Source organism: Subtercola sp. RTI3 (assembly GCF_035018625.1).
Taxonomy (GTDB): Bacteria; Actinomycetota; Actinomycetes; order Actinomycetales; family Microbacteriaceae; genus Subtercola; species Subtercola vilae.
Genome location: NZ_JASJXO010000005.1, coordinates 1 through 57,671, shown reverse-complemented (window position 1 = coordinate 57,671; position 57,671 = coordinate 1). Strand labels below are relative to the sequence as shown.

Genomic DNA, 57,671 nt, shown 5'->3' with positions numbered 1-57,671 from the left:
TACGCCGATCGCTACGGGGCGCCCGTGATGCTCACCGAAACCTGCGTGACCGGCACCGTCGCCGAGCGAATCTCCTGGCTCGACGCGTCGGTGGCCTGCTTGCACGAGCTTCGAGCCGAGGGGCTTCCCGTCGTCGGTTTCACCTGGTGGCCGCTGTTCGACATGTACGAGTGGACCTACCGGCACAGCACCAACCCCCGAGCTGACCACCTCCTGACGATGGGCCTGTTCGATCTGGTCGAAACCGGGTCGGGCGACCTCGAGCGCCGCCGAAACCCCGTCGCAGACCGGTTCAGGCAACTTGCAACCGCGTCGGCACTCTCCCCGACCCTCATTCGAAAGTGACCCTCATGCTGCGCGCGCACCTCACCGCCAACCCCCGCACCCCCATTGCTCCCATCAACCGGCGGCTCTTCGGCACCTTCGTCGAACACCTCGGCCGATCCGTCTACGACGGCATCTACGAACCCCACCACCCGAGCGCAGACCCAGAGGGGTTTCGCCGAGATGTCATCGAGCTCGTCAAAGAACTTGGAGTGAGCACCATCCGTTACCCCGGCGGTAACTTCGTCTCCGGATTCCGATGGGAAGACAGCGTCGGACCGCGCGAGCAGCGATCGCAGCGCCTCGATCTGGCCTGGCACTCCACGGAGACCAATGAAGTGGGTCTGCTCGAATTCTCGAACTGGCTGAGCAAAGTCGGCAGCGAGCTGATGCTGGCGGTGAACCTCGGAACCCGTGGCACCCAAGAAGCACTGGATCTGCTCGAATACAGCAACCTTCGAAGCGGAACGACCCTTTCAGACCAGCGAGCCCACGACGGGCATCCGGAACCCTACGGGGTGAGCATGTGGTGCCTGGGCAACGAAATGGACGGCCCGTGGCAGCTCGGGCACCGCTCGGCCGACGACTACGGCAAACTCGCCGCCCAGACGGCCCGCGCGATGAGGGCCTTCGACCCCTCGCTCGAGCTGGTGGTCTGTGGATCGTCGAGCGCGTCGATGCCGACGTTCGGCGAATGGGAACGCGTCGTGCTCACCCACACGTACGACGAGGTCGACTACATCTCGTGCCACGCCTACTACGAAGACCACGGCGACACTGCAGAGTTTCTCGCGTCGGGAGTCGACATGGACCGCTTCATCGAGTCTGTCATCGCCACCGCAGACCACGTCAAAGCCGTTCGCGGTAGCACGAAGACCATCAACATCTCATTCGACGAGTGGAACATCTGGTACAACGAACGCTTCGAGAAGGTCGACAAGATTCAGGGGAGCCAGAACTGGCCTGTCGCACCGCGCCTGCTCGAAGACGTCTACACCGTCACCGACGCCGTCGTGTTCGGAAGCCTGCTCATCTCGCTCCTGAAGCACGCCGACCGGGTGACGAGCGCGTCGCTGGCCCAGCTCGTCAATGTGATCGCCCCGATCATGACCGAGCCCGGCGGTGGCGCGTGGCGCCAGACGACATTCTTCCCGTTCGCTGCCACCTCGGCGCACGCCATCGGTTCGGTGCTGCCCATCTCCATCGAATGCGAGACCTACGACACCAGAACATTCGGATCGGTGCCTCTCGTTGACGCCACGGCGACGCACGACACCGAAGGCGGAAGCACCGCCGTGTATCTCGTCAACCGATCACAGACCGACGCCATCGAGGTGAGTATCGACCTCGGCGGGCTCGTTCTGCGCTCACCATCAGCTCGAACGCTCAGCGACACCGACCCGCTCGCTGCCAACACCCTCACCGATCCGAACCGGGTAACGCTGCAGGCCAACAGTTCACTCACCCAGAGCCACACCACGCTCACGATCGTTCTACCGCCCATCTCATGGACCGAGATTCACGCCCACGGCATCATCGAAACGAAGGAGATCTGATGAAACGCACACCCCGATCGGCACCGAACACACCCCGAGGTAAGACAGGCACGCGGCGGCTGATCACTGCCGTCGCGGTCATTGTCGCCGCGCTGATAGCGCCACTGACGCTGGCCGCGTCTGCTTCGGCCGTCACGACGGGAAACGGCGCTCTGGTCTACTCCCCCGCTGCCGGCACCTCATTCAACCCCGAGGGAGGCAAAGCGGCAGGAACCACCTATGCCAAAATGATCGTTCTAAAAAACAGTGGTACCTCCAACGGCACCCAGATTGTGACCTTCGACCAGCTCGTGCTCGAAAATGGCGTGCAGGTCTACCCGATCTATCGCAGCACAGACAACGGCGCGTCATGGAGCAGGATCGCCGCGATCAAGCCCAGCACCCAGTTCTCGGCCCTGACCAGAACCGCGCAGCCCTCTCTGTACGAGACACCCGTTCAGCTCGGAACCATGCCGGCCGGAACACTGCTGCTCAGCGGCATGATCATGCCAGCAGACCGGTCAAGCAGCCGACTCGTGATGTACAAGAGTCTCGATCATGGCGTCACGTGGTCATTCGTGAGCACCGTCGACACCGGCGGGCCTGCCACCTATGACCCCAGCCCCACCTCGGCCACCTCCACGGTCTGGGAGCCCTCGCTCGCCGTCGACGCGAACGGTGGCCTCGTCACGTACTTCTCTGACGAACGACAGAAAGCGAACAACGTGCTCCAAGCCGTCAGCTATCGCCGGTCAACCGACGGTGGCCTCACCTGGGGCGCAGAGGTCAACGTCTCAGCACCAACGAACAAGAGCGACCGGCCCGGCATGATCACGGTCACGCGACTGCCCAACGGCAATTACATCGCAACCTTCGAGGTGGTGAATCGGCCCAGCCAGTCGAACAACACGGCCCCCGTCTACTACAAGATCTCACCAGACGGCCTGACGTGGTCTCCTGCTTCCAGCATTGGAACACAGATCACCCTCCCGAACGGTCGGAGCATCGGATCCTCCCCCGAAGTGCGGTGGATTCCCACCGCCGGTAACGCGAACGGCATGATCGTCGTCTCCTCCAAGTGGGGTCTCACCTCTGCCGGGGCTATCGACGGCGGGCAGAATTTCGTCGTCAACCGCAACCAGGGCAGTGGTTCGTGGGAGCAACTGCCCTACGCGGTCACCTACGACGCCGCCGATACGCAAGGCGGAACCTTCGCCGGGTTCGCCCAGAGCTTCGATAGCAGCGCTGACGGTAAGACGCTCTACCAGGCGACCAACGTCGAGAACCTCACCACCACCTACAACGACGTGCGTGTCGGATCCATCCCCATCAATGCCACCGCGTACGAGGCAGAATCGGCTTCCCTCACCGACACCTCACTGGTCAGCCAAGGCGATGCCGTCGGCGGTGTGAAGGTCGGCAACATCAACAACGCCGACAGCTCGGTACGATTCACCGTCACCGCAGCAACCGCCGGCACGTACACAATGAACGTGCGGTACGACAACGGCAACGGTTCGACCAGCACTCACAACGTCAGTGTCAACGGCGGGGCGAACACGGCCCTGTCGTACCCGGTGACGCCGAACTGGGGTCGTTTCGCCTGGGCGCAGCGCACCGTCACCCTCACAGCGGGCAGCAACACGATCACCTTCACCAAAGGCACCGGATTCGCCGAGCTCGACCAGATTCAGATCTACCAACCGTAAGCCAGAACAAGAACGATGGGCCCACGCGAAACCTCGCGTGGGCCCATCGTTCTTTCTGGTGAACGTGTCTGACTCAGCCCGTCGTGGTGTCGGCCGCTTTCGTGGTCGGAGTGATCCCGAGCTGAGTGAGTGCAGCCTGGGCGTACTGCTGAGTGAAGGTCGATGCAAACGGCACCTTGGTGACGTCGGTTCCGATAGCGTTCTCCATGGCGAAGATCGTCGTCGGGCCTCCGGCGGGCATCAGGCCGTCTGGAAGAAACTGCCCGTAGTCCGCTTGCAGAGCTGCGACGTACTGATCTTTTGACACGGTGCTGTTCTGCACGAACTCCTGGGGCAATGCGTCAGCAACATCTTTCGCAGTATGGGTGTGCATCCACTCCATCGTGGCGACGAGCGCAGTGACGACTTTCTGCACGGTGTCCTGGTTCTGGCTGACCCAATCAGCATTCGCAAGCAGACCGGCTGCCGGCCACGCACCGCCCAGATTCTGCTGCGCACCCTGAGTGGTTGCGAGGTCGAGCGCCGAGACGGCTATGCCCTGCGATTCGAGAGCGGCGACCGTCGGCTGCGTGGTCATGACGCAGTCGGCCTCACCCCGTTGCAGGGCCGCGATGGCCGTCGCGCCGGCGTGCACAGCGACGGTCGTGTAGTCCGACTTCGAAACACCACCCTTGGATGCGACGAATTGCGTCAGTTGGTCGGTGCCGGAACCCAGGTCTGTCACCCCCATCTTTTTGCCGCGAATGTCGGCGGGTGTCTTCACGTTTGCCGCGGGGGTGCACATGATCCGTTCTCCGGGAGCACCAGCGAGCTGCACCAGATTGATGATGTTCTTGCCCTTGGACTGAAAGTCGGGTGCGTGAATGTACCAGGCGCCAGAGAAGTTGACCTGGCCGGAGACCATCGCCTCCTCTGCGCCGACGCCCCCGTTCTGTTCGGTCGACAATTGCATGTTGACGCCGTATTTCTTGTAGAAGCCGAGACTCTCTGCCAGCTGATAGGGCAGGTAGATCTGCTTGTCGATGCCACCGACCATCATGGAGACAACCGGTAGTGCTGCCCCATCGGAGCCCGTTGCGTTGGGGGTGGCGTTGCCGCTGCATCCCGCGAGTACCAGCGACAATGCTGCTACTGCGGAGGCGGCAGCGACGATGCTGCGCTTTTTCATCTTGAGTGCGTTTCCTTTCGGTATCGCCGGGAACGGATGCTCTCGGCGAGGTTCGTGACAGATGGCAGAAGCTGAGACATCCGGTCTCTGCCGCTTCGGGGAGTTCGAGTGCTTCAGATCAGATCGCTTGCGTATCTGATCGCACCGGCGGGCGCCACTTCAGCACCGAACGCTCGAGAAGAGTGATGAGATATTCCGCGCCGAGAGTGACGACGGCCATGATCACCATGCAGGCGAACACGGTGTTCGGATCGAATCGGCCCTGGGACTGGCTGATGATCAGGCCGATGCCTTTCTGGGCTCCGAGCACTTCGGCGACGAGCGCCCCGATGATGGCGAAACCGAACGCGGTGTGCAGGCTCGCGATGATCCACGTCATCGCAGAGGGAATGGTGACGTGGCGTGCCACCTGCAGGGGTGACGCGCCCAGAACCCGAACGTTTGCGACCAGGTTCTGGTCGACCTCCCGCACGCCTTGGTAGGCGTTGAAGAAGACCGCGAAGAACACCAGCACGGCAGCGAGCAGAATCTTCGGAAAGATGCCGAGCCCGAACGCGACAATGAAAATCGAGCCGAGCACGATGCGGGGGATCGAGTTCAACACCTTTATATAGGGGTTGAACACGTTCGACAGGTACCGGTTCGAACCGAGAAGAATCCCGAAGATCACACCAGCGATCGTTCCGAGAAGAAACCCGAACAGGGCCTCTTGCACGGTCACCCAGAGCTGATCCCAGATCGATCCGAACGCCGTGCCCGCCGTGAAGAGCGTGACGAGGGAGTCCCAAATGAGCGTGGGCTCCCCGTAGAAGAAGGGGTCGAGTATCTTGTTCTGCGCGAGCAGCTGCCATCCACCGATGAAGATGACGGCAACGGCGATGCGGCCAACCCAGACCCAGGTTCTGTTTCGGCTGCGGGAACGCCGGGCGGATGCCTGAAGTTCCGCCTCAGACTGCAGCGCCGGTGTACCTGTGGCACGGGCGGCCGCGGCGCCTCTGTTGTGCTGAATCAGGGTGCTCATGCTGCCACTCCCGTTGTGCGCTGGTATGCCCGCTGAACTTCGTCGCGCAGCGACTCCCAGATCTGCGTCTGCAACTCGATGAACCTTTTCTCGTGGCGCAGCGTTTGAACATCTCCTCGCGGTCGCGGCAGGTCGATGTCGAAGATGTCTTTCACCGTGCCGGGACTGGTGGTCATAATGACGACGCGGTCAGAAAGCGCTACAGCCTCGTCGAGATCGTGGGTGATGAACAACACCGAAGGCCGAAGCTCCTCCCACAACCCGAGAAGTTCGGTCTGCATGATGGCTTTGGTCTGCACGTCGAGCGCACCGAACGGCTCATCCATGAGCAGGATGCGCGGGTTGTTGATCAGCGCCGCTGCCAACGCGACCCGTTTGCGCATTCCTCCAGAGAGTTGATGAGGGTATCGATCCTCGAATCCGCTCAGGCCCACCCGGCGCAACCAGTCGAGCGCGAGCACCATCGCTTCTTTCTTCGATGTTCCCAGAAGCACCGGGCCGATCATCACGTTCTGCAGAACGGTCTTCCAGGGAAAAAGCGAGTCTGCCTGAAACATATAGCTGACCCCGTTGGTGATGCCGTCGACGATGTGCCCGCCCACCTGGACGGATCCACCGCTGGGCCGCTCCAGCCCTGAGACCTGCGCGAGTGTCGTCGACTTGCCACAGCCGGTCGGACCGACGATCGCGCAGAACTGACCCGGCTCGACCGTGAGGGAAACGTCTCGAATAGCCGTGAAGGGTTGACCCTTCGGCGTCAGAAATCTCTTCGTCAGCCCGACGATGTCGATTTGCGCTCCCTCATCAGCCACTCCGGGGGCAACCGGGGTGCGCTTGGGGGTGTTGTCACCCATGTGCTTGACCTCTCTGTCTTTGCACTTCGTCAGTGCTTCTGCGTGATGATGCTCGCAGGAGGCCGAAGTGCTGTCTCGTTTCTGCGCCATGAGCGCGTTGTGCGCATGAGAAGCCGGTTGTGCGCATTAGAAGCCGGTTCTGCGCATATTGCTCACGTGATCCAGTGCGACAATCAATGCATGATGCGACGGCGGATCAGAAAACTTTCGACCCAGATGTTTCTTGCACACCTGGCGATTCTGACGACCTCCACCGCTATCGGATTTCTTCTGTTCGCCGCCACAGCCCGAGGCCATCTTGATGACGAGTACCAGTCGAGGGCTGCCTCGATCGCACAGACCTTCGCGCAAGACGACTCAGTTCAGACCTGTCTCTCTGCACGAAACGCATCGTGCGACGCGCGCATCCAGGAGCTCGCCACGGTCACCGCGGCCGAAACGGGCTCAGCCTTCGTCGTCGTCATCGACGCACACTCTGTTCGCGTCTCACACCCCAACCCCGCGCTCATCGGCAAGCCCGTCTCCGAACCGCTGATCGCAACCGACGGTCAAGTTCACCTGCGGGTAGACAACGGAGCAACGGGAACCACCGCCAATGCGATTGCACCCTTGTATTCCGCAGAGGGTGCCTTCATCGGCGAAGTGTCTGTGGGCATCAGAGAAGACTCTGTTTCGAACGCACTGCTCGCCCAGCTGCCTTCCTATGGCGTCTGGTTCGTCGTCATGCTGCTGCTCGGCGGGCTGGCCTCGTTCGGCCTGTCCGCTCGCCTGAAGAGACGCACGTTCGGGTTGGAGCTGGATGAGATCGCCCGTCTTCTGCAAGAAAGAGAAGCGACACTGCACGGAATCCGCGAAGGCGTCATCGCCATCGACCCGGCAGGCCGGATCAGCGTCAACAACGACGAAGCACAGCGGCTGCTTCACCTCGCCGACAACGTCGTCGGCCACCGGGTAGAAGATGTGCTCCCACCCGGCCCGGTACGCGACGCTCTCACAGGCACGAGCGTCGTAACCGATCAGATCGTGCTCACCGAAGATTTCTGGCTTGTTGTGAACAGAATGCCGGTGATCCTGTCTGGCCATCCGCACGGCGTGGTGGTGACGCTACAAGACAGAACCGTCGTTGAGGCGCTCAGCCGAGAACTCGACGGTGAACGCAGCCTGACCGAATCGATGCGCGCCCAGCAGCATGAATTCAGCAACCGCATTCACGGCATCGCAGGGCTCCTCGAGCTCGGCCGATCTGAGGAAGCGCTCGAGTACGTCAACGAGATTCGCGGCACCGCAGCAGATCTCGACCAGACCCTCCGAACTCGTATTGCCGCGCCCCAACTCGTCGGTCTCATGCTCGGCAAAGCCGCCGAGGCGAACGAGCGCGGAATCCAACTGACACTCGATCCGGCGACCTCCGTAGGAGCAGCGCCAGACCGTGTGCAAGCTCTCACCACCATCGTGGGCAACTTGATCGACAATGCCTTCGATGCCGTAGCTGAAACTGCGGCACCCCGCCGGGTAGAGGTCGGCATCGTCGAGACCGACGATGAGCTGCGGGTCACGGTCAGCGACAACGGCCCCGGGGTTTCGGATGCAGCACTTCCGCAGTTGTTCCGAAACGGTTTCACCACCAAGCGAGGCTCATTTGTGCGACACAGTGGGCTTGGGCTCTCCCTGGTACAGCGTTCCGTGACAACTCTGGGCGGCAGCATCACGGTCTCCGAAGGGCCGGGGGCCACCTTCACCATCGTGATGCCGCGATCGACGGCCCCCAGCAAGAACACCGAGGTGACAGCATGACGGCCGACCCGCTGACCGTGCTCATTGTCGACGACGACTTCCGTGTCGCCTCGGTTCACCATGGCTTCGTCGAAAAGGTACCCGGGTTTGTCGTGGTGGGCGAAGCACACACAGCGACCGAGGCGCTGGAGATGGCTGAGCGACTGCACCCCGATCTTGTTCTCATGGACATCTATCTGCCCGATGGAGACGGGCTAGACGTGACACGCGCTCTTCTTGACAGCGCACGCGCCCCGATCGTGTTCGTCATCTCCGCCGCAACAGACGTCGAGGCGGTGCGCACGGCGATTCAACTCGGCGTGGTGCACTACCTCGTCAAACCCTTTGGTTTCGCAGCGCTCGCCGAGCGTCTGGGCGCAGTCAGAGCGGCCCGCGCGCAGATCGCCGATTGGCCCTCTGACGCCAGCCAGCAACACATCGACCACTTGTTCGACCTCCTTCGCCCGGCGCGATCAGACCATGATGCTGCCGACGTCGAGCACCTCGCACCCACCCTGCAGCTCGTCTACAAGTCGATCGGCAATCAGAAGCCAGGCCTCTCGGCATCTGAGATCGCAGCGCTTGTCGGTATCAGTCGAGCTACGGCGCAACGCTACCTGGCCCAGCTCGAAAACCTCGGAGCCGTCTCGCTCGAACTTCGATACGGCCAAACGGGCCGCCCGGAGCATCGATACTCGCTTCGTCATCGCTGACGACATCTGAGTTCGTCACTGACGCCGTACGGAGCTCAGGTCAGGGGGCGCACTGTCGGTGTCGTCATTTCAACGGTGGTCTGAAGGCTGAGTTGCCGCAACTCGAGCTGGGTGACGATAAGTGCGGCGAGGTCTTCGAGGTTCGCCAGTTCTACGGTGCTGACACCGCGAGGAATGAAGTCGAGCACGCTGAGGGTGCCGATCACGGTGCCATCCTGACGACGAAGCGGCACCCCGACGTAGAAGCGCAGGCCCAGGGGGCCCGTCACGAGTGGACTGTTTTTGGCACGGTCGTCGAGACGCCCGTCTGTGATGATGACCGGCTCATCGCTCGGCGCGGGTGTGCCCGTGAGATCGATCTGCCGGGCGATCTGATCGACGGCGTCGCCATAGTGCGATCGGAACCATGTCTTGTCGCGGTCGACGACGCTCACGATCGCGATGGGAGCAGAGAACACCCGTGCGGCCATTGCGGTGGCCCGATCCAGTGCCTCGTTGGGCAGCGTCTCGAGGATCGCTGAGCGAGCCAGAGCGGCGGCGCGGGATGCCTCATCAGGAAACAGCGGGTGCAGAACCTCCTCCTTGTGCCGGCCGCTTTCGGCGATGACAATGTGGCGAAGGGCGGCCACGAGTTCGTGGCGTTGCGGCCGGTTGTTGGGGTGACGGTCGGTCATCGCCGCGAGTAACCCCCGCCAGAGCTCGGGTAGCTTCTCCGGTACGACCGGATCGCGCTCGAGGCGCGCCATGGCAGATTCGACGATGCTGCCGGGGTACTCGAGCTGACGGGTGAAGCACTGCAACAGCACCAAGCCGAGAGAGTAGACGTCGGTGGCAGCAGAGATGGTGGTACCCGATGCCTGCTCAGGGCTGAGATAGCCCGCAGTTCCTGTTGTCACACCCTGAGCTGTGAGTCGTTCGAGGTCGTGTGCAAGGGCGATACCGAAATCGGTGAGCTTGGCGCGCGCACGCGACGACCCATCCTGATAGTCGACCAGAAGGATATTCGACGGTTTGACGTCTCGATGAATCACGTTGCGGGCATGCATGTAGTCGAGCGCCTCTGCCATGTCATACCCGATCTCGGCGATGTGCCTCGCGGAGAGCCGGGGCCCGCTGGTGAGGTGCACATGAAGATCTGGCCCGTTGACGAGAGCCATGACCAGGTATCGGTTCGCTCGGCCATACTCGTCATACTCGGCACCAGCATCGAACAGCTGAACCAGAGCGTGATGGTCTAGTGAGGCAAGCACGGCAAGCTCTCCGTCGACCCGACCAGACTGCGCCTGGGCCGTGTGAAAGAGTTTGATTGCAACATCTCGGCCGAGTACTTCGTCGCGCGCCCTGAACACGGTGGCCATACCGCCGTATCCGATGGGTTCGAGCAACCGGTAACGATCGCCGAGCATCTTGTCGATCATGAACCCTAGACGAGAGGGTCGTCGCGATCGATCGTTCGTCGGGACACCTGCTCGCCGCTCACGGGGTCAACAGCCGAGCGCGTGGTCATTGTGCTTTGGCGGCGCCGTGTGATGAGCACTATTCCGATGATCATGCCGAGCACACCGGCAGCCATCAAGATGTATCCGACAAGATGCAGGTCGATGAAGGAGACCTGCACGTTCACGGCGAAGGCAAGAATTGCGCCGACAACAAAAAGGAAGATGCCCGATCCAAGGCTCATGATAATTTCCTGCTTTCGAATGCTCGTGGTGAAAGCGGCAGTTGCCGACAAGAGTCTCATGACGATAGCAACTAGTTCATTGGTCTAGCAATCGGCTTGACATGACGATTGCGGCGAGGCTATAAGCAGCTCGCTACGCGATGCCGATCTGGTCGACAGTCGCTTTCATCGTCGTCAGAAAACGCGTCACGATGCGCACCTCATCTGCGGTGAGATTCTGGGTTGCTTCGGCCATGTGCTGCTGTGCCACGGCTAGCATGGGGCCGGTGTCACCCTCGGCGTTTGCCGTCGGAACGATTTCACTTGACCGGCGGTCGGTGAGGCTCTCGCGACGCTCGATGAAACCGCCGGCCTCAAGGCGCTGCAGAAGCACGCTCGTCGAGGCGCTGGAGATGCCCAGATACCGGGTGATGTCTTTCGACGCGACGGGGATGCTCGCCGCCCGTTGATCGAGAACGAACCGCAACGCCAGCAGGTCATTCTCCCCGAGCCCCATCGCTGTGCCGGTGCGCCGTCGCATCGCGGCCTCGGCTGCTCGGTACATGTGCAACGCTTCGAGCACATTCTCACTGCCCCCCGCTTGCTCAACGGGCGCCACTGAACCTTGTGGGTGAGCGTTGGCTCTGACCAGGTCGCTGTAGTCAAATGGGTCAGTCACACCAACCAGTGTGTGCCATCATTTGCTAGTTTGGCTAGCGATTCGCCTGATCTGCGGCGAGAATCAAGTTTCAGCAGCAGAAAGGGCGTCATGGAGTCTGACGAAAACGTGTGGGTCGGCAGGGTGCTCGCCGGCCGCTACACGGTGACCTCGCGGATCGGCTCGGGCGGCATGTCGACCGTGTACCAAGCCTCAGATCAGCAGTTGGGTCGCAGTGTTGCAGTCAAACTCTTCAACCCCGGCGAGGCACGAGACGATAGCAGGCGTCGAAGCGAAGTCGACGTACTGGCACGCCTGAATCACCCGAATCTGGTCACCATGTATGACGCCCATCTCGCGTCTGGTGACGAAACCACCCCGAGCTTCCTGGTCATGGAGCTCGTCAATGGGCCCGACCTCCGCTCGACGCTTGACCATGGCCCGCTCCGCGGGATGGTGGCTGCGCAGATCGCGTCAGACATCGCCGAGGGTCTGGCGGCCATGCACGCCCTCGGTATTGTGCATCGCGACTTGAAGCCGGCGAACATCCTGCTGGCACCGACCGGCCTCCCGTCACCGACCCACCGAGCAAAACTCGCAGACTTCGGTATCGCGCATCTCATCGGCGCCGACAGGATGACCACTGTCGGTACCGTCATCGGAACGGCCGCGTACCTCAGCCCGGAACAAGCGTCAGGCGCAGATCCCGGCCCTGAGGCCGACGTCTACGCCCTCGGGCTCGTGATCCTCGAGGGCCTCACCGGGCATCGGGAGTACCCCGGCACCATCGTTGAATCCATGGGCGCCCGAGCCACCCGCGACCCTCGCGTCGACGGCAGCCTGCCGGCCAGCTGGGTATCTCTGATCACCCAGATGACAGCCCGAGACCCAGCCGCACGGCCCAGCGCCCTCGACGTCGCCATTCGCGCACGAGACATCAGCGCCGACCTTGCCGGATGGGAGGGCGCGACCGCTGCTCCGTCACGCTCGGATGCCACCGTCGCGATGGTCTCCCCCACGCTCAGAATGCCTGCGGTGCCTGAAACCACAGAGGCTACCTTGCCTCTTGCGGGCTCAGTGGCCCCCGCGATACCGCTCAGCTCGCACCGAACCAGCGGCAAGCGCCGCACGGTGATCGCCCTTGTTGCTGCCGCTCTGCTGGTCGCAGGCATTGTGTGGGCCGGTGGATCATGGTTGAACGCTCCCACGACCGATCCGGCCGGGCCACGCCCCATTCCCAGCCAAACAGACACGACAATCGATGTTCCCGCAGACGCCACTTCGCCAGCACCCGCGCAGCCCTCGATTCTGCCCGACCAGACGCCACAGACCGCGACCACCGCTTCGCCAACCCCCTCGACAACATCGACAGCATCGACACCAGCAGCCCCAGCAGTGACGCCCACCCCTGCGACATCAACCAACGGAAACGGAAACGGCAACAACGGAAACGGAAACGGAAACGGGAAGGGAAAGGGAAAAGGAAACGGGTAGAGCAGTCGTTGCTCCGCGAGGTCAGCCCTGCAGGGCGATGGCTTGGCTGAGCCAGAGCGCGTACTGATCCCACGGGTCATCGACTCCGGCCTGCAACAGAGAGATATGGGCATCCAGCTCGGGGTGGTTCGTGAACCATTCGCTGTGCGGGATGCGGTGGGTGGCGAACTGCAGGTGCCTCAGGTGTTCCCGGTGCCGATTTCCGCGCTCGAACGCGACCAGTTCGTCGTAATGCAGTTGCGCGAGCCGCGCGCGCGGGTTGGCCGAGGTGCCGATCTTCACCGTGTCGCGGTAGCGCACGTAGTAGACGACGTCGACGCGAACGGGGCTCGTACCGCTGTCGCGAATCTCGCCGAGACGCCACTCGCAGATGGCGCACAACCAGCCCGACGGGTACCGCACGCCCAGCCGAGACCCGCACGCGGCGCACGCGGTAGGGAGCAGATCGGTCACGCCGACGCCTGCCGCAACGTGGTCGTACGCGGCCAGAAGGTGCTGTTCGCACAGGTTCAGCCAGGTCGCGGGGTCGGCGACATTCGAACACGGTGCACCCTCGGGCGTCGCGAGTGAACACTTCACGCCTGGGGCAGCAGTCATGGCGGCCAACCTACGGCAGGCCGCCGACACCGGTCCGCAGTGCGGCCCTACCTCAGAGCAGCGCCTTGCGCGCGGCCTCGTAGATGGTGCCGATTGTGGGCGCGAATCCGAGGCTGCGGGCGAGGCTCACATCCATCTGCCCCTTCCACGGTTGGGCAAGCGGCTCGGCCGACGAGCCGTAGGGGTAGCCGATGATCTGCGACATCTCGTAGATGCTGAGGGCTGCGTCGTCAGCGATGTTCACCGTGCGCCCGTCAAAGGCGCCCGTCAGCGCCAGAGTGAATGCCGTGGCGATGTCGGCATGATGAATGACACTGAGCCTCTGTGCCGGATGCCACGCCATGCCCGCGGCGAGTTCGGGCAGGGCCTCGAGGTGCCCGTCTTTGTCGCCGTAGATGAACGGAAGCCGCAGAATGCCCCACGTGAGCGAGCTGGCACGCAACAGTTTCTCTGCTTCGACCTTGCTGGCGGGGTAGGCGAGGATTGGTTTAACAACGTCATCCTCGCGGCCGGGGTGAGGGCTGTCGGCGTCGTAGACGTTGGAGGTGCTGGCCAGAAGAAACCGCGCATCCGGAGCGTGCTGTTCAACGGCAGCGATCAGGTTGCGAGTTCCCTCGCGGTTGACCGACCAGATCTGCTCTTCATCGCGCGTGCGGAAGACGGCGGCGAGATGAATGACGGTCGAGACCCCCTCGACGGCAGCCTCGAGAGCTTCGGGGCTCAGAATGTCGCCCTCGGCGCGTTCGACGCCGGCGGGCAGCTCCTTTCCGGGGCGAACGAGCGCGCGGCACTCGATGCCCGCCTCGGCGAACCGTTTGAGCAGGCGGGGGCCGACGAGGCCCGTTCCTCCGGTGATGAGAATCGTCATGATCTGTTCTCTTTCTTGTAGTCGGTGAGTCGTTTGGTGGCGCCGCTGAGAACGCGGTTCATGGTCGCGATGTCGGCAGGGTCGACCCCACCGAAGGCGACCTCGGCGATCAGGGCCATCGGGTCGGGCAGTGACGCCCAGAGCGTTCTGCCCAGAGGGGTGATGAGCAGCAGCTTCTGCCGCTGGTCGTGCGGGGCGGCGATCTGCTCGATGAGCCCCTTGCGGACGAGCGCCGCGATGACCGCGCTGAGGGTCGCTCGTTCGACCTCGAGTTCGCGTGTGAGGTCGCTCTGGCCGACCGATTGCTCGTCGCTCAGCCGGTACAGCACGTACCACTGGGTGGTTCCGAGATCGTAGGGGCGCAGCACCGATTCCATCAGGGCACGACTGGCCAGAAAGTATTTCTTCGCCCACTGGCCGGGAACATCGAGCTCGAAGTCGTTCGCATCGTTAGGCACCTTACAACTATGTATGGTGCCTAACAATATGTCAACGCTGGCCTATGGAGTCGCGCTCGTTCGCGCACCCGTGCCCACAACACATCCACCCATGCCACCCTTGAACCATGGACCTCGTCGTGTCACCCGCTCTGACGATCCCGTCGTCTGAGTTCAGCTGGCGGTTCTCGCGCTCGTCGGGCCCCGGCGGCCAGCACGTGAACACCTCCGACAGCAGAGTCGAACTGATCTGGAATGTCGCCGGCTCGACAGCCCTCACCGAAACCCAGCGGGCACTTCTCCTGGCGCGGCTTTCCCGGCGTCTGGTCGCCGGCTCGGTCACGGTGATCGCCTCAGAGCGCCGCTCGCAGTTGCGCAATCGCGAGACCGCGCTGGCCAGACTCTCTGACATCATCGTCTCGGCACTGGCTCCGGATGCCGCCCCCCGCCGCCCCACCAAAGCCACTCGCGGATCGAAACTCCGCCGGCTCGCCGCGAAGGGCCAGCGCTCGGAGACGAAGCAACACCGGCGGCGCCCCTCGGCGGAGTGATCTGCGTTTGGCACTCTGCAGAGCGCAGTCTGCGTTCCGTGGTCTGCGCACCACGATCGCCGAGCGCTCCACAGCACCGCGGTAGGCTTCTGCAAATGACGCCTGCGGTACCTTCTCCAGCGAACCGGATGCTCGACGACTGGTGGATTCGCATCGAACCACTCCGCACTGCCATCGATGGGCTACCGTTCGTTCGCGGTCTTGCCGAGGGCACCCTCGAGGCCGCCGTCTTCCGCAACTACCTCGCCCAGGATGCGCTCTACCTGCGTGAGTACTCCCGCGCGCTGGCTCGGGCCAGCCAGCTCGCACCCACCACCGCCGAGCAGTCATTCTGGGCCACGTGCGCTGCCGGCGCGCTGGTCAGCGAGCTCGAACTGCACCGCTCCTGGCTGGCCGTCGACGAGCGCTCTGTCGAGGCATCCGATGTGACGCTGGCCTACCTCAACCACCTCGCGGCCGCAGAGGCCCGGGCCACCTATCCCGTGCTCATCGCCGCCCTGTTGCCCTGTTTCTGGCTCTACCAAGACCTGGGCACCCGGCTCGTCACGTATTCACACCCTGCGCACGCCTATGCCAGCTGGCTCAGCACCTACGCCGACCCTGCCTTCGATCTCTCGACCCAGCAGGCCATCGAATACGTGGATGCCGCGGCCCAGTCCGCCCTGCCCGCCGAACGTGAACTCATGTGGCGGGCTTTCACCGTCTCGTCGAAGCACGAGCTGCACTTCTTCGACCAGTGACTGCCTGCTAGGTGAACAACAATGCGTGAGCGATGCCGTGCGTGGCTCCGCTTTGCACCCGGCTTGTCCCAGTAGTACGTGGTGAGGCTGTCCAACTTGAGCCGTACGCGCTGAAAGTCCAACCGCTCCCGACGAAGTCCTCACGTCAGCAGATGGCGACCGATCGCGCGACGGCCGCAATGGCCTCCTCGTTGCGTTGGTAGTGCGAGAACTGCCCCACCCGCGTGCACGTGACGAGACCCGCGCGCTGCAGAGTCGCCATAAACTGTGACGCCGTCGACTGTGACACCTCAGCGCGAGCCTGAATATGCTTCAGACACACGCCGACCTCGTGCGCCGGGCGATCTTGCGGAGGGAAAGAATCGGGTTCTTTGAGCCAGCCCAGAATCGCCAACCGCATCGGATGACCGAGCGCTTTGAGCGCAACCACCAGGTCGGGACTCTCTGATTCCACCACACGAAGATCATATCGCAATATTGCGATTTAACGATATGGTGACGCATCGGTAAATCGCGATCTAACGATGGGACGTCATGAAGAAGCACACTGCACTGGTCGTCGGAGCCAGAGGAGTCATCGGAGGCAACCTGCTCAGACACCTCCAGAACACGGGCGGATGGGAGATCATCGGCCTTTCGCGCCGCGGGGGCGTTGGGGGCACAGCGGCCACAGGCGACACAGACGACACAGCGGGCATAGCGGGCACCGCGGTTACACACATCGCCGTCGACCTGCTCGATCGAGACGCAACCACCGCGGCACTCGCCGGGCTCGAGTGCGTCACTCACATCTTCTACGCCGCGTACCAAGATCGAGCGACGTGGTCTGAGCTGGTGCCCCCGAATCTCGCCATGCTCACCAATGTGGTCGACGCCATCGAACCCATCGCGAACGATCTCGTTCACATCAGCCTCATGCAGGGATACAAGGTCTACGGCGCTCACCTCGGGCCGTTCAAGACTCCGGCCCGAGAGGATGACCCACCCCACATGCCACCAGAATTCAACGTCGACCAGCAGCAGTTCCTCGAGCACCGGCAGACAGAAGCCTCCTGGACATGGTCAGCGTTACGCCCGTCCGTCGTCGCGGGAGTGGGTCTCGGCAACCCGATGAACCTGACCATGGTGATCGCCGTCTACGCTTCCGTGTGTCGGGAGCTCGGCATCCCCTTCCGATTCCCCGGCAAACCGGGTGCGTACACGAGCCTGATCGAGATGACAGATGCCGACCTGCTCGCCAAAGCCACGGTCTGGGCCGCAACGAACCCGGCGGGTGCGAATCAGGCGTACAACATCGCCAACGGCGACGTCTTTCGGTGGGAGTCGATGTGGGCCACCATCGCGAAGTTCTTCGAACTCGAAGTGGCGCCCCCGCTGCCGATGAGCCTGGCCGACGTGATGGCCGACAAGGGGCCGCTCTGGAACACGATGGTTCAGAAGTACGACCTGCTGCGCACGCCGTATTCGGATGTGTCTTCCTGGGCCTTCGGAGACTTCGTTTTCGGCTGGGACTATGACGTCATCGCAGATACGTCGAAGGCACGCCGAGCCGGGTTCCACGAGTACATCGAGACCGAAGCCATGTTCGCCGACATCTTCACCGCGCTGCGTACGGCACGCATCATCCCGTGACGGCCAGCGAGCTGCGTGCCCTGAATTCGCACGGCACGATATGCCGCAGCGGCGCGTCGCCAGCCAGAAGCAGCATGCCCGCGTCGAAGCCCATCTGCTCGTGCGGCAGCGCCACCGTCGCCAGCGGCGGGCGCATCTGGTCTGCAAGGTCGGGCTGGTCGTCAAAACCGACGATGCTGATGTCAGCGGGGCATCGCAACCCCAGGGCGTGCGCTGCCATCAACGCCCCCACGGCCATCCGGTCGTTGCCGCACAACAGTACGGTCGGACGAGTTTCAGCCAGCACGGTCATGGCCAGGTCATAACCTGAGCCCACCTGATAATTTCCGAACTCGAGACGAATGGTCGCGGGGTCGATGTCGGCCTGCCGTGCGGCATCGGCCAAGCCGCGCACGCGCTCCCGACACGCGAAGTCGTCTGCGGGTCCACCCAGAAACGCGAGGTCTCGATGCCCCGCCGCAAAGGCGGCAGCGGCGGCATCTTTACCACCCTGGTACTCATCGGCCAGCACCACGATGGCATTCGACGCGTCGGCAGGAAAGCAGTTGACGAAGACAACGCGAGTGTCAGAGGGCACGGCGATGGGGTGGATGACTTCAGGGCCGGGCGCGGCATAGATGAGGCCGGCGACTCCTTGACGAATGAGATTCTCGACTGCAGCCTTGCCGCCGTCAGGGGTCTGTTCCGTTTCCACCACGAAGCAGACGTACCCCGCATTCTGCACGGCGCGCTGGATGCCCGTGATGATTCGACCGGCGTAGGGCTGAGACACAATACGGTCGGCTATCACACCAACCGTGTACGAGCGATTCGAACGCAGCGCCTGGGCCGCCTTGTTGGGCTGAAAGTTCAACGCTCGCGCCGACTGCAGAACCCGGGTTCGGGTGCTTTCGGCGACAGAGACGTCTCGCCGGTCGTTGAGAACGAAAGAGACGGTGGGCTGCGACACGCCCGCGTGCCGGGCCACGTCTTTCATGGTCACACGTCTCGCTGGTTGTGCGTCGTCGCGGCTTGCCACGGGGCCTCCTCGCCGTTTTCATCATGGCAGAAACAAATACGTATTGCATATTGGTGTCGACGTGGGTAAATTCACCCTTACCAATACGTATTGGTTACGATCGCTTCATTCAGTGCAGAAAAGAGATCATCATGACACCCCACCTCACTCGCCGACAGCTCATTCAGGCCGGTGCCGCCGGGGCCGCGGCTCTGGTACTGGTCGAAGCCGCGCCACTGCCTGCCCTCGCCGTCACCTCGTTGCGGGCGCACTTTCACATGACGCCACCGTCAGGTTGGCTCTGCGATCCCCAGCGCCCCGTGTACACCCGAGGTGCGTACCAGTTGTACTACCTCCACTCGGCCATAGACAACGGAGACGGCGGGTGGGATCACACCACCACGACAGACGGTGTCAAGTTCACCTACCAGGGCCCGGTCATCCCGTTGCAGACGAATTTTCCCGCGTGGACGGGGTGCACCCTCATCGACACGAACAACACGGCCGGGTACGGCGCGGGCGCCGTTATCGCCCTCGCCACACGCCCCACCGGCGGCGTACGCAAGTACCAGGAACAGTACCTGTTCTATTCGACTGACGACGGATTCACCTTCACCGCCAGGCCGAACCCCGTCATCGTGAACACCGACGGCAGGTCGGCCACGACTCCGGCGCAGGTCGAGAACGCCGAATGGTTCCGCGACCCCAAGGTCGCGTGGGACTCGGTGCACAACCAGTGGGTCTGCGTCATCGGTCGGGAACGCTATGCGGCGTTCTACACCTCGACGAACCTCATCGATTGGACCCTGCGGAACAACTTCGACTACCCCGACCACAACCTCGGCGGTATCGAATGCCCCGACCTCTTTCAGATGACCGCCGACGACGGAACACAGCACTGGGTTCTCGGAGCCGGTATGGACGCCTATAACGAAGGTCTGCCCTGCACCTACGCGTACTGGACCGGAACCTGGAACGGAACCGCGTTCACTGCCGACAACGTCACCCCCCAGTGGCTTGATTGGGGCTGGGACTGGTACGCCGCAATCACGTGGCCTTCAGTCGATCAGCCCACCATCAAACGGTATGCCATGGCCTGGATGAACAACTGGAAGTACGCCAACCGAACGGTTCCCACCGACTCATCCGACGGCTACAACGGGCAGAATTCGATCACTCGCGAACTGACGTTCGCCCGCCAGTCAGACGGGCGGTATCAGCTTCTCAGCCAGCCGATCAGCGCGCTCGCCTCATACGCCACCAGCACGACCACAATTCCCACTCAGGTCGTCAACGGCAGCCTCGTGCTGCCCTGGAGCGGGCGGGCGTATGAACTCGACATCGACATCAGCTGGAGCGCAGCAACAAATGTCGGCGTCTCCGTCGGCCGCTCCGCGAACGGCACTCGGCACACCAACATCGGCAAATACGGGTCAGACCTGTACGTCGACCGAGGGCCGTCAGACCTCAGCGGGTACTCTCTTCAGCCGTACACCAGGGCGGCCGCTCCCATCGATTCGGGTGCGCGCACGGTACACCTGCGCATTCTGGTCGATCTGCAGAGCGTCGAAGTGTTCGTGAACGCCGGCCACACCGTGCTGTCGCAACAAGTGCAGTTCACCGACGGCGACACCGGCATCTCGCTCTACTCCGATGGCGGCCCAGCAACGTTCTCCAACATCAGCATTCGCGAGTTCGTCACCGTGATCTGAGTCAGATCGTAGAGCTCGACCCGGGCACGGATGGGCGCGCGGCCGTCCGCCGACAAGACGATCTCGCGTGCATCCGGAGCAGAAAAGGCCTGCATCGTCAGGGTGGCCGCCCCACGGTTGGCGAACACCTCGACGATGCACCCATCGACGAAGATGTCGAGCTCGAGACGATGAGACAGCGACTGTGACAGCGACTGTGGCGACGACGACGACGACGACGGGAGCCGTACCGAGCTGACCTCTGCGAACCGCGGGTGAAACTCGTTGCGGCCCGACCGTGTTCGCTCGAACGACAGCGTGTGGGTGCCGGCGGCGTAGTGGAGAACAGCCGCCGGCATCCCAGCCCCCGAGAGCAGGCCGACGGAGACTTCTGCGGCATCGTCGAGAGTGCAGGTGAGACGGAATCGGTAGTGGCGACCCGAATCGAAGATGACGGGGCCCTCGAGGTGGTCGGCCTGGTAGGTCTGGCTTGGCTCAGCGGGCAGGGCTTCCTCTGTCACGGCGGGGAGGTTCTGGGTGATGCCGGTTTCGGTGAGTTCGAGCTGCCGAGGCAGCGTCATGGCGCCTCGCCACGGGTATGTGGGAGCGTCGGCGGCGTACTGCCAGTTGTTGGCCCAACCGAGAATGATGCGACACGCGTCGGGTGTGTTTGCGAACGAGACGGCCGCGTAGAAGTCACGGCCGTAGTCGAGCGGGCGCCACGTCTCGGCGTCGTCGGCCACGAAGACGTGCCCGTCGAAGTGCCCCGTGAAGGAGAAGGCAGCTGAATCGTGGTCGGGTACTTTGTTGGTGCTGAGAACCAGAACCCACCTCGGGTGCGACGGGTCTCCATTCAGGTTCAGCGCAAAGAGGTCGGGGCATTCCCAGACGACCCCCTCGTCACCGAACGGCCCGAATGTGCTCTCGTAGGCCCACGTGATGAGGTCGTGCGAGCTGTAGACGAGGAGCATTCGCTGCTCGGCTTCGACCGCCACCATCACCCAGCGTTCGCGGCCGTGTCTGTCGGCCGCGCGAAACACTTTCGGGTCGCGGAATGCGCTCGAGTTGCGGTCGAGCACCGGGTTGGCGTGGTACTTCTGCCACGTCATGCCGCGGTCGAGGCTGAACGCGAGAGCCTGGGCCTGCACGGCGTTCGAGGTGACACGCGTGTAGATCGCCACAAGAGGTACGACACCGTCTTGGCCGAACCCGGTGGTGTTGTCGTGGTCGACAACGATCGAGCCCGAGAAGATCTGCTCATCCTGCGTGTAGGGCAGCGCCAGAGACTGCTCTGCCCACGACAGCAGGTCGGTGCTCGTCGCATGCCCCCAGCTCATGTTGCCCCAGTCGTTGCCGTCGGGGTTGTACTGAAAGAAGAGGTGATAGACGCCGTCGAGGTACACCAATCCGTTGGGGTCGTTCATCCAGTTTCTCTGCGGAGTGAAGTGAAAAACCGGTTTGTCGGCATCGTCCGTCATGCGATGGATGCGCGGATGACCGGCGGGCAGGGAATCAAAATGGGCTTGCCCGACGGGTTCGGATCCCCCAGGAGCCTCCGGATGCCCGCCGCCCCGAGCTCGTAGTGAGGCAGCGCAACGGTGGTCAGTGGCGGGCGGAGGTGCGCCGCAATGACCTCCTGGTTGTCGAACCCGACAACCGCGAGGTCGCCGGGAATGGTGAGGCCTCGTTCGTGAGCCCTGTCATAGAGCCCCATCGCCATTCGGTCGTTGTGGCAGAAAACGGCGGTCGCGTCGAGCGTGAGCACATGGTCGAGTGCGGCGTATCCCCCTTCTTGGTCCGAGGGGGCGTTCAGCACCAGATCGGGGTCGTAGGCAATCGCGGCAGCCTCGAGTGCTGAGCGGTAGCCGGCGAGTCGCCCCTCCTGGGCCGGCGAGGGTGAAGTGGTGTTGATGAACGCGATCGTGCGGTGCCCCGCCTGAATCAGCAACTCGGTGGCCGTTCGACCACCCTGAACCTCGTCGGGAACGACGGCGGGGGCGGTGGATCCGGCCTCGTAACAGTCGACGAGCACGTAGTCGGTTTCGCGCAGTGCCTCGGGTACCGTGACAGCCCGGTGAAACCAGGTGGAATAGAGGATGCCCCGCACCTGGTGTTCGAGCATCATCGTGATTGCGGCGTCTTCTGCGGCAGGGTCGCCCTCGGTGTTGGCCACCAGTAAGACGTAGCCGTGTTTCCACGCTTCGTCTTGTGCACCGTGAATGATCTGCCCGGCGAAGGGGGTGGTTGCGATCGCGTCGGCGACGAGGCCGATGAAGTTCGAGGTGCCGCTCGAGAGCGTCTTCGCCAGTGCGTTCGGTCGATAGCCCAGTTCTTGAATGGCATCCCTGACCCGCTGGCGCGCGTCTTCCCCGATGCGGGCGCCCTCTTTGTTGTTCACGACGTGTGACACAGTGGCAACCGAGACACCGGCGGCGTCGGCCACCTCTCTCATCGTCACCGGTTGCCTGGCGTGTTCCGAGCTCATCGTCGCTTCTCCACGTACGTCATTGTCACGGTCATCCTTTGGTCGCCCCGCTGGCCAGACTGTACGTCATGGCCCGGTTGAGAATGAGGAAGACCAACAGCAGTGGTGTGATGCTGACGCAGACGGCGGCGAACGTTGCCGTCCAGTCGACTTTCCCCATTGCTCCAATGTAGTTCTGCAGCCCCAACGGAATGGTCTTGAGACCATCGGTGAGAACGAAGGTGTTGGCGAAAATGAAGTCGTTCCAGATGAAGATACTGTTCACCATCGCCACCGTCACCATCGTGTTCACCGACAGCGGCAGGGTGATCTGGCCGAAAATGCGGTACGGGCCGGCCCCATCGAGCGAGGCAGCCTCGTAGATCTCGCTTGGAATGTACTCGTAGAACGACGAGAACAGGTACACCGACGTGGGCAGCGCGAAGCCGGCGAGCGGGATGATGATCGACTGGTACGTGTTGAGCAGGCCCGCCTGCGCGTAGTCGACGAACAGCGGCACGAGTGCCACCTGCACGGGCACAATGATGCCGATGAGAAAGAGCCCGCGAACGAATTTGCTGAACCGGAACCCGAGCACCTGCAGCGCGTACGCGCCCATCATGCCGAGAAACACGATGACAACGATGGCTCCGACGGTGACAATCAGGGAATTGAGGATGTTCAGGCCCAGGTTGCCGTTCGCGAATGCCCTGGCGTAGTTGTCGAACGTGATCTGGGTGGGAAAGGCAAAGGGGTTGCCGCCCGCGAAGTCTTGTTCGGTTCGCACACTCGTGATGAAGAGCCACGCCAAGGGGTAGACCTGCACGATGACGATCGCGGCGACGATGATGCCGGTGATGCGTGACTGCAGGTTTCGCTTCGGGCGCCGTGACGTGGGCTGAGGTCGTTCTGTTGCGCTGGCCGAGGTGGCTCGGTGCAGTGAAAGGGTGCTCATGCGTCGGCCTTACGTCGAAGGATCAGAAAGATGATTCCAACAGCGACCAGGCATTCGATGACCACGAACACCGAGATCGCGCTGGCGTAGCCGTAGTTGGTGCTGGTGAATGCTGTTTTGTACATGTAGGTCGTCAAGAGTTCTGACGATTGGCCCGGGCCACCGTTGGTCAGAAGGTAGGGGATGTCGAAGCCGCGCAGCGCGTTCGTTGTAGCCAAGACGGTGGTGGTGATCCACACCGGGCGAATGTAGGGGAACCGAATACGCCAGAACGTCTGCCACCACGATGCCCCGTCGATCTTTGCGGCCTCTTCGAGCTCGGCCGGCACGGCCAGCAATGCGGCGTAGATGATCAGCATGTAGAGCCCGGTGAAGCGCCACCCTTCGGGTATCGACACCGCGGCGAGAACGGTGCTCACGTCAGAGAGCCAGGCGTGTTGCACGTTGCCGAGACCGATGAATGCGAGCACCTGGTTGATGAGGCCCACGGGGTCGAGTGAGTAGACCCTCTGAAAGAGGAACGCGATGGCCACGGTCGAGATGACCGCGGGCAACAGGTAGAGGGTCTTGACGACTTCGCGCCCGCGGCGGAGCAGGGTGAGCAGGCTCGCCACGATCAGCGCCCCTCCGAGCTGAAGCACCAGACAGATCGCCACATACCCGAGCGTGTTGCCGAAAGCCTTCCAGAACACGGTGTCACCCGTGAGCATCGTGATGTAGTTCTCGGCTCCGACGAACGTCATCGGGCTGATGCCGTCCCAGTCGAAGAAGCTGAGAAACAGAGACTGGAAGATCGGCAGCAGTACGGCAATGCCGTAGAGGGCGAGTGGTGGTATCAGGAAGATCAGCACGGAGAGGCGTGATCGTTGGGGAAGCATCTGCGTCCCTTTCTAGCAGAACCGGGGTTCTGCGTCAGGAGTGAACGGTTTCGGTACTACTTGAAGGCTTTCGGACCGTTCTCGCCGATGACCCCATCCATCGTCGAGATGAACTCGTCTGGCTTCGTTTCACCCTGCAGAAGCAGTGTGAGCTCCTGCTGCAGTCGGGTGTTCGAGGTGGGGTCGAGTTGGGTGTCCCACGGCATGGCTGTCTTGTCTCCCACAGTGTTGGCCTGGTCGACGGCCCGCTGGTAGAGCGGTGTCGCATTTGCGGGAATCGTCGTTGCGACGTTCGTTGTGGGCGACAGAGCACCGGTCGCCGCGTACACCGCCGGGTAACGCTTCAGAGCGAACGAAAGAAAGTCACGCACCAGGGGGTCATACGTTTTCGAGTTCACGGCCATCCCGATACCCGACGGCGACACGTATTCGTTCGCGTCGGTCACCGAACCCTTCGTCACGGGCAGGGTGAAGTAGTCGATATTGTCCCGAATGGCGGGGTCGAGCTTGTCGGTTGCGAGGCTACCGAGCTCCCACGTGCCGATGTTGTAGACGGCCGCCTTACCGGAAGTGAAGGAGGCCTGGGCATCTGAGTAGCCGGTCGACGAGAAGCCGTCTTGAAAGCAACCCGCCGTGCCGAGAGTGCTGAGCCAGTTGACCGCAGCGGTGCCGGTGGAGTCGCTGAGCTTCGCGTCACCCTTCTTCAGGCTCTGAATGTAGTCGGGGCCCGCCGTTCTGAAGGGGTAGTACGACATGTACCGTTCGAGCGGCCACTGGTCTTGCCCGTCGAGCGCGATGGGGGTGATGCCCGCTGCACGGAGTTTGGTGCACATGGCCGGGATATCATCGAGCGAGGTGGGGATCTGAACGCCAGCCTGCTGAAAGAGAGCCTTGTTGTACCAGAAGAACTCCAGCTGAAACTCGAACGGCACCATGTACAGCGAGCCGTCGTCGAACCGCTGGTAGTTCAGAGCCGCCGGCCGATAGTCGTCGTACACGCCGAGGTCTTTCAACAGCGCGGTCGCATCCATCATCTTGCCCTGCTTCGCAAGCTTCTGCGCGAACGGGGTTGCGTCGGTGTCGAACAGCTCGGGCAGCTGGTTCGCCGCGGCGAGGGTCTCGTACTTCTGGATGTACGAGGGCCTGTCTGGCGTGCTGATCAGGTTGAGCGAGAACCCGGGGTGATCTTTGGCGTACTCGTCGGCGATCTGCTTCATGGCAGTGATCACCCCACCATCGGCCGGTCGCGACAGCAGCCACGAGATCTCCCGCGGTTTGATGTCACCTGTCGGGTGGATGTTCGTCGGGTCGGCGCTGCCCGATGAGCCTCCAGCGCCGCAGCCGGTCAGAAGCAGGGCGAGAGCTGCGGTGGTGGCCGCGGCGGCAAACAGTTTTCGGTGTTTCATGATTTCTATCTCCATTGATCGAACAGTAAAGGAAGGTGAAGCTGGGGTCAGGAGGGAATGAGAAGCGATTCGCTTGAAACGCTGCCGGGGGCGGAATCCGCGACAGCGCTGCTGTCGGAAGCGGTTGAGACCGTCAGCTCGTGAACATCGATGGAGCCGTCTCCGACAAACACCCCGATGGTTCCGTCGATGTGGTCGTAGAGGCGGGTGCTGAGCATCGTTGAGCGATCGAGGTTTGCAACGCAGAGGTCGCCGTCGACGACGACCTCGAGGGTGTGACGCCCAGGCTGCAGGTCACAGGCCCGCTCTAGTTCGATCACGTAGGGTACGTCTCCCGAGACTTCCCACTGCCCCTCCCCCGTGACCTTTCGCGGCCACCGGTCGAAGACCATGCGGCCACGGCGCGGCTCGAGCCGCACCGCATAGGCGCGGTCGCCGTCGGCGCTGGCCCTCAGAAGCAACCCGCATTCGGCGGTGTCTGCCGCGATGTCGAACGAGAACGAGGCAAAGAACCGGCTCGGTATCTCTGTCGAAGAGAGAGCCGTCAGATAACCGTCCCCGGCATCGAGCGTTCGATTCTCGATTTCACCGTTGACGAACTCCATCGGCACGGTCTCGGTGAAGTGCCGACGCAGTTCCGAGGCGAACGAGAACGCCAGAGTGCCGTCAGGGCGCTGACTCGCTTCGGTGACAGCAAGCGTGCCGGCCCACTGCCACGCCCCGTCGTCGTGGCCGTCGACGCGGCTCGCAATCCAGCCGAAGAAGAAACGCCGCCCGTCACGCTCGGCAGACTTTGCCGCGTAGAAAGCGCGCCCGTCGAGGCTGTCGTGTGCCGGAGCGATCCATGGCCCATCGAGAGTCTTCGACATGCGGTAGCGGGTGACAAAAGAGTCTGAGAACTCCGAGTAGACGAGGTACCACCAGTCACCCCACTGAAACACTTCGGGGCACTCGTGTGCAATGTAGCGTCGCGGATCCCAGAACGGCTCCACCGACGTCCACCTCGCCAAGTCGGTCGACACGCATTGGGCGATGACCCCACGCCGCCGAGACGGGCCCTCCACATGACGGGCAGCTATCAGCATGCGCCACAGCTCTGCCTGGGCATCCCAGAACACAAACGGGTCACGCCAGTCGGCACTCTCGTAGCCTTCTGCCGCCCCGAACGTGTGCTCCGGATGCCGCACCCACGTCTCAGCGCCATCTGAACTCGTTGCGTGCATGACGACCTGCAACGGCAGCCCGTCGATGCCCAGACGGTTCGGATTCTGGCCGGTGTAGAACATGTGGTGCTCGCCGTCACGGCCCCGCACAATGCTCCCGGTGTAGACGTTGTAGTCGACGTCGTCTGCCGAGCCGTGGTCGAACGCCAGCCCTTCATCTTCGAAGGCCACCAGATCTTTCGTGCTGACAAGGTGCCACGGAGTACCCGGCTTGGGGCAGGCGCGCTGTTCGTGGAGGTAGAACAACCGAAACTCGCCGTTCTCTGCGAACGGGATCACATCCCCCACCCAGGCACCCTCAGGCTGAAAAAATATGTGTTGTGGCATCGTCGTTGACATCCTTTGATTAACCGCTTGATCAGAGAATATACGCGTCAATCCTCTTGGTCAAGCGGTTAATCAAATAGAACCTGTCGTCAGAGACTCAGGCTCTCAACCAGGAGCCCGAGTCGGCCGTCTTCGGCACCGTGCCGAAGACGACCGCCGCGCTGCAACGAAACGAGACCATGAAGGGCCGCCCAGAACACCTCTGTCAGAGTGTCGACGTCTCTGCCCTGGGCCACCGAGGCGATGCCCGCGCGCAACTCAGCAAAGGCCGCCGTCAACGCGGCAGGCGTTTCTGAGTCACCGAACGGTAGCCGAGTACTTCTGGTGAACATCGCCTCGTACAGTGCCGGATGCTCGTCGGCAAAGTCGAGATACGCCTGGGCAACCGCGCGTACGTCGTCGAGACCTGCCACCCCCCGAGCCTCTCGCAACGCGTCACTCAGCTCGGTGAAACTCTGCAACGCGACAGCCTCGTACAGGTCATCGAGTGACGCGAAATGCTTGTAGATCACCGGCTGGCTGTATTCGATCTCGGCAGAGAGCCGGCGGGTCGTCACCGCATCCCAGCCTTCGCTCTCGGCCACTCTGCGGGCGGCGGAGGTGATGAGCTGGCGTTGCGCCAGACGTTCTCGGAGTCTTCGATCAGCGGTAGTCACTCTCAAACCATAGCATCGCTAGTTGTTATAGCAACGCTTTGACAAATGGATCGAGCGGCATTATCGTTGTGGCATTAGCATCGCTAACCCAGATGGAGGATCTCCTATGCACGTCAAACCAATCGACCCAGCGACCTCGTCAGCACTCATGCGTGCGGAGGTGACGTTGTGAACGCCCTCGTGAACAGTGCGCTGATTGTGGCACTTCTCGGAACCGCCCTCGTGTTCGGCACCGATGCCTTCTCCGCGCTCGTGTTGCAGCCCGCGCTGAAACGGGTCGATGACCCGACGCTGACCTCGACGATGGGCAACGTGCATCGGTACGGCGACAAGCGAATGCCTGTACCCGGTGTCATCGGTTTGATCGCCTCGGCGGCCGCGGCGGTCTTACTTCTCCTCTCTGGCACCCTCGGTGGGGCGATCGCCGCCGGGCTCGCGACGCTCATCTGGGTCACCTGGCTTGTGCTCTACGTGCGTATCAGCGCGCCGATCAACCGCGTTCTCACCGCCGCTGCCGACAGCCACGAGACACCGGCCAACGCCCGGGCGCTGCAGCGCGACTGGGACAAGATCATCTGGCTCCGCGCAGCCCTGCTCGGTCTGGCCGTTCTTGCCCTCGCCCTCGCCCTCATCGTCTGACCCCAACAGCACCAGCTTCCCGCTCAGCCACTCACCAGAAAGAAGATCATGATCCTCATCATCGGCAACATTCTTGCCCTCCTCATCAGCGTCGCGCTCGGCGCGATCGGGGTGCGTTTCCTCCTGAACCCCCGCGTCGCCGCTGAGGGCTACGGCGTACCGGCCGGGTCTGACGGCGGCTCGGCATATCTCAGCGCCAAAGGCGCCAGAGACATCAGCGTCGCACTTCTCGGTGTCGTGCTGGTCTGCTTCGGCGGGGCACACGCGACGGGGTTGTTCATGCTCGTCATGGCTCTCATTCCCCTCGCCGACGCCGTGATCGTCACCAGAAACGGTGGCAGAAGATCCATCGTTCTCGGAGTCCACTTCTCGACTGCCGTGCTGGTTCTCATTGATTCAGTCCTGTTGCTGTTGAGCTGACGACTGTACTGACCGGGTTCCGTCTCTCTGTCGCCGCCGGGGCTTCACCTCACGAGACGTCGGAATCTTCGCTGCACGGGAGGCTGACGGTGAACACCGTGCGCGACGGTGTCGATGCCACGGTGAGCGACCCCCCGGCCCCGGCTGCGATCTCGAACGCAATCGCCAGCCCCAACCCCGCGCCGCCAGTGTCTCTCGAACGAGATTCGTCGAGCCGAACGAACGGTTCGAAAATTCGTGCCAGATCGTCGTTCGGGATGGGTGCGCCATCGTTCGCGATGTGAATGCGCGCCATGGAGGCGTCGACATCGACTGTCAGCTCACTGTCGACAACGGTGCGGGCGTGACGAGTCGCATTGTCGAGAAGATTGACGAGAACCCGGCGCAACTGCCGCGGTGGGAGCCTCACCAGAACGGCCCCGGTCAACGCTGGTTCCAGCATCCGGATACCGACGCCGGGAGATCGGGCCTCGACTTCACTGAGGGCGTCGCGGAGAACGGCCCGAACATCGCAACGCCCTTCGGTTTGCGCCGGTTCTGCACTGCTCGCTGCCGCGAGCTCGAGCAGGTCTCGGGCGAGGCCCTCCAGCCGTCGGGCTTCGCCGTGAACGTGCGACAGTGTGGATTCTGCCGACACGAGACCGGGGTGGGCCTCAGCAATCTCGAGGGCGGTGATGAGAGACGTGATGGGGCTGCGCAGCTCGTGAGCGGCATCGGCAGTGAAGCGCTTCTGGCGCAGCGCCGCCTCATCGATTCTGCTGAACAGCGCATTGAGGGTCGCCGCGAGCGCGCTCAGTTCGTCGTCGGAGTCGGGCACACTCAGCCGCGCTCCGTCAGGCGCTCCCGCGATCGCGTCTGCCGCCCGCCTCATCTGATCGACCGGCCGCAGAGACCGTTTCGCGGTGATCGCGGCAGTACCGGCCAGGAGTACGACTGCGAGAACCACACCCGCCCAGAGGTAGGGATCGATGGTCGCGACGGCCCGGTCTGCGGCGGTCGTTGTCACGAACACATACGCTCGATACGCCGTCATATCCACGTCAGCGACCGAGCCGCCGGGAATGTCTCCTCCGGGCTCAACGAGAATGCTCGAGGCGCGAAGCGTGCTGCTCACCGCGGTCAGGGTCTGACCCGACAACGGCCCTGAGGCGATCGTGGCCGTGAAGACTTCTCCGCCGATCTGTGACGCATCTTCGGGCGGGGGCGGCACGACCGGGCGGTCGCTCTCAGCGTTGACGAATTCTGGCGACGACGAGATCAGCGCCCCATCGGTGCGAACGAGTTCGTACGGCAACGACCCGAATTCGCCGAACAGGCGCACATTCTGGCGTGTCGCATCGATGATCTGCGAGGCCTGAACCCCAGCCAATTGCTGCGTCGCGGTCATCTGGGCCGAGTGCAGGGCCGCACGCACGAGCAGCGCTCCGCTCACCAGCAGTACCGATGCCAGCATCCCGGCGATCAGTGCAATACGAACCACAATCGTGACCCGGGCGGGCACACGCACGACTCTCACGTGTGCACCTCCGCCCGACTATCGGGCGTGGGTCGATCGTCGACGAGGCGGTAACCGGCACCGCGCACAGTTTCGAGGGAGCGCCGCCCGAAGGGCACGTCGATCTTGCGGCGCAAGACGCTGACCCGCGCCTCGACGAGGTTCACATCATCGGCTTCGTTCGGCCACACTTCGACGAGCAGAGTTTCTTTTGAGACGACGGTACCTGCGGCCCGCGCAAGTGTCTCAAGGATGTTCCATTCGCGGCCGCTGAGCTCGATGAGCGTAGCCCCACGCTGAACACGGCGACGGGCGGCATCAATCACGAGATCGCCGATGGTGACCACACTGTCAGAGATCGAGGTGGGGCGACGAAGCAGCGACCGGATGCGCGCCACCAGCACCGGGTAGCTGAACGGTTTTCGAAGGTAGTCATCTGCCCCGCTTTCGAGAGCTTCAACCTCGTCGAACTCGCCGTTCTTGGCGGTGAGCACGATCACCGGCGTCATGACTCCGTCGGCGCGCAACCGGGCACACACGGCGAACCCACTCAGGTGGGGCAGCATCAGGTCGAGAACAATCGCAGAATAGGCCCCGGTCGCCGCCATCAGGTATCCCGTGCGACCGTCGTAGACGGTATCGACCACGAAACCTTCAGCGGTGAGCCCGGTGGCCAGAACTCGGGCGAACGCTCGCTCATCGTCGACGACCAAGATGCGCATGGCCCCAGTCTCGCACCCCCGCTCCGCGGGAATCTGACGAAAACGTCAGGGTACATCAGGAGGCGGTCAGCCGCCGGCTCGCACCATCAGTGCATGGCTCACCACACACTGCTTGCCGATCGGCCCGAACACCACACCGGTCACCCTCTGGCGCATCGGGGGCGTGTGGTGCACTCGTTCGGTGGCGCCCACCGTCTGGGCTGGGGCAGCGCACTGGTGCTCGCCGCGATCTTCGCCACACTGGCACTGCAGCGACACGCGCAGTTGCTGACCACAGGGTATGACCTCGGAATCTTCGATCAAGGGGTACGTGCCTACTCTGAAGGAAAGCTGCCCTCGTCGCTGCTGAAGGGCATCGACTATTCGTTGCTGGGCGACCATTTCTCCCCGATCCTGGCCACACTAGCGCCCCTCTACCTCGTCTTCAACGGCCCGCAGGTGCTGCTGGTCGCCCAAGCCGTTCTCATCGCCGTCGGGGTCGTACCGCTCACCATCTGGGCCGCCCGCAGCCTGGGCCCGAAAACGGCGATCGTCGTCGCGATCAGCTACGGGCTCGCAGGCGGCCTCGCCCATGCCGTCGCGTTCGACTTTCACGAAATCGCTTGTGCCGTACCCCTCCTTTCGTTCTCTCTCACTGCGCTCGGCAATAGGCGCCTCAGGGCTGCCGCACTGTGGGCCGCGCCATTGGTTCTTGTCAAAGAAGACCTCGGGCTGACCGTGGCGGCGATCGGTGCGCTCATCGCCGTGCTCGCCGGCCGTTTTAATCGGCCCGTTCGACGCCTGGGCATCGCGACGGTCATGTTCGGTCTCGCTGCCACTGCCATCGAGAGCTACGCCCTGATTCCGCTCTTCAACCCCGGCGGTCAGAACAGCTACACGGGCCAGATCGGGCTCGACGGCGCGATGTACCAGCTGATGACTCTGATGTTCAACAACCTCAAGGTCGAGACGGTCATTCTGTTGCTGTTGCCCACCGCGTTCATCGCGCTCCGCTCGCCGATCGTGCTTCTGGTCATCCCGACTCTGGCGTGGCGGTTTCTCTCTGACAACCCCGGCTATTGGGGCAACGCGTTTCACTACGATGCGGTGCTCGTGCCCATTGTGAGCGCTGCCTTCGTCGACGCGCTCGTGCGGCTCAGGCGCAGAGGATGGGGTTCTGCCAGACACCGACTCGTTCTTCTGGTGAGCCTGGTGTCCACGACGGCACTGCTCACGGCGTCTCCGCTCGCGCAGCTGTTCTCCCCCGCCCTGTGGCAGCCGAGTGAGCACGTGACCGCGGCTCGGAGCGTCTTGGCGAAAATCCCCGACGGAGCCAGCGTCGCGGCGTCGAACTCCCTCGCTGCACAACTCACCGGCAGAGCAGAGGTCAGTCTCTTCGGCATCCTTCCGATCGAGACCAGCAGGCCCGAATTCATCGTCGCCGACACATCCATCCCCCACCAGTTTCCGCTCGACTCAGGCGCGCTCGCCCGCCTCGTGGACTCAGCGGAGGGTTCTGGTTACCGCATGGTCGATGCCGCTGACGGGGTGGTACTTCTCGCTCGGCAGTGACCTCGCTGCTCAGACCGTCTCGCGGTGTTCCGTTGCCATCGGAGGGCGGCGCGTTTCAGTTGTGCGGACTCTCCGCCATCGTAAAAGGTTGCGCATTCTGAAACGATTCATATAGTCTTCGAAGGCTCTCCTCAGGCGCTGCCTGTCGAACCAAAGGACTCTCAATGTCGATTGATCCATCTTTCCGACCGCGCGCACGCCGTGCCGCTGTCATCGCCGTCGCCGCAGCGACAGCGATCGGCAGTCTCGCTCTCGCCGGGGGTTCTGCTTCGGCAGTCGTCAGAAACAACGCATCTACTCCGGGGTGGCCTGTATCAGCCGACTGGCAGAAATATGTGCAATCACCGACGTCGAGCGACGTGCGACCGGTCTCGGTTGTGCGCACCTCGGGCGATGTGACGAACGCCGGAGCTCTGCTCGACCCGAGCTCTGGCCAGTCGACGACTCTGACTGCCACACCGCAGACCATCCAGTCCAGCCCGGTCAGCATCGACGTCGCCACACAGGCCCGGTACCTCAGGCTCGATGTCACAAAACTGGGGCTCCCTGCATCGAACGACACGGGGGGTCACTACACGCAGCTCGCCGAGGTGCAGGTCTTCGGCGCGGATGGCTCCGTCGATCTCGCCCAAAACAAGCCGGTGACGGCCAACGATTCGCTCGAGAACTTCGGCTGGGGCTCGAAATATCTGACCGACGGCGTCACCGACACACAGAGTAGTGTCGCGCGCGGCTGGACCACGAACATCCATACCGATGCCGACCTGGGCAGTAACTCGGTGTGGGCGACAATCGACCTCGGCTCCGTCACAGATATCAGCAGTGTTGTGCTCTGGCCACGCACCGACACACTGTCGACCGACGGGCAGACGGCGTCGTTCCCGGTCGACTACACGATCAAGACCAGCTCGACCGACGCGAGCGATTCGAGCTTCGCGACCCAGAAGACCGTCACCGATCAAACTGATCCGCCGGCTCCTGTCATGAAGGGCGCAGCAAGCATCGTGCTCGACTATGGGCACGACGTCGGAGGGTTCCCGATCTTCGATGTGAGCGCGTCAGAGGGCGACCCCACCCTGCAAGCCGGGTACAGCGAAACGCTGACCCAGATCGGCCCGGAGGGAGACGGAGTCTCACCCTGGGCCAGCGGGGACAGCAAGCGTTTTGATACGTATCACGTCACCGGGCCAGGGCGAATCACCAACCCCGACATTCAAGGTGGCGAACGGTACGAGCAGATCACGCTGACGACCCCGGGCTCTCTCACGCTCACCGGTGCGGGCATCCAGTTCACCCCACCGAAGATCACGGCCGATACCCTCACGGGCAACTTCGAGTCGAGTTCGGATGCGCTCAACAAGTTTTGGTACAACGGCGTCTACACGGCTCAGCTCAACCAGGTGCCGACCAACAGTATTGGTCAGCACTGGACGACCAGCGCTGAGGGGCTCGATGTTCCCGGAACGAGTGCGGGCGTCGGGCTGCTTACCGCGGGCTCCGGCTGGACTGACTACACCGCCTCGTTCAGCGCGAAGATCGTTACAACGCAGGCTGGTTGGATGGTGCGTGGTCACGCCGCTCAAAAGGGCGGTTATCTGATGATTCTCGGCTCGGCCGGAACCACGAATGTTCTGCAGGAGGTGTACCAGGGCGCCGACGGCGGCTACCAGACGATCGCCACTGTGCCACTGCCCATGACGATACAACTCGGGTCCTGGTACGACATCACCGAAGTCGTCAGTGGGTCGACCGTGACCACCTCCATCAACGGCACCGAAGTGGCCTCGTTCGATTCGTCGACCTTCGGCGCCGGTAGACCGGCTTTCTCTGCAGGTTCAGTGGGCTTTCGCCAATTCAGTGGTGAAGAGGGCATGTTCAAGAACCTCACGGTCACGGGCCCTGGCGGCGACCTGTATTCGAACACGCTGACCGACTCATCTGCGGTTGCCGACTTCGACGTACCAGGAAACAATGCCGTGCCTCTGATTCTCGACGGCGCCAAGCGAGACCGAGCGGTGTGGTCTGGCGACCTCGCAGTCGAGGGGCCGACCCTGTATTACTCGTCAGATTCGGCCGACTACATACGCGGCTCGCTGGAACTGCTGGGCAGCTGGGCCGGCAGCAACGGCTACATGCCGGGAAGCATGCCGCCCCAGACGCCGCTCAACACCGAACCACCGTCGAGCACTCGTGGCGGATATTCGGCGAATTACTCGATGTATTTCGTTCGCGCACTCGCCGACTACTACCAGTACACCGGTGACACGGCGTTCGTTCAGAAGGAATGGCCGTTGGTCGTCAACGAGCTGGCCTGGAACGCCTCACAAATGGGCCCGAACGGACTTTTCGTCACCGATAGCTCAACCGGAGCCGACTGGGACTATTACGACGGTTCGAAGACCGGAGAGGTGACTGCGTTCAACGCGTTGTACTACAAGATCTTGACCGACGGCGCAACGCTGGCTGCCGCGGTGGGCCAACCCGACCAGGGTCAGACCTACTCCAACCAGGCTGTTGCTCTCAAAGACGCCATCAACTCGAAGCTGTTCAACAGCCAGACGGGTGTCTACAACCTCAGCAGCTCGGTCACGAACGTCGTTGCGCAAGACGCGAACGTGCTGGCGATCGATTTCGGTATCGCTCCGGCTGACAAGGTGCAGGGCATCCTCGATTCCATCAAGTCGAGCCTCTGGACCTCGGCTGGAACGCTGCCCTTCTCGAGCGGCTATCAAGAGACAGTCAGTCCGTTCGTTTCTGGGTTCGAGTTGAACGCACGATTCGGCTCGGGCAACACCTCTGATGCTCTGCAATTGCTCTCGAATGAGTGGGGCCCGATGATTGCACCCGGCGACCTCTACACGGGTACCTTCTGGGAGAACCTGAACACGTCGGGCACGCAGGCGGCGCCGAACACGAACATGGCGCACGGATGGTCGACCATGCCGGTCTCTGCGCTCTCGAAGTACGTGCTGGGCATCCAGCCGGTGTCAGCCGGCTACGCGACCTGGCTCGTTCAGCCGCACACCGGCGACCTCGCTTGGACAAAGGGCCAGGCCCCCACGCCGCACGGCCCGGTTGTCGTGAACTGGAGCCACGGCACCGGTTCAGACTTCGCGATGCACGTCGAAGCTCCTGCCCAGACGTCGGGAACGATCGCCGTGCCGACGTTCGGCGGCGACGCTGACATTCGGGTGAACGGTCAGACCGTCTTCAGCCACGGAGCACCCGTTGCGGGAACCTCGGCCGTTCAGTCGGCCGCTCTCACGGGCGACTACGTGAACCTGACCGTTGCGGCCGGAACCTACGACATCGCGACCGCTCCTGCATCAGACGGCACCGGTGTCACAACCCCTCCGGTAGACCCGAGCACGCCGGGTGATTCGGCTGGTTCGGGTTCGACGATCACTCCTGGCACGGCCGGTAGCTCAGGGGGTTCGAACAGTTCGACCACGGCGGGAGGCTCGAACCTGGCCAATACCGGGTTCACCCCATGGCGCTACCTGGCCGGGGCCGTTCTGCTGTTCAGTTCTGGCGCGGTGCTGGTCGTATCGATGCGGAGGCGTCGCCGCAGTGCCTGAAGCAGGCTTGGGACTGTGTGTCGAAGGTGGCGACGCCGCCGTGATGCGGGCAGGCGCCGCGGTGATGCGCAGCCGAGTTCGCCTACTCGATCACTGGGTTCGAGTCGCCGGGTGAGACCGGCCGCAGCCGTACTCCTATGCAGGTGTCGACACAAGCCGGAGCGCTTGCCCCGGGTCGGCCCCTACGCTGTCAGTGCAGCAGCCGACAACTGTGTTCGAGGAAGGCCTCGGTGATGGTTTCCCGTTCCAGTCGATCGTCGGCGGGGGCCGCGAAAGAGGAGGAGAACGATGTCTACGAATCACCGAACCGTGAACTGTGCACCCGAAGAAGTATTCGCGGTCATCGCGAACGGGTGGTTCTTTCCCAACTGGGTGGTGGGCGCCTCGCGTATGCGTGACGTCGACACGTCGTGGCCGCATGTCGGCTCGCGCTTGCATCACTCGTTCGGCGTCTGGCCGGTGCTGATCAACGACGAGACCACGTCACTGGAGTGGAACCCACCGCACCGTGCCGTGATGCAGGCCAAGGGGTGGCCGCTCGGTGAGGCGCGAGTGACGGTCGAGGTGCAGCCGCATCCGAAAGGATGCCGCGTGACCATCATCGAGCGACCGGTGAAGGGTCCCACCACCCTCATTCCGCACACACTGCTCAATCCGGCGCTGTTCATCCGCAACATCGAGACGCTTCGCCGACTGGCGTTCATGGCGGAAAACCACGCCGGCGGCAACCTGACAGCGCAGCTTCAACCCACCGGCGCCGACCAAGCGCTGCCCGATCGGCCCTCGAATCGAGGCGCCCTGCGTATCGCGCTGATCGGTGTCGTCGTGGGTATCGTCGTCGGAGCAGCCAGACGCGCCGCGTGATTCGAGTGCGTTGGGCAGAGTGCTGTGACGTACTTCGAGGCCGAATAGATGGCCACCAAAATGCCGACGACTTGTGCCCGCAAGGCCGGGGGCGCAGAGCCGTGGAGGGTTGCGGACGAACCCGGTTGCGTCTTGTCTTAGTGCATGGACTTTCAGAACGTGGTCGAAATTTGCGGGAGCCTCCTCGACGGTGCCGGCGTACTCATAATCCTCGGTGGCGCTGCGATATCCACAGCGCTCGTCATCGCGCGAATCATCCAGCAGAAGGGCCCTGTGTACCGGGCCTACCGCCAGTATCTGGGCCGGTCCATCCTTCTCGGCCTCGAATTTCTGGTCGCGGCCGACATTATCCGCACGGTCGCGGTGACACCCACACTCGACAGCGTGGCGGTGCTCGCAGCGATCATCCTGATCCGCACCTTCCTCAGCTTCTCGTTGGAGCTCGAAATAACCGGGCGTTGGCCGTGGCAGACCCAGAAGACGCCGTCTGCTGAAACAGACCCCACCCTGGGCACGTGAATTCCCGGTGAAGGGTGGCTGCACCCCCGGTGACGTCAGCTGCGGGGGTCAGAGCAACTGAGTCGATATGCGGTAGCCGCGCTTGACTACGGTTGAGATTGCGTGCGGGTGTGGCAGGTTTTGGCGCAGTCGGCTGATTGCCACGTCGACGCCGTGATCATCGAGTGTTTCGGCAACAGAACCGGCGAGTTCAAGGCGAGACACCGTTGCCCCTCGCGCGTCGAGAAGACTGCGCAGAAGCGCAAGCGAGACCGGGCTGAGTGTCGCCTTCACATTGTTCACGATCACGGTTCGGCCCCGGAGTTCGATCTCACCGTGTTCGAATGCGAGCCGTCTGATCTGGGTCTCCACGAGATGTTCGCAGAGCAGCCTGATGAGGGCACCCATCCTGAACCTATCGGGCACGATGGGCAAGATACCAGCCTGAACGAGCGGTGCCGCGGTGACAGGGCCAACTGCGGCCGCGACGACGTTCTCGCGGAATGCCGCCTGCAGAGCGTCGAGCTTTCCCGCGGCTTCCGCCGTGGTGAAGAGCGAATCGACCGCTGGTGCGCTGGTGAATGTGACGGCATCGATCGATGACTGGCAAATCGAGTCGACGAGGCGAAGCACCCGGGCCGAGTCTTCGTGTTGTGTCCACCGGTATGGGGCGGCGGTCAGTACGGTGGCGCCGGCCGCGGTGAGGCGCGCCAGTTGTACCGGGTCGGTGAACCCGTGCAGTTGCACGGCGACGGTTTGGCCCATCACGGGGCTTCGCAGAACGAGATCCACCAGCGATGTTGTGGTCTCTCGCTCGCTCATGCCGTCGTCGTCGAGGCCTGCTGCGCGGATCGCGCCACGCGCTTTGGGGCCGCGCACGAGGATGCGGGTGTTCTCCAACTGTGCCGCCAGCTGGTCGCCGAGACCGGCCGCGTCAGCCGACTCGAACCAGCGCCTGACTCCGTATGACGTGGTCGCCAGTAGAACGTCGGGCTTGGCTTCGATGATCGCCCGGGTCTCTGCATCGAGAGCGCTGTCGTCGGTCACCCCGGTCATCCGGATGGTGGGCGCGTGTGTCACATCTGCTCCGCGCCGTTGGAACGCGGCAATGAGGTCTTCCGATCGCCGGTCAGAGGTGATGCCGATACGGAACCCCTCCAGTTGGTCGCTTCGAAAACCCGGAAGGACAGCAGCATCGAGCGGAGGCAGACTGTCAGTCATTGAACATCACTCCTCTTCTGTCATGGCGCTGGCAGCGAATTTACGATCAGGTCGACGGCCCCCTGGTTCGGCGTCTCCCCTGAGGCTAACCGAACGACTTCGCCGATGATGATGACGGCCGGCGAGCGGAGGCTGATTGCTGCGAGGTGCGAGGTGATTTCGCCGACTGTGCTGAAGGTCGTGCGCTGATGAATGCTGTACCCGCGTTCAACGATCGCAAGAGGCATGCTGGAACGCATCCCATGGGTCTGGAGCCCAGCAACGGTTTGCACCAGCGTGCCCACGCCCATCAGCAGCACGATGGTACTGCCAAGCCCGCTCAGGTGTGTCAGTTCATCCGGGCTGAGTGGTGCGTGACCCGAAATGACGGTGAACGCCCGGCTCACGTTGCGATGGGTCACAGGGATGCCTGCCGCCGCCGGTACGGAGATCGCGCTGGTGACGCCGGGTACGACAGTGACAGGGATCTGATTGTCGCGACAGGCCTGCACCTCTTCGCCACCGCGGCCGAAGACGAACGGGTCTCCGCCCTTCAGGCGGACGACGGCCAAACCCCTCAACGCCCTTTCGACGATAATCGCCTCGATCTCCTGTTGCGGCACCGCGTGGTGGCCGGGCGCCTTACCCACGTCGATGAGCTCGGCGGCCGGCGCCCACGCCGCGAGGATTTCGGTGGGCGCGAGCCTGTCATAGAGAACAACGTCAGCCTCGAGAAGAGCTTGTCGCCCGGCTACCGTGATCAGGTCGAGCTCACCGGGGCCTCCGCCGACCAGCGTCACGGAGCCACGCGGCAGGTGCGCGGCGGGGTGTTCGGTCGTCATTGAGACTCTGAGCCTGCGAGCGGCTGACAGAAGATCGATGCGCTGCGATTCGCGACCCTCGACCCACACGATCAGGTGCGGCATTGCCGACTGCCCAGCAGCCTCATCGCCGGGAAGTCCGCCTGGAATGGTGCCGATGCCGGCCGCCGAAGCCAGCGATACTCGGGCTCTTCCCGCTGACAACACGGTGACTTCTGCCCCGGCCGCCTGATAGCGTGCCCTTACTCGCCGGGTGGCTGATTCCGCGCCGACGATGATGACACGGCTGCCTTCGAGGTCGAGGGAGACATTCATGGCCGCGACGACCTCACTGGGATGGACGGGCCCGAGAGCATCACGGTGCCCGCGGCCTTCTCGGAAGGAAACGCCGGCCTGTTCTGGCCGCGCTCTGAGACCTTCACGATGGAGGGGTCGGGCGTGTTCGGTGCGTTGACGAACGAGTGAAAACGACGCAACCGTTCAGGGTCTTTGAGCGTCGCCGCCCATTCGTCTTCGTAGTTCTCGACGTGCAGTGCCATAGCCGCCTCGAGATCTGCCGCGATACCGAGGGAGTCTTCGCAGACGACCTCGCGCACGTGATCGAGCCCACCGGGCAGCTCTTCCTGCCAGCGTGCGGTGCGTTGCAGGCGCTCGGCGGTTCGAATGTAATACATCACGTAGCGATCGATGTACGAGATGAGGGTCTCATCATCAAGATCCTGCGCGAGGAGCTGGGCATGCGCGGGCTGGTATCCGCCGTTGCCGCCGACGTAGAGATTCCAGCCGTTCTCGCTGGCGATGATGCCGATGTCTTTGCCTCGGGCCTCAGCGCATTCCCGCGCGCAGCCCGACACTCCGAGTTTGAACTTGTGAGGTGAACGAAGTCCCCGGTAGCGCAATTCGAGGCGCACAGCCATGGCGACGGCGTCCTGAACTCCGTAACGGCACCAGGTGGAGCCGACGCACGATTTGACGGTTCGAAGTGACTTGCCGTACGCCTGTCCAGACTCGAATCCGGCGTCGACCAGCACCTTCCAAATCTCGGGCAACTGTTCAAGCCGCGCACCGAACATGTCGATGCGCTGGCCGCCGGTGATCTTCGTGTACAGGTCGTAGTGCGCGGCGACATCGGCGATGACCTTCAGTTTCGCGGGGGTGATCTCGCCGCCGGGAATGCGGGGTACAACCGAGTACGTACCGTCTTTCTGCATGTTCGCGAGAGCTCGGTCGTTTGTGTCCTGCATGTGGCCGGCACCATTGTCGAGAATGTAGGCGGATGTCTGTGTGGCCACGACCGAGGCGATGACCGGTTTGCAAACGTCGCAGCCGAGCCCTGCACCGAACCGTGTCATCACGTCTTCAACCGAACGTAGACCCAGGATCCGCACTGATTCGAAAAGTTCACTTCGGCTGAGACTGACGTGCTCACACAGAGCGGTCGACACCTCGAGACCGGCCGCGAGAAGCTCGGTTTCGAGGATCTTCTTCACCAACGGCACGCACGACCCGCACTGGGTTCCGGCGCGAGTGCACGTTTTGAGTTCGCCAAGGTCGGTGCAACCGAGCCCAGGGCCGCCGGGCCCGTGGATGGCCGACCGCACGGCACCGACGGAGACGTTGTTGCACGAGCAAAGTTGAACATCATCGGGGAGGTCTGCCCCGGCCGGCACCTCAGCTCCTGCCGAGGAAAGGTATGCACCCGGTTCGGCCGGCAGTTCGCGCCCGAGGAGGGGGCGCAGGCTGGCGTACGGGGCCGCGTCGCCAACGAAGATACCTCCGAGCAGCGTTTTCGCGTCGTCGCTGACGACAATCTTCTGGTACAGGCCGCGCGCGGGGTCTGCGTAGACGATCTCGAGCGAGTGCTCGGTCGCCGCGAACGCATCGCCAAAGCTCGCGACCTCCACGCCGGAGAGCTTGAGTTTCGTGGCATCGTCGACACCGGGAAACAGGGCTTGGCCGCCCCAGATTCGATCTGCAACGACCTCGGCCATGGCGTTGGCTGGCGCGACCAGTCCCACGCACGCACCGTTGATGTTCGCAACTTCGCCGATGGCCCAGACATGCGCTGCCGAGCTCTCGCAAGCGGCGGAAATGACGACTCCCCCGCGTTCGCCGGTCGAGATGCCTGCATTTCGGGCCAGCTCGTCACGGGGAGTGATACCAATGGAGAAGATGACGATGTCAGCGTCGAGACGCCGGCCGTCGGTCAACTCAACGCCGACCACTTCACCGTGGCTGTCGAGCAGAATCTCGGAGGGCCTGACGGCGAGGTTCAGGCTGATTCCCTGGTTCTGGATGATGCGTCCCAAAGCTTGCCCTGCGCCCTCGTCGAGCTGGGATGACATCAACCAGCGGCCCGAGTGCACCAACGAAGCGCTGGCACCGAGGCGATTCAGTCCTCCTGCTGCCTCAAGACCCAGCAGACCACCGCCGACCACGACCACATCGACCGCGCGTGCATGCCGTGCTGTGAGGGTTTCGACCTCAGCGACGAGGTCGTCGACGTCGTCGACGGTGCGATAGACACGGCCAGCGAGAGCGTTCGCGATGGCCGGCACTGTGGCAAATGACCCTGTGGCGAGCACAAGTTCGTCGTAACCGACGAGTTCACCCGATTCGAGGGTCACGGTCTGCGCCGCAGGATCGACCTGCACAACGGCGGTGCCCGGTCGGTGCTCAACTTCACTCTGCAACCACAGGTCTTCAGACCCCAGGGCCAGATCGATCCGGCCGCTCAGTCGTTTCGACAGCGCGACCCTGTCATAGGGGCGGTGCTGTTCGTCGCCGAAGACCGTGATGCGAATAGGGGGGCCGCCCGCGACGAACCGGGAGGCAAGCGACTCGGTAAACCGGTGTGCAGCGGGGCCGGCACCCACGACCACTATGTGCCGAGCTGTGATGGGCGCACCGGCCTGATCGGATTCCTGCATGCAAATGCCTCCCTTGTGTCTAGGCTCACGCTACAAATCGGTGGTTTCAGCCCTGTTGCGGCTTCGTAACGTCTTGTGACGTAAGCCTCTCGACGCGTCGAAGCCGTTGCGAGGTGTTTGTTACGCGGCGGACTTCACTGACGTCACCTCTGGAAACCTGGGCTGTCTAGCCTGAGGTTCACCCGGGCCAGAAACAGTGCCGGGCAGAGCGCCGCACTCACCTGAGTGCGCACCTCTACACCGAGATCAGCAGAGAGGAGCAACAGTGTGCGACAGGTGGAATCCCGTCTGCGAATTCGATGCCCTCGAAGCCCTCTGGGGTGAGGCTGCGCTGGTGGGCGATGAGCAAGTCGCACTCTTTCGCCTGCCTGACTCTCGAATCTTTGCCGTGTCGAACGCCGACCCCGCTACCGGCGCGTATGTGATGTCGCGAGGCATCGTGGGGTCAAAGGGTGAGCGCGCCACGATTGCGTCGCCGCTACACAAAGACGTCTTCGATCTGGAGACGGGCGCCTGCTACACCAAGCCAGCCCTCACCCTGCCCACGTGGCGCACACGCATACGCGACGGTGTTCTGGAGATCGCAAAACACCCCGTAATGGTCGCTGCCTCGCACGGCACATCAGACCCGGCCGGCCAGACGTGCATCGCCAGCCTCGTTCAGGCCGTTCGTGAATCCAACACCGGGGTCACCGTCGTGGATTCGTACGTAGATGTGCAGTCACCTGCCGTTGCTGCATCACTGGAATCGATTCCTGCCGGTTCGAGCGCGGTCGTCGTGCCGCTCTTGCTCTCGGCCGGCTACCACGTGCACGTTGACCTCGCCGAGGCCGCCCGCTCTCGCCACGGGGTCAGCGTCAGTGGTGCTCTCGGACCTGACCCGCGGCTCGTCGTGATCCTGGCCCGGCGCCTCGACGAGGCCGGGCTTCGACCAGACGACCAGGTTGTGCTGGTCGCAGCCGGTTCGAGCAACGCCTCGGCAGTGTCAGACTGCCACGAGGTCGGTCGCCTCCTCTCAGCACACCTGCGCCGAGAGGTCACCGTGTCGTTCCTGTCGGCTGCATTTCCGCGCGCCGCCAGCGCTGTCACGAGCGTTCGTGCTTCACACCCGGCCTCCCGCGTGATTGTCTCCAGCTATCTCCTCGCCCCCGGCTACTTCGCAACGCTCGCCGCCGAGACCTCGGCAGATGCAACGAGCGCGCCCCTGCTCGAAGAAGGTGAGCCACCGCCTCCGGAACTCGTCGCCATCGTCACAGATCTTTACCGCTCAATGCTCGCCTGACAACCCTCGTACCCCTTACCGGCTACGGCTTTGCCGATTTCCCAGGAGGAAACAGATGACTGCACAGACCAGCACCACCAGCCCCGCTCACACCCTGCCCGGCGCCGCAGCTGCCCCAGAACCAATCGGCTCACCGCCGGGCCTGGTGTTCCGGCCCGGTCGCGTGATCGATGGCTGGAACCCGGAAGACCCTGCGCAGTGGGCGGGTGGAGGCAAAGACATTGCCGCCCGAAACCTCCGCTGGTCGATCTTCGCCGAGTTTCTCGGCTTCGTCATCTGGCAACTCTGGAGCATCGTGGTGGTCTCGCTGCCCAAGGGCGGGTTCACGTTCGACACCGGCCAGATCTTCTGGTTGATCTCCATGCCGAGCCTTGTCGGCGCGACGCTCAGGTTTCCGTACACCTTCATGGTGCCCAAGTTCGGCGGCCGCAACTGGACGATGATCTCCGCTGCGCTGCTGCTCATCCCCAGCATCGCTCTCGCTGTCTGCGTCAGCAACCCCCACACTCCCTTCGGCGTGATGCTGTTCGTCGCAGCTCTGGCCGGCTTCGGCGGCGGCAACTTCGCAAGCTCCATGGCGAACATCACCTACTTCTACCCACAGAGCAAAAAAGGCTGGGCGCTCGGGTTGAACGCGGCCGGCGGCAACTTGGGCGCATCCGTCGCCCAGTTCCTCGTACCGATCGCGATCACCATCGGTGCCGCAGCCACGCTCAACCTGCCGCTGGCCGGCTGGATCTGGGTGCCCCTCATTCTCGTGGCGGTGTTCGGCGCCTACAAGCGAATGGACAACCTCTCAAGCGCAAAGGGAGACTTCAGTGCATCCCTGGCCGCCATAAAGGAGCCGCACCTCTGGATCCTGGCGTTTCTCTATATCGGCACCTTCGGATCCTTCATCGGCTTCGCCGGCGTGTTTCCGAAGCTCATCGCCGACACATTCCCGAGCTATTCGACCTTCGCGGTCGGCAGCGCCAGCCTTTCGCTCGCCTTCCTCGGGGCTTTGGTCGGTTCACTTGCCAGACCGTTCGGTGGGCGCCTCGCCGACCGCTTCGGCGGATCGGTCATCACCATGATCTCCTTCGTCGTCATGGGTGTCGGGGCGCTCGTCGTCATCCTCACACTCCCTCTCGGCAACTTCTGGCTCTTCCTCGTCAGCTTCTTGGTGCTGTTCGCAGCCAGCGGAGTGGGCAATGGGTCGACGTATCGGATGATTCCCACGGTCTTCGCCCTTCGGGCGGGCACCCCGAACGCCAATAAGACCGGAGCCGACATCTCAACCCAGCGCAAAGCGGCAGCAGCGCTCGGCATCATCTCTGCCGTCGGAGCCTACGGCGGCTTCGCGATCCCGCAACTGCTGAGCCTGTCGAAGACCTCCTTCGGCACATACACGACCGGTTTGGGCTGGTTCGTCATGGCGTACGCAGTGATGCTCGCCGTCACTGCGACCTTCTACCTGAAGAAGCGCGGCGGCACACGAATCTAACCCAGGCATCGAGCAGACGAGCAGACGAGCAGACGAGCAGAGAAGACCACGATGCCTGAGGGAACCGCCAGTCACTGCCCATATTGTGCGCTGCAGTGCGCCATGAGCCTGACCGGCGGCCCAGCAGGCCGCGCCGCCTCTGTGACGATCGAAGGCAGAATGTTTCCAACGAACCGTGGCGGCCTGTGCAAGAAGGGCTGGACTGCTGCCGAGCTTCTTGACGCAGGCGACCGGATCGTGCATCCGCTGCTCAAGCAACCCGACGGATCGTTCGAAGAAACCGCGTGGAGTGACGCGCTCGACTTCATCGCCGCCAGGCTCAGAGACAGCCGCGAACGGTTCGGCGCCGACTCTGTCGCCGTGTTCGGAGGCGGCGGCCTCACCAACGAGAAGGCCTACCAGCTCGGAAAATTCGCCCGGCTCGCTCTCGGCACCACCCGCATCGACTACAACGGTCGGTTCTGCATGTCGTCTGCGGCGGCCGCCGGAAACCGTGCGTTCGGTCTCGATCGCGGTCTCCCGTTTCCCGTCGAAGATCTCGACCAAGCGGAAACCATTGTGCTGTTCGGCTCGAACGTCGCCGAGACCATGCCGCCGTTCATCGCTCACCTCGCCGGTGCACGCCAGGCCGGCGGCCTGATCGTCGTCGACCCACGGCGCTCCTCGACCGCTCGCCTCACCGACGATGGCGGTGGGATGCATGTGCAGCCCGCCCCGGGCACAGACCTCGCGCTGCTGCTGGGGCTGACGCACATCGTGATCGCAGAAGGCCTTGCGAACACCGACTACGTCGAATCCCGAACGACGGGGTTCGAGGCGCTCCGCGTCAGCACAAACGCGTGGTGGCCAGAACGCGTGCAAGCCACGACAGGAGTTCCCGTCGCCCAGTTGCGCCAATTCGCACGGCGCCTGGCGAATGGCGCAGGCACGTACATCCTCACAGGACGAGGCGTGGAACAACACGTCGATGGAACCGACACGGCCACAGCCGCCATCAACCTTGCCCTGTTGCTCGGCCTGCCGGGGTCAGAACACTCGGGCTATGGCACCATGACCGGGCAGGGCAACGGGCAGGGCGGTCGCGAACACGGCCAGAAATGCGACCAGCTTCCCGGGTACCGCAAGATCACCGATCCCGATGCTCGTGCCCACGTCGCGAAAGTCTGGGGAGTGCACCCTTCGCTCATACCCGGCCCCGGTGTGCCCGCTGTCGAGCTGCTCGCAGAACTCGGCAAGCCCGGAAAGGTGCGCTGTCTGCTCGTTCACGGATCGAACGTCGTGGTCTCGGCCCCCGACGTCACCGCGGTGAAGGCCGGCCTTCAGAGCCTTGACCTCCTCGTCGTCTGCGACTTCTTCTTCTCAGAGACCGCGCGCTTTGCCGACGTCATTCTGCCCGTCACCCAGTGGGCCGAAGAAGAGGGCACGATGACATCGCTGGAGGGCCGTGTGCTTCGGCGACGACGCGCTCTGCACCCTCCCCTCGACGTACGCAGTGAACTGTGGATCTTGCGGGAGCTTGCTCTGCGTCTGAACGCACCGTCGACCTACAGCACCTCACCGGCCGAGGTCTTCGATGAACTGGCCCGAGCCTCAGCTGGCGGGATCGCCGACTACTCCGGGCTGAGCCACGACCTGCTCGATACCGGAATCGCTGCCTTCTGGCCGTTCACCCCCGGCTCGGCGGGAACACCGCGTCTCTTCAGAGACCGGTTCGCCCACGCCGACGGGCGCGCCCGGCTTGTCGCGGTGAAGGCACACCATGGCGACGGTGGGCCCCTCGCCGGTAACACCCTCACTCTGATCACGGGCCGGCTCCTTGAGCACTATCAGTCTGGCGCGCAGACACGCAGGGTGCCCGAGTTGCAGGATGCCCGGCCCAATGCCCGCCTGCAGATACACCCTGCCACCGCCGACCGTCTCGGCATCGTCGCCGACGGGCCCGTCACGATAACGAACGCTCGGGGAGCAGTTCACGCGCACGCCGAAATCACCTCATCCATCAGGCATGACACTGTCTTTCTGCCCTTTCACTATGCAGACGAAGAAAGCGCAAACCTCCTCACCGAAAGTGCTGTCGACCCCATCTCAGCGATGCCGGAATTCAAGCGCACTATCGTCAGTGTGCAGGCCGGCGGGAGCAACCAGTGACGATTTCACCCCAGCGTGTCGTTGTGATCGGGTACGGGCCTGTCGGTGCTCGTCTCGTCGAAGGTCTGCTCGGGCCGGTCGCCGACAAGCGAATGACGCTGACGGTCGTCGGCGCCGAACGCAGCGACGCCTACAACCGTGTTCTCCTGGCCGAGTATGCCGTTGGCCGCTCGGCACGGCATCGGCTCGACACGACCGACACAGCAGCAGCCCGCATGGCCGGAGCGCACATCCGACTGGGTGAAGCTGCCGTGCGAATCGACCGACGCCGGCAGCTGGTGCACCTCGACTCAGGCGACGAACTCCCCTACGACCAGCTCGTGTTCGCCACCGGCGCCAGAGCGAACATCCCCACCATCGACGGGCTGCAACGCTCCCGACGCGACAAGTTCAGCGCGCCCACATCCGCCGCACGTCTCGACGAGGGCGCCAAACCGTTGCCCCACGGGGTCATCGCCCTCCGCGACCTGCACGACGCAGCGGTACTGCTGAAAGCCGTCAGTCAGAAGCAGCGGCTCGTCGTGCTGGGAGCGGGCGTGCTCGGAATGGAACTCGCGCTGGCGGCGGCAGAACAGGGCGCCAAGGTCGTTGCCGTGTATCACGGCGATATTCCGATGGCACGAAACCTCGACAGGGGCGCGGGCCGCGTGCTTGCTGCGGCGGCCCGAGGCGCCGGTGTCTCGATGGCATCTCATTCGCGTGCAGAGAGCATCCTGTTTCGGTACGACACCGAGGGCGAACAGGTCTTTGATGCCCTGGTCTGCGCCGACGGCAAACAGATCCCGGGTGACCTCCTCGTTCTGTCGTGCGGAGTGAGCGCGCGCACTGAACTGGCCGCCGCGGCCGGGCTGACCGTTTCAGCCGGCATCGTCGTCGACGAGAAGCTGCAGGCCTGGAACGACCCGGCGGTGTTCGCGATCGGCGACTGCGCTCACATCGTGGCGCAGAACACGCACAGCGGTGGCCAGCGAATCTCGGGCGCTCCCTCTGGGCTGATCGGCCCCGGCTGGAAGCAAGCCGATTGGCTGGCCATCCAGCTCGGCAGAATGCTCGACGACGGAGCATCAACAATCACCCCCGACCCTGGCACGGGCACACCGATGCCGCCCGAGCGTCAGCATGTGGTGATGCTGAAGGCCGAGGGCATCGACGTGGTCTCCGGCGGCGACCACTCCCCCGAACTGTGGGACGAAGGACACGAGGTCACACAGTGGGCAGACCCGGCCCGCGGCAGCTGTGTGAAAATGGTGACCCAGAACGGCGTGCTCACCGGCTTCGTCTCCGCAGGCATGCCCCGACTCGGCGCAGAGCTGACGCTGCTCTTTGAAAGCAGCGGCGAGCTGCCGAGGGACAGGTCGTCGCTGCTGCAGCTGGACAGCACCGCGGGAGGCGAAGTATCCACGACCGATCCGTTCGCACCAGGCGCGACCGTCTGTTGGTGCAATGGCGTCACCGCCTCCACCATCATGCACGCTGTCGCCGCAGGTCAGAACAGTGTCGACTTCGTGGGCAAGGCCACCCGCGCGGGTACCGGATGCGGGGGATGCAAAGGAAGAATTGCCGAGATCATTGCCCGTACGAGCGCCGAGATACCAACCAGCAGACTCGTTTCGAGCCTGGAAACGAACGAAGACTGTTCTCTCGCCGAGTCGTCTGTGCCAACTTCTGCTGATGCTGAATCTCAGCAAGAAACCCCCGGCGATGAGCCATCTTTTACTTCCCCCCGTTATGAAAATGTCGATCACAAACACCCTACTTCCACCGACGTCACGGCATCATCAAACCGACCGACCCGGATGACGATTGTCGCTACATCCCAGCGGCGATAGAGTGCGGCTCGACCACATCATCGGAGCGGCGCCCGTGGTCAGTGAAACTGCGGGATGATCAGGTACAGGCTGTACAGCACCGCGGCGACACCGATCGCGATACAGAGACAGCCGCCCACCGTCGCGGCCGCGGAACGTGTGCCGCGGCCGCTCGAGATCACAGCCCCATCATTGCCGGTGTCGTCGGGCGAGCCGGAGGCCAGCAGTCGAAGTCCCACTGCGTAGAAAACCACGACGATGAGTGCCGCTGCGAAGGAGATGGCGAAGACGAGCACGAATGCTCCCCAGTCGATGCCGAGCCACTGATCGGAGGCCGCAGCCGTCACTCGAGGGCTCGAAAAGAGTGTGTCAAGGATGCTCATGGTCGTCAGGCCTTCTCTGCGGAGAGTTCAGGTTTGCCAGCGTTCTGGGTCGCGGCACGGTCGTTCTCGTCTACCTCGTTCACGTTGCCTTGGGTGACCGGGTGCCGACGAGCGAGAATGAAGAACCCGACTCCGAACACCATCGCCACAACGGCGACGGCAATGAGCCCGATGGTGCTGGTAGACGCCGCCCAGGCCGCGAGCCCTCCGACGATGGCGGCGGCCGGGAGAGTGAACACCCAGCCGAGCGCGATCCTGCCCACGATGCCCCAATGTACCGTGGCCAGTCTCTTGCCGAGCCCCGATCCGACAACGGCTCCGGAGGTGACCTGTGTCGTTGAGAGGGCGAAACCGAGGTGCGAGGAGATCAGGATGGTTGCGGCCGAACTCGTCTCTGCGGCGAAGCCCTGTGCGGGCTGAACATCGGTGATTCGCTTGCCGACGGTTCGCATGATGCGCCAACCACCAAGGTAGGTTCCGAGCGCGATCGCGAGTCCGCACGAACCGATCACCCAGAGCTGCGGACCGGTGTTGGAGTTTTGGTAGCCCGCCGCGATGAGGGTGAGAGTGATCACACCCATCGTCTTCTGAGCATCGTTGGTTCCGTGGGCGAGGGAGACCAAAGATGCGGACACGGTCTGGCCGTGACGAAAGCCCCGGTCAGAGCCTCGCGCTCTGGCCTGCCGGGTGAGGCGGTAGGCGGCGTAGGTGGCGACGAGCGCGACGAGGCCGGCGACGAACGGCGAGAACAGCGCCGGGAGTACGACCTTCGAAAGCACGACTCCGAAGTCGACGGAGTTGACGCCTGCTCCGATGATCGCTGCCCCGATCAGCCCCCCGAACAGCGCGTGGGTAGAACTCGATGGCAGGCCCAGGTACCACGTGCCGAGGTTCCAGAGCACGGCACCGACAAGTCCGGCGAAGATCATCGTCGGGGTGACCTGAATGCCGCCGTCACCCTCCTTGATGATTCCCTGCGAGATCGTCTTGGCTACCTCAGTGGAGATGAACGCTCCGACGAGGTTGAGTACGGCCGAGATGAGAACGGCGACCTTGGGTTTCAGGGCTCCGGTCGCCACAGACGTTGCCATCGCGTTCGCGGTGTCGTGGAACCCGTTCGTGAAGTCGAAGACGAGCGCTATCGCAATGACCAGCGTGACGGTAATCAACACGTCCATGGGGGTGCCCTCCTGTCGTTGTGGAGGAGCGCGCGTCGCACGGCACGGTGACGGCGCACGCTCTCTCAGACGCAGACGCTAGGAGCGGTGTCTTAACGCCGGGTGAACGAGCCCAGGGGGTTGACAGCTCCGTCGAGCGTGCGTTGTCGTCTCAACCGGTACCACCGCCGTGCTCTCCTCCGCATCGGGGGGCACCGCTTCACGCCGACGAGTGCCCTCGAGCCGCAGAGTGAGCGATCTCGAGCGGCCCGGCCTCCGGTCGCAGGATGACCTTGGCCAGGTAGAGCGGCCGGGAGCCCACGTGAACCGTCAGCGTCACGATCAGAACAGGCGAGGTGGGCCGGATCTTCAGCAGCTTCGCGCGAACCACTCCGGGCGTGCCCACACTCAGTTCTGAGCGGCCTGTGCCGAAGGCCGGCCCGAGCTCAGCTGTCAACGCGCCCAAGCACGTGGCCGCCGGGTCGATGTCTTCGACGATCCGCTGCACCCGTGTGCCGAAAGCGTGCAGGTTCTCCCCCGCCGGGAGGTGTTCCTGAACCAGCGCGAGGGTATCGCCGTTGCTCGAGAGCACAGATTCGATGAACAGGCTCGGTGACGCCGAGGTTATGCCGAGGCCTTCGGCGATGAACAGCGCCGACTCCTGCTGCAGCGTCACCTCGGTGCGGCTGACAGAGAGATCGTGAAACCGGTCCGAGAGAATCTGCTCCATCGGGCGCAGGCGCTCGAAGCCCACGGCTGGCTGGGAGGCGGAGACGACCCGGCCGATTCCTCGGCGTGAGCGGAGGAGCCCGTCCTCCTCGAGCAACAACAGTGCTTCGCGCACGACGGTACGGCTGACCGCCATCGCCTCGCCCAGCTCGCTCTCGCTGGGGAGCAACGAGTGCGGCGACAGAGCACCGACACGAATGGCACCCGCGATCCGGTCGTAGACCTCCACCCGTAGCGGCACTCCCGGTCGTGGAGTGATGGGGCCGTGCAGAACTGTCACGAAGACATCCAATCACACTCATATGTCAGACTGACCTGTATGACAAGCTCGTCTTACCCGTTGGTTTCCGTGCTTCGCACCCGGCATACCGGGTATCTGCTGCTCACCTCCCTCGTCGGGAGACTCCCCGGCGCGATGGCCGCTCTCGCGATCGTGCAGCTCGCGCGTTCGACCAGCGGCGATTTCGCCTTTGCCGGGCTGATCACGGCGGTCTACATCGTGGCGGGCGCCGCGGGGCAGCCGATTCTCGGCAGGCTCATCGACCGGCTCGGCCAGGTCGCTATTCTCGCCGTCAGCGGCATCCTGAGCTTTCTCGCGTTCACCGGGATGGCGTTGACTCTCGAGCCGGCGCCGGGTGCGGCGGTTGCGCTTGCGGCAGCCGCGGGACTCTTCACACCTCCGCTCGAACCGGCGCTTCGTTCACTGTGGCCGCGTCTGGTGAGCCCCGGCGCCCCATTGAAAGCGGCCTTCAGCTTGGATGCTGGCGCTCAAGAGATCATCTTCATCGTCGGCCCTCTGCTGACCGTCGCCGGCATCGCCGTGTTCGGTGCAGTCGGCAACCTGCTGTTTGCGGGCGCGCTCGGTCTGATCGGCGCACTCGCCTTCATCGTCAACCCCGCCCCGCGAGCTGCCTCGAGAAAGCGACACAGCGATGTCGGCTCACCCGGCGGCGCTCGGTCGCCCATTCTCATGCCCGCCGTCATGCGAGTCGCCGCATTCACATTCGGCATCGGTGTTCCCGTCGGGGCCCTCACTATCGTTGCGACCGCCTCAGAGGCGGCTCGGGCCGACCCCGGGCTGGCAGGGTGGATTCTTGCCGTGAACGCCGTCGGTGCTCTGATCGGCGCAACCGTTGTCGGCATCCGGCCCCTCGGCTCCACACCAGAGCGCCTGCTCGCCCTCTGCGGCGTGCTTCTCGCTGTCGGATATCTGCCACTCGCCATCACCTCTCTTCCGACCTGGGCGTACGTCGTCGCGGCGGGCATCGCCGGGCTGATGCTTCCTCCGACGCTCGGTCAGGTCTTCGAGCGCATCTCGCAGTTGAGCCCGGCCGCTGTTCTCACCGAGGCGAACGGCTGGGTCGTCAGCGCCATGACGCTCGGAGTCGGCGCTGGCACGCTCGTGGCAGGCGTCATCGTCGGCGCGTCGGGAACAGCGGTGGTGGTCTGGATCGTTCTCGGGGCCTCCACGCTCACGGCGCTGCTGTCGCTGATCGCCCTGCCGAGCAGGCCACTCCCAGCCCGCTGACGTCGCGGGTAGGACAGTCGGATTTCACAACCAGCCATCACTGCATTGTGTGCATATAATACAAACATGCTTATTCGATTGAGAGAAGGGTCATCGGCATCGTTTGCCGAGCAGGTTGCGTCTCAAATTCGGCAGGGTGTGGCACGCGGTGAGATCAGAGTCGGTGAAAAGCTCCCGTCTGCGCGCGAACTCGCGGCGTCGTTGAACGTGAACATGCACACCGTGCTTCGCGCGTACGACTCCCTTCGGGAGGCGGGCGTGATCGAGCTCGGTCGCGGCCGCGGGGCGACAGTCGTCAGCGGCGACGCACCGGGCATCAGAAGCGTTCTCGACTCAGCGGCAGCCATCGTTGCAGATGCCGCTGCCGCGGGTATCACTGCCCGCGAGCTGTCTTGGCTGATCAAAGGAATGGCATGACCGCGACGCCCGCCAGAAACTCGATGCCGCTCCTGAGGCGGTCAGCCGCAAGTGCTGTCGCGTGCCTGCCGATTGCCGCACTCCTCGTCACAGGCTTGCTGCTTCAGCCGGTTTTGGGTTCGGAGATGGCGATTCATTGGTCTGGCGACGCCTCTGCGCCCGATGGGCTCTCTGCCACCTGGGAATTGTTCTGGGCATTCGCGGGCATCACCCTGGCTCTCACGCTTGGCACGATCGCGCTGATCATGGCGGGCCCACACTTCCGTTCCGGCCGGTTATCGGCCATGATCACGTCGCTCACTGGCGGGATTCTGGCGACGGCATGGATCGCCTCGGCGTGGGCGACCGTCGATGCACCAGCCCCAGCCGAGGCTAGTCTGGGCGCGCGACCCATCATTTTGGCCGCCGCTGCTGTCGTCGCGGCTCTCGTCTTCCTCCTGACACCCCCGGGGGCCTCTCGTGCGATCGAGGGCGAGTCAGAAACTGACGCGCTCGAATTAGCGCCCGGGGAACGCGTGGCGTGGTCCACACGAATCAGTAGCCCTCTCTTCACGATCATCGCGGTAGCCCTGGTCGCGCTTGCCTCGCTCTGCGCGATCGTGGGCGCGACATCGAACACAGGCGGGATGCTCGTCGGAGTCGTCACGTTCGGCATAGCCGCACTCTCCACGCTCGCCCTCACACCGGTGCAGCTGACCGTAGATCACCGAGGCATTCGCCTCACTTCCGTCATTCTCCGCATCCCTCTTGTCAGGGTAGGCCTGGCCAGCATCGAGAACGTCACCACAGACACCATCGAACCGGGGCAATGGGGCGGCTGGGGGTACCGGATCTCCGGCAGTGGGCGGGCCTATATCACCCGACGAGGACCGGGCATTATCATCTATCGGCACAACGCGTCACCGATCGCCATCACCGTTCCCGACCCTCAGCAGGCGGCCGCGACGGCAAACGCGCTCACCCCGACTGCATAACGCGCACTCTGAATCAGTCGCGAGCGTTGAGGCTCGCCTCAGAGGGTCCAGGAGCCCGTCGACTCGCGCGGCACGACCCGCACAGAACCGAGCCGCACGCCACGAGCTGACGTTCCACCAATCGCACGAACGAGTTGCTGCGCCGCCGACCGCCCGAGTTGCTGCAGGTTCATCTCGACACTGGTCAACGGCGGCCGGGCTTCTTCGGCCAGCACGTCCCAATTATCGAAGCCCATCACCGCGACATCGTCGGGCACTGACAGCGCGCTCTCCCGCAATTGGTCGAGAGCGCCGCGGGCGAGCTGGTCGCTACCGCAGAGCAGCGCGTCGAATCGTTCACCGGATTCGACGAGAGACTCGGTGCACCGACGCCCCCACCGTTCGCCCCACGGGCCGAACAGCCCGGTGCCGCCGACGAGCGACAGGCCTTCTTCGCGCATCCGTTCGGCGGCGCCGGCGACCCGATCGCGGGCGGCCGTGTACGACGGGTCGCCGTTGATGAAAGCGATTCGGCGGCGCCCTCGCGAGAGGAGGTGCTCGACAGCCTGCCGGCCGGCATCGTGATTGTCGGGCGTGAACGAGAGATCTTCGGGGTCTTCAGAGGGGGCGTAGACGTAGACGACGGGTATCGACAATCCGGCGGTGATGGATGGCCGGGGGTTCGTGGTTCGACCGACGACCAGTAACCCGTCGACCCGTTTCGCCAGCAGCATGTTGAGTTGGTGGTTCTCACGAATGGAGTCGCTGCGGGCATCCGCCAGCAAGACGGAGGTCGACCCGGCTCCGAATGCATCTTCGGCACCGAGCAAGACCGGCAGAACGAAACGATTGTCGAGGTCTTGTGTGAGCATGCCGATGGTGCCGGTGGTGGCTGAGTTGAGGGCTTTGGCGAAGGGGTTCGGGGTGAACGAGAGCGCGGCCGCGGCGTCGAGCACCTTCTGCCTGGTCTCGGCTCGCACCTGGCTGACACCGTTGATCGCCTTCGATGCCGTGGCCAACGAGACGCCGGCGAGCTCGGCGACATCGGTCAGCGTCGTCGCGCCTTTTCCCCGCTTGCGAGCGTCCATCGCCTACCCATCTGATTCTTCCGAAAGCCTAGGTAGATTGTTACACGCACTGTGTCTCGACTTTGCGCTTGACGTGCCGGAATCTGGCCCTTAGGGTAATGACCGAAAGTACTTTCGGTGTTTTCGGTATTGGTTACCTGCACCAGTAAGACCACGTCACATTCAGAGAGGAATATCGTGATCAGTTCACTCAAGAGGGCGCGCCTTGTCGGGGCCGCCGTCCTCGCCGTCACCGCCGTAGCGGGTCTGGCGGCCTGCTCATCCGGCGGCACCGCGACAGGCACGTCATCAAGTGCCGCGGGCGGCACCTACACATTCTGGGATCCGTACCCCCAGTTCGATGCGACCTCCGACTGGTCGAAGCTCGTCACCAAGTGCGGCACCGATGCCGGTGTCACCATGGAGCGCACCGGGTACGACACGTCTGATCTGACCAGCAAAGCTCTTCTCGCCGGCCAGCAGGGCAACTCCCCCGACGTACTGCTCATCGACAACCCCGTCGTTTCGACACTGGCCACCGCGGGCATCCTGAGCACCACCAAAGACCTCGGGCTCGACACGAGCAACTTCGCCGCGAACATCCTCGCTGCCGGGCAGAGCAACGGCGACACCTTCGGCGTACCCATTGGAGCGAACACGCTCGCCCTTTACTACAACAAGAGCATTCTCTCTGCGGCCGGCGTAGACATCGCTAGTGTCACGAACTGGGATTCGCTGAACGCAGCGCTCGCCAAGGTCAAGGCCACCGGCAAGCAGGGCATCACCTTCGCCGGCATCGGCACCGAAGAGGGTAGCTTTCAGTTTCTGCCCTGGTTCTGGGGGTCGGGAGCGAAACTCACCGATCTGAGTTCGACTCAGGCCGTCGCGGCTGCCACGCTGTGGACGAACTGGGTGAAAGAGGGCTACGCGCCGAACTCGGTGATCAACAACACGCAGACCACGAGCTGGCAGGAGTTCTTGGCCGGTAACACCGCGTTCAGCGAGAACGGCACCTGGCAGCTCGCCGGGGCCGACAAGTCGGGGCTGAGCTACGGTGTCATTCCGATTCCCGCACAGACCGGTGGATCGGCGGCTGCACCGACCGGCGGCGAATTCGTCACCGCACCGGTGCAGAAAGATTCGTCGCGCTATGCCACCACCGAGAAGATCATCTCGTGCCTGACCAGTGACGCGAACCTGCTCACGACCGACACCACCCTGTCGTACGTCGCACCCATCGCCACGGTTCAGAAGCAGCAGGTCGCCGCGAACCCCGAACTCGCTCCGTGGGTCGCTGCCGTCGCTGCCGCAAAGGGCCGCACGAGTGACAACCTGGGCACGAAATACCCGCTCATCTCGCAGCAGATGTGGGGCGGCTTTCAGAACGCGATGTCGGGCAGCCAATCGCCGACTGACGCAATGAAGGCGGCACAGACGGCGGCCGCCTCGGCGACCCAGTAACGACTGATTCGGTCATTGGCACACCCCGCAGTACGCAGCAGACGACGAGCTAGGAAACCGTTATGACGATCACACAGAAAACCGGCGCCTCGTCTGCGCATCCGGCCCGGGGGGGGGGCCCCCCCCCCCCCCCCCCCCGCGGGCCCCGGGGCGCGCGCAGCCCCCCCCCCCCCCCCGGGGGCGCGGCCCCCGCGGGGGGGGGGGGG

At 63.5% G+C, this 57,671-nt stretch carries 51 protein-coding genes (1 of these 51 running past the window's edge); 24 read left to right on the top strand and 27 right to left on the bottom strand.

The features are described 5' to 3' along the window. The 3 genes in view from QN358_RS03525 to QN358_RS03515 are tightly spaced (at most 5 nt apart) and all read left to right on the top strand, a layout consistent with a single transcriptional unit that may run on beyond the window. Positions 1-345 carry the 3' portion of a family 1 glycosylhydrolase gene (locus tag QN358_RS03525; RefSeq protein WP_136640730.1) on the top strand. It extends 927 nt beyond the left edge of the window, so 345 of the gene's 1,272 nt are visible here — the last part of the coding sequence; the start codon falls outside the window, past its left edge; it ends in the stop codon at positions 343-345. Between the two features lie 5 nt (positions 346-350). Continuing rightward, positions 351-1,880, top strand: a complete 1,530-nt coding sequence (locus QN358_RS03520) for an alpha-N-arabinofuranosidase (RefSeq protein WP_323511650.1) — start codon at positions 351-353, stop codon at positions 1,878-1,880. Continuing rightward, positions 1,880-3,568 carry an exo-alpha-sialidase gene (locus tag QN358_RS03515; protein ID WP_323511611.1) on the top strand — a complete coding sequence of 563 codons (1,689 nt, stop codon included), beginning with the start codon at positions 1,880-1,882 and terminating at the stop codon, positions 3,566-3,568. The genes QN358_RS03520 and QN358_RS03515 overlap by 1 nt, the downstream gene beginning before the upstream one ends. Positions 3,569-3,641: 73 nt before the next feature. Here the strand turns inward: QN358_RS03515 and QN358_RS03510 are convergent, their stop codons facing one another. The 3 genes from QN358_RS03510 to QN358_RS03500 form a co-directional block, all read right to left on the bottom strand. Beyond that, positions 3,642-4,736: an ABC transporter substrate-binding protein gene (locus tag QN358_RS03510; protein WP_136640733.1), complete on the bottom strand. Its 1,095-nt coding sequence runs from the start codon at positions 4,734-4,736 to the stop codon at positions 3,642-3,644. Between the two features lie 118 nt (positions 4,737-4,854). After that, the gene (locus QN358_RS03505) at positions 4,855-5,757 is read right to left on the bottom strand and encodes an ABC transporter permease (RefSeq protein ID WP_136640734.1); all 903 of its coding nucleotides are present in this window, start codon (positions 5,755-5,757) and stop codon (positions 4,855-4,857) included. Continuing rightward, positions 5,754-6,611 (bottom strand): ABC transporter ATP-binding protein, encoded by an 858-nt coding sequence (locus QN358_RS03500; RefSeq protein ID WP_136640735.1) that lies wholly within the window; start codon positions 6,609-6,611, stop codon positions 5,754-5,756. Before QN358_RS03500 ends, QN358_RS03505 begins: the two co-directional genes overlap by 4 nt. Before the next feature lie 216 nt (positions 6,612-6,827). Here QN358_RS03500 and QN358_RS03495 point away from each other — a divergent pair, with 216 nt between their 5' ends. Together QN358_RS03495 and QN358_RS03490 are read left to right on the top strand one after the other, a co-directional pair. After that, positions 6,828-8,405, top strand: coding sequence for a sensor histidine kinase (locus tag QN358_RS03495; protein ID WP_161580328.1), 1,578 nt, complete (start codon positions 6,828-6,830; stop codon positions 8,403-8,405). Beyond that, complete coding sequence (locus tag QN358_RS03490; protein WP_136640737.1) at positions 8,402-9,097, top strand: response regulator; 696 nt, start codon at positions 8,402-8,404, stop codon at positions 9,095-9,097. Before QN358_RS03495 ends, QN358_RS03490 begins: the two co-directional genes overlap by 4 nt. Before the next feature lie 35 nt (positions 9,098-9,132). On the opposite strand, the gene QN358_RS03485 is transcribed toward QN358_RS03490, so the two are convergent. The 3 genes from QN358_RS03485 to QN358_RS03475 form a co-directional block, all read right to left on the bottom strand. After that, entirely contained in the window at positions 9,133-10,515 is a 1,383-nt protein-coding gene (locus tag QN358_RS03485; protein ID WP_136640738.1) for a protein kinase domain-containing protein, read from the bottom strand. Positions 10,516-10,520: 5 nt separating this feature from the next. Then, positions 10,521-10,778 carry a DUF6458 family protein gene (locus tag QN358_RS03480; protein ID WP_136640739.1) on the bottom strand — a complete coding sequence of 86 codons (258 nt, stop codon included), beginning with the start codon at positions 10,776-10,778 and terminating at the stop codon, positions 10,521-10,523. A gap of 133 nt (positions 10,779-10,911) precedes the next feature. Continuing rightward, positions 10,912-11,322, bottom strand: coding sequence for a MarR family winged helix-turn-helix transcriptional regulator (locus tag QN358_RS03475; protein ID WP_136640827.1), 411 nt, complete (start codon positions 11,320-11,322; stop codon positions 10,912-10,914). A gap of 204 nt (positions 11,323-11,526) precedes the next feature. On the opposite strand from QN358_RS03475, the gene QN358_RS03470 reads away from it, so the two are divergent. Beyond that, on the top strand, positions 11,527-12,909 hold the full coding sequence (locus QN358_RS03470) for a serine/threonine-protein kinase (RefSeq protein ID WP_323511610.1): 1,383 nt from the start codon (positions 11,527-11,529) through the stop codon (positions 12,907-12,909). Between the two features lie 21 nt (positions 12,910-12,930). Here the strand turns inward: QN358_RS03470 and QN358_RS03465 are convergent, their stop codons facing one another. Genes QN358_RS03465 through QN358_RS03455 form a run of 3 tightly spaced genes read right to left on the bottom strand, consistent with a single transcriptional unit; the run spans position 12,931 to position 14,832 of the window. Continuing rightward, a complete protein-coding gene (locus QN358_RS03465; RefSeq protein ID WP_323511609.1) occupies positions 12,931-13,506 on the bottom strand; it encodes a GIY-YIG nuclease family protein in 576 nt (191 codons plus the stop codon). A gap of 52 nt (positions 13,507-13,558) precedes the next feature. After that, positions 13,559-14,374, bottom strand: a complete 816-nt coding sequence (locus QN358_RS03460; RefSeq protein WP_323511608.1) for an NAD(P)-dependent oxidoreductase — start codon at positions 14,372-14,374, stop codon at positions 13,559-13,561. Then, positions 14,371-14,832, bottom strand: a complete 462-nt coding sequence (locus QN358_RS03455; protein WP_237280224.1) for a MarR family winged helix-turn-helix transcriptional regulator — start codon at positions 14,830-14,832, stop codon at positions 14,371-14,373. Before QN358_RS03455 ends, QN358_RS03460 begins: the two co-directional genes overlap by 4 nt. 107 nt (positions 14,833-14,939) lie before the next feature. Between QN358_RS03455 and arfB the strand changes: the two genes are divergently transcribed. Both arfB and QN358_RS03445 read left to right on the top strand, forming a co-directional pair. Further along, positions 14,940-15,362: an alternative ribosome rescue aminoacyl-tRNA hydrolase ArfB gene (gene arfB, locus QN358_RS03450; RefSeq protein ID WP_136640744.1), complete on the top strand. Its 423-nt coding sequence runs from the start codon at positions 14,940-14,942 to the stop codon at positions 15,360-15,362. Between the two features lie 95 nt (positions 15,363-15,457). Further along, positions 15,458-16,102 carry a TenA family protein gene (locus QN358_RS03445; protein WP_323511607.1) on the top strand — a complete coding sequence of 215 codons (645 nt, stop codon included), beginning with the start codon at positions 15,458-15,460 and terminating at the stop codon, positions 16,100-16,102. A gap of 145 nt (positions 16,103-16,247) precedes the next feature. On the opposite strand, the gene QN358_RS03440 is transcribed toward QN358_RS03445, so the two are convergent. Continuing rightward, on the bottom strand, positions 16,248-16,559 hold the full coding sequence (locus QN358_RS03440; protein WP_323511606.1) for a helix-turn-helix domain-containing protein: 312 nt from the start codon (positions 16,557-16,559) through the stop codon (positions 16,248-16,250). Between the two features lie 77 nt (positions 16,560-16,636). Between QN358_RS03440 and QN358_RS03435 the strand changes: the two genes are divergently transcribed. After that, positions 16,637-17,734 (top strand): SDR family oxidoreductase, encoded by a 1,098-nt coding sequence (locus QN358_RS03435; protein WP_323511605.1) that lies wholly within the window; start codon positions 16,637-16,639, stop codon positions 17,732-17,734. On the opposite strand, the gene QN358_RS03430 is transcribed toward QN358_RS03435, so the two are convergent. Continuing rightward, on the bottom strand, positions 17,724-18,752 hold the full coding sequence (locus tag QN358_RS03430) for a LacI family DNA-binding transcriptional regulator (RefSeq protein WP_323511604.1): 1,029 nt from the start codon (positions 18,750-18,752) through the stop codon (positions 17,724-17,726). The genes QN358_RS03435 and QN358_RS03430 overlap by 11 nt on opposite strands. A 131-nt stretch (positions 18,753-18,883) precedes the next feature. Between QN358_RS03430 and QN358_RS03425 the strand changes: the two genes are divergently transcribed. Beyond that, positions 18,884-20,443 carry a glycoside hydrolase family 32 protein gene (locus tag QN358_RS03425; RefSeq protein WP_323511603.1) on the top strand — a complete coding sequence of 520 codons (1,560 nt, stop codon included), beginning with the start codon at positions 18,884-18,886 and terminating at the stop codon, positions 20,441-20,443. Here the strand turns inward: QN358_RS03425 and QN358_RS03420 are convergent. The 7 genes from QN358_RS03420 to QN358_RS03390 form a co-directional block, all read right to left on the bottom strand. Beyond that, complete coding sequence (locus QN358_RS03420) at positions 20,377-21,900, bottom strand: glycoside hydrolase family 32 protein (RefSeq protein WP_323511602.1); 1,524 nt, start codon at positions 21,898-21,900, stop codon at positions 20,377-20,379. The genes QN358_RS03425 and QN358_RS03420 overlap by 67 nt on opposite strands. Further along, entirely contained in the window at positions 21,897-22,907 is a 1,011-nt protein-coding gene (locus QN358_RS03415) for a LacI family DNA-binding transcriptional regulator (protein WP_323511601.1), read from the bottom strand. Before QN358_RS03415 ends, QN358_RS03420 begins: the two co-directional genes overlap by 4 nt. Before the next feature lie 31 nt (positions 22,908-22,938). Next, positions 22,939-23,841, bottom strand: coding sequence for a carbohydrate ABC transporter permease (locus QN358_RS03410; protein WP_136640752.1), 903 nt, complete (start codon positions 23,839-23,841; stop codon positions 22,939-22,941). After that, a complete protein-coding gene (locus tag QN358_RS03405; protein WP_136640753.1) occupies positions 23,838-24,719 on the bottom strand; it encodes a carbohydrate ABC transporter permease in 882 nt (293 codons plus the stop codon). The genes QN358_RS03410 and QN358_RS03405 overlap by 4 nt, the downstream gene beginning before the upstream one ends. Before the next feature lie 56 nt (positions 24,720-24,775). Further along, positions 24,776-26,125, bottom strand: coding sequence for an ABC transporter substrate-binding protein (locus QN358_RS03400; RefSeq protein ID WP_323511600.1), 1,350 nt, complete (start codon positions 26,123-26,125; stop codon positions 24,776-24,778). A gap of 47 nt (positions 26,126-26,172) precedes the next feature. Further along, positions 26,173-27,675, bottom strand: a complete 1,503-nt coding sequence (locus QN358_RS03395) for a GH32 C-terminal domain-containing protein (protein WP_136640755.1) — start codon at positions 27,673-27,675, stop codon at positions 26,173-26,175. A gap of 89 nt (positions 27,676-27,764) precedes the next feature. Further along, positions 27,765-28,331 (bottom strand): TetR/AcrR family transcriptional regulator, encoded by a 567-nt coding sequence (locus QN358_RS03390; RefSeq protein ID WP_136640756.1) that lies wholly within the window; start codon positions 28,329-28,331, stop codon positions 27,765-27,767. A gap of 168 nt (positions 28,332-28,499) precedes the next feature. Here QN358_RS03390 and QN358_RS03385 point away from each other — a divergent pair, with 168 nt between their 5' ends. Then, complete coding sequence (locus QN358_RS03385) at positions 28,500-28,970, top strand: DUF1772 domain-containing protein (RefSeq protein WP_136640757.1); 471 nt, start codon at positions 28,500-28,502, stop codon at positions 28,968-28,970. A gap of 48 nt (positions 28,971-29,018) precedes the next feature. Next, positions 29,019-29,390 (top strand): DUF4267 domain-containing protein, encoded by a 372-nt coding sequence (locus tag QN358_RS03380; protein ID WP_136640758.1) that lies wholly within the window; start codon positions 29,019-29,021, stop codon positions 29,388-29,390. Between the two features lie 49 nt (positions 29,391-29,439). On the opposite strand, the gene QN358_RS03375 is transcribed toward QN358_RS03380, so the two are convergent. Together QN358_RS03375 and QN358_RS03370 are read right to left on the bottom strand one after the other, a co-directional pair. Next, positions 29,440-30,906 carry a sensor histidine kinase gene (locus QN358_RS03375; RefSeq protein WP_136640759.1) on the bottom strand — a complete coding sequence of 489 codons (1,467 nt, stop codon included), beginning with the start codon at positions 30,904-30,906 and terminating at the stop codon, positions 29,440-29,442. Continuing rightward, positions 30,903-31,607: a response regulator transcription factor gene (locus QN358_RS03370; protein ID WP_136640760.1), complete on the bottom strand. Its 705-nt coding sequence runs from the start codon at positions 31,605-31,607 to the stop codon at positions 30,903-30,905. Before QN358_RS03370 ends, QN358_RS03375 begins: the two co-directional genes overlap by 4 nt. A gap of 93 nt (positions 31,608-31,700) precedes the next feature. On the opposite strand from QN358_RS03370, the gene QN358_RS03365 reads away from it, so the two are divergent. The 4 genes from QN358_RS03365 (at position 31,701) to QN358_RS03350 (ending at position 38,119) form a co-directional block, all read left to right on the top strand. After that, positions 31,701-33,158, top strand: a complete 1,458-nt coding sequence (locus QN358_RS03365) for a DUF2079 domain-containing protein (protein ID WP_323511599.1) — start codon at positions 31,701-31,703, stop codon at positions 33,156-33,158. Between the two features lie 164 nt (positions 33,159-33,322). After that, positions 33,323-36,736, top strand: coding sequence for an alpha-L-rhamnosidase C-terminal domain-containing protein (locus tag QN358_RS03360; protein ID WP_323511598.1), 3,414 nt, complete (start codon positions 33,323-33,325; stop codon positions 36,734-36,736). Between the two features lie 288 nt (positions 36,737-37,024). Next, positions 37,025-37,600 carry an SRPBCC family protein gene (locus tag QN358_RS03355; RefSeq protein ID WP_323511597.1) on the top strand — a complete coding sequence of 192 codons (576 nt, stop codon included), beginning with the start codon at positions 37,025-37,027 and terminating at the stop codon, positions 37,598-37,600. 144 nt (positions 37,601-37,744) lie between these two features. Continuing rightward, the gene (locus tag QN358_RS03350) at positions 37,745-38,119 is read left to right on the top strand and encodes a DUF1622 domain-containing protein (protein WP_136640764.1); all 375 of its coding nucleotides are present in this window, start codon (positions 37,745-37,747) and stop codon (positions 38,117-38,119) included. 48 nt (positions 38,120-38,167) lie between these two features. Here the strand turns inward: QN358_RS03350 and QN358_RS03345 are convergent, their stop codons facing one another. From QN358_RS03345 to nirB, 3 genes are read right to left on the bottom strand one after another with little or no spacing between them, the layout of a single operon-like run. Further along, positions 38,168-39,319 (bottom strand): uroporphyrinogen-III synthase, encoded by a 1,152-nt coding sequence (locus QN358_RS03345; RefSeq protein ID WP_323511596.1) that lies wholly within the window; start codon positions 39,317-39,319, stop codon positions 38,168-38,170. A 20-nt stretch (positions 39,320-39,339) separates the two neighbouring features. After that, positions 39,340-40,434: a uroporphyrinogen-III C-methyltransferase gene (gene cobA / locus QN358_RS03340; protein ID WP_323511595.1), complete on the bottom strand. Its 1,095-nt coding sequence runs from the start codon at positions 40,432-40,434 to the stop codon at positions 39,340-39,342. Beyond that, positions 40,431-43,049 (bottom strand): nitrite reductase large subunit NirB, encoded by a 2,619-nt coding sequence (nirB, locus tag QN358_RS03335; protein WP_323511594.1) that lies wholly within the window; start codon positions 43,047-43,049, stop codon positions 40,431-40,433. The genes cobA and nirB overlap by 4 nt, the downstream gene beginning before the upstream one ends. Before the next feature lie 265 nt (positions 43,050-43,314). Here nirB and nirD point away from each other — a divergent pair, with 265 nt between their 5' ends. Genes nirD through QN358_RS03315 form a run of 4 tightly spaced genes read left to right on the top strand, consistent with a single transcriptional unit; the run spans position 43,315 to position 49,791 of the window. Further along, on the top strand, positions 43,315-44,331 hold the full coding sequence (gene nirD, locus QN358_RS03330; RefSeq protein ID WP_323511593.1) for a nitrite reductase small subunit NirD: 1,017 nt from the start codon (positions 43,315-43,317) through the stop codon (positions 44,329-44,331). Positions 44,332-44,386: 55 nt separating this feature from the next. Then, positions 44,387-45,814 carry an MFS transporter gene (locus QN358_RS03325; RefSeq protein WP_323511592.1) on the top strand — a complete coding sequence of 476 codons (1,428 nt, stop codon included), beginning with the start codon at positions 44,387-44,389 and terminating at the stop codon, positions 45,812-45,814. Between the two features lie 51 nt (positions 45,815-45,865). Further along, positions 45,866-47,962 (top strand): molybdopterin oxidoreductase family protein, encoded by a 2,097-nt coding sequence (locus tag QN358_RS03320; protein ID WP_323511591.1) that lies wholly within the window; start codon positions 45,866-45,868, stop codon positions 47,960-47,962. After that, entirely contained in the window at positions 47,959-49,791 is a 1,833-nt protein-coding gene (locus QN358_RS03315) for an FAD-dependent oxidoreductase (protein ID WP_237280225.1), read from the top strand. The genes QN358_RS03320 and QN358_RS03315 overlap by 4 nt, the downstream gene beginning before the upstream one ends. 38 nt (positions 49,792-49,829) lie before the next feature. Here the strand turns inward: QN358_RS03315 and QN358_RS03310 are convergent, their stop codons facing one another. The 3 genes from QN358_RS03310 to QN358_RS03300 form a co-directional block, all read right to left on the bottom strand. Beyond that, positions 49,830-50,153 carry a hypothetical protein gene (locus QN358_RS03310; protein ID WP_323511590.1) on the bottom strand — a complete coding sequence of 108 codons (324 nt, stop codon included), beginning with the start codon at positions 50,151-50,153 and terminating at the stop codon, positions 49,830-49,832. Between the two features lie 5 nt (positions 50,154-50,158). Beyond that, positions 50,159-51,331, bottom strand: coding sequence for an inorganic phosphate transporter (locus tag QN358_RS03305; protein ID WP_136640772.1), 1,173 nt, complete (start codon positions 51,329-51,331; stop codon positions 50,159-50,161). A gap of 199 nt (positions 51,332-51,530) precedes the next feature. Further along, a complete protein-coding gene (locus QN358_RS03300; protein WP_161580330.1) occupies positions 51,531-52,319 on the bottom strand; it encodes a GntR family transcriptional regulator in 789 nt (262 codons plus the stop codon). Positions 52,320-52,358: 39 nt separating this feature from the next. Here QN358_RS03300 and QN358_RS03295 point away from each other — a divergent pair, with 39 nt between their 5' ends. The 3 genes from QN358_RS03295 to QN358_RS03285 all read left to right on the top strand — a co-directional run bounded on the left by QN358_RS03295 (position 52,359) and on the right by QN358_RS03285 (position 54,958). Then, positions 52,359-53,567 (top strand): MFS transporter, encoded by a 1,209-nt coding sequence (locus QN358_RS03295; RefSeq protein ID WP_136640774.1) that lies wholly within the window; start codon positions 52,359-52,361, stop codon positions 53,565-53,567. Between the two features lie 66 nt (positions 53,568-53,633). Then, on the top strand, positions 53,634-53,984 hold the full coding sequence (locus QN358_RS03290) for a GntR family transcriptional regulator (RefSeq protein WP_136640775.1): 351 nt from the start codon (positions 53,634-53,636) through the stop codon (positions 53,982-53,984). Continuing rightward, a complete protein-coding gene (locus QN358_RS03285; RefSeq protein WP_136640776.1) occupies positions 53,981-54,958 on the top strand; it encodes a hypothetical protein in 978 nt (325 codons plus the stop codon). The genes QN358_RS03290 and QN358_RS03285 overlap by 4 nt, the downstream gene beginning before the upstream one ends. Positions 54,959-54,996: 38 nt before the next feature. On the opposite strand, the gene QN358_RS03280 is transcribed toward QN358_RS03285, so the two are convergent. Next, positions 54,997-56,025: a LacI family DNA-binding transcriptional regulator gene (locus QN358_RS03280; RefSeq protein ID WP_136640777.1), complete on the bottom strand. Its 1,029-nt coding sequence runs from the start codon at positions 56,023-56,025 to the stop codon at positions 54,997-54,999. Between the two features lie 177 nt (positions 56,026-56,202). On the opposite strand from QN358_RS03280, the gene QN358_RS03275 reads away from it, so the two are divergent. After that, entirely contained in the window at positions 56,203-57,465 is a 1,263-nt protein-coding gene (locus tag QN358_RS03275) for a sugar ABC transporter substrate-binding protein (protein ID WP_136640778.1), read from the top strand. The last annotated feature ends 206 nt before the right edge of the window (positions 57,466-57,671 follow it).

Bases quoted from the DNA above. Each gene is read 5' to 3' on its own strand.
- QN358_RS03520 (WP_323511650.1), top strand. From the start codon at position 351: ATGCTGCGCGCGCACCTCACCGCCAACCCCCGCACCCCCATTGCTCCC.
- QN358_RS03515 (WP_323511611.1), top strand. From the start codon at position 1,880: ATGAAACGCACACCCCGATCGGCACCGAACACACCCCGAGGTAAGACA.
- QN358_RS03510 (WP_136640733.1), bottom strand. From the start codon at position 4,736: ATGAAAAAGCGCAGCATCGTCGCTGCCGCCTCCGCAGTAGCAGCATTG.
- QN358_RS03505 (WP_136640734.1), bottom strand. From the start codon at position 5,757: ATGAGCACCCTGATTCAGCACAACAGAGGCGCCGCGGCCGCCCGTGCC.
- QN358_RS03500 (WP_136640735.1), bottom strand. From the start codon at position 6,611: ATGGGTGACAACACCCCCAAGCGCACCCCGGTTGCCCCCGGAGTGGCT.
- QN358_RS03495 (WP_161580328.1), top strand. From the start codon at position 6,828: ATGTTTCTTGCACACCTGGCGATTCTGACGACCTCCACCGCTATCGGA.
- QN358_RS03490 (WP_136640737.1), top strand. From the start codon at position 8,402: ATGACGGCCGACCCGCTGACCGTGCTCATTGTCGACGACGACTTCCGT.
- QN358_RS03485 (WP_136640738.1), bottom strand. From the start codon at position 10,515: ATGATCGACAAGATGCTCGGCGATCGTTACCGGTTGCTCGAACCCATC.
- QN358_RS03480 (WP_136640739.1), bottom strand. From the start codon at position 10,778: ATGAGCCTTGGATCGGGCATCTTCCTTTTTGTTGTCGGCGCAATTCTT.
- QN358_RS03475 (WP_136640827.1), bottom strand. From the start codon at position 11,322: ATGTACCGAGCAGCCGAGGCCGCGATGCGACGGCGCACCGGCACAGCG.
- QN358_RS03470 (WP_323511610.1), top strand. From the start codon at position 11,527: ATGGAGTCTGACGAAAACGTGTGGGTCGGCAGGGTGCTCGCCGGCCGC.
- QN358_RS03465 (WP_323511609.1), bottom strand. From the start codon at position 13,506: ATGACTGCTGCCCCAGGCGTGAAGTGTTCACTCGCGACGCCCGAGGGT.
- QN358_RS03460 (WP_323511608.1), bottom strand. From the start codon at position 14,374: ATGACGATTCTCATCACCGGAGGAACGGGCCTCGTCGGCCCCCGCCTG.
- arfB (WP_136640744.1), top strand. From the start codon at position 14,940: ATGGACCTCGTCGTGTCACCCGCTCTGACGATCCCGTCGTCTGAGTTC.
- QN358_RS03445 (WP_323511607.1), top strand. From the start codon at position 15,458: ATGACGCCTGCGGTACCTTCTCCAGCGAACCGGATGCTCGACGACTGG.
- QN358_RS03435 (WP_323511605.1), top strand. From the start codon at position 16,637: ATGAAGAAGCACACTGCACTGGTCGTCGGAGCCAGAGGAGTCATCGGA.
- QN358_RS03425 (WP_323511603.1), top strand. From the start codon at position 18,884: ATGACACCCCACCTCACTCGCCGACAGCTCATTCAGGCCGGTGCCGCC.
- QN358_RS03420 (WP_323511602.1), bottom strand. From the start codon at position 21,900: ATGACGGACGATGCCGACAAACCGGTTTTTCACTTCACTCCGCAGAGA.
- QN358_RS03415 (WP_323511601.1), bottom strand. From the start codon at position 22,907: ATGAGCTCGGAACACGCCAGGCAACCGGTGACGATGAGAGAGGTGGCC.
- QN358_RS03410 (WP_136640752.1), bottom strand. From the start codon at position 23,841: ATGAGCACCCTTTCACTGCACCGAGCCACCTCGGCCAGCGCAACAGAA.
- QN358_RS03405 (WP_136640753.1), bottom strand. From the start codon at position 24,719: ATGCTTCCCCAACGATCACGCCTCTCCGTGCTGATCTTCCTGATACCA.
- QN358_RS03400 (WP_323511600.1), bottom strand. From the start codon at position 26,125: ATGAAACACCGAAAACTGTTTGCCGCCGCGGCCACCACCGCAGCTCTC.
- QN358_RS03395 (WP_136640755.1), bottom strand. From the start codon at position 27,675: ATGCCACAACACATATTTTTTCAGCCTGAGGGTGCCTGGGTGGGGGAT.
- QN358_RS03380 (WP_136640758.1), top strand. From the start codon at position 29,019: ATGATCCTCATCATCGGCAACATTCTTGCCCTCCTCATCAGCGTCGCG.
- QN358_RS03370 (WP_136640760.1), bottom strand. From the start codon at position 31,607: ATGCGCATCTTGGTCGTCGACGATGAGCGAGCGTTCGCCCGAGTTCTG.
- QN358_RS03365 (WP_323511599.1), top strand. From the start codon at position 31,701: ATGGCTCACCACACACTGCTTGCCGATCGGCCCGAACACCACACCGGT.
- QN358_RS03360 (WP_323511598.1), top strand. From the start codon at position 33,323: ATGTCGATTGATCCATCTTTCCGACCGCGCGCACGCCGTGCCGCTGTC.
- QN358_RS03355 (WP_323511597.1), top strand. From the start codon at position 37,025: ATGTCTACGAATCACCGAACCGTGAACTGTGCACCCGAAGAAGTATTC.
- QN358_RS03350 (WP_136640764.1), top strand. From the start codon at position 37,745: ATGGACTTTCAGAACGTGGTCGAAATTTGCGGGAGCCTCCTCGACGGT.
- QN358_RS03345 (WP_323511596.1), bottom strand. From the start codon at position 39,319: ATGACTGACAGTCTGCCTCCGCTCGATGCTGCTGTCCTTCCGGGTTTT.
- cobA (WP_323511595.1), bottom strand. From the start codon at position 40,434: ATGAATGTCTCCCTCGACCTCGAAGGCAGCCGTGTCATCATCGTCGGC.
- nirB (WP_323511594.1), bottom strand. From the start codon at position 43,049: ATGCAGGAATCCGATCAGGCCGGTGCGCCCATCACAGCTCGGCACATA.
- QN358_RS03325 (WP_323511592.1), top strand. From the start codon at position 44,387: ATGACTGCACAGACCAGCACCACCAGCCCCGCTCACACCCTGCCCGGC.
- QN358_RS03320 (WP_323511591.1), top strand. From the start codon at position 45,866: ATGCCTGAGGGAACCGCCAGTCACTGCCCATATTGTGCGCTGCAGTGC.
- QN358_RS03310 (WP_323511590.1), bottom strand. From the start codon at position 50,153: ATGAGCATCCTTGACACACTCTTTTCGAGCCCTCGAGTGACGGCTGCG.
- QN358_RS03305 (WP_136640772.1), bottom strand. From the start codon at position 51,331: ATGGACGTGTTGATTACCGTCACGCTGGTCATTGCGATAGCGCTCGTC.
- QN358_RS03295 (WP_136640774.1), top strand. From the start codon at position 52,359: ATGACAAGCTCGTCTTACCCGTTGGTTTCCGTGCTTCGCACCCGGCAT.
- QN358_RS03290 (WP_136640775.1), top strand. From the start codon at position 53,634: ATGCTTATTCGATTGAGAGAAGGGTCATCGGCATCGTTTGCCGAGCAG.
- QN358_RS03285 (WP_136640776.1), top strand. From the start codon at position 53,981: ATGACCGCGACGCCCGCCAGAAACTCGATGCCGCTCCTGAGGCGGTCA.
- QN358_RS03280 (WP_136640777.1), bottom strand. From the start codon at position 56,025: ATGGACGCTCGCAAGCGGGGAAAAGGCGCGACGACGCTGACCGATGTC.